This is a genomic window from Pseudomonas sp. GW823-FHT03E05, assembly GCF_058796855.1.
Genome location: NZ_JBXAJB010000004.1, coordinates 672,631 through 727,465 on the forward strand (window position 1 = coordinate 672,631; position 54,835 = coordinate 727,465).

Genomic DNA, 54,835 nt, shown 5'->3' on the forward strand with positions numbered 1-54,835 from the left:
GAGGATCGAGAACCAGATCACTGCCTTGCGCCCGATCTTGTCGCCGATCGGGCCGCCGAAGAAGGTTCCCGCCGCCACGGCTCCCAGGAACAGGAACAGATGCAGTTGCGAGCTGGCCACCGACAGGTCGAATTTCTCGATCAGGTAGAAGGTGAAGTAGCTGGTGAAGCTGGCCATGTAGAAATACTTGGAAAACACCAGCAGCCCAAGGACCACCAGGGCGCTGATCACCCGGTTCCTGGACAGGCCGTGAGTCGCCGCCTGGCCCTGCTTGAGCTTGTACAGGCGCAGGTGGTTGGCATACCAGCGGCTGATGGCATACAGCACCACCAGGGCAAACAGCGCGAACAGGCCGAACCAGGCCACATTGCCCTGGCCGTAGGGAATGATGATGGCCGCAGCCAGCAAGGGGCCGAAGGCGGTGCCGGCATTGCCGCCGACCTGAAAGCTCGACTGGGCCAGGCCATAGCGCCCGCCCGAGGCCAGCCGCGCGACCCGCGAAGCCTCCGGATGGAAGGTCGAGGAGCCAATGCCGATCAATGCTGCTGCCAGCAGGATCAAGGGAAAGCTGCCGACCTGGGACATCATCAGGATGCCGATCAGGGTGCAGATCATTCCCGCCGGCAGCAGGAATGGTTGAGGCCGGCGGTCGGTGTAGTAGCCGACCCAGGGCTGCAACAGCGACGCGGTCAGCTGGAAGGTCAGGGTAATCAGGCCGACCTGGGTGAAGGTCAGGCCGTAGCTGTCCTTGAGCATCGGGTAGATCGCCGGCAGCACTGCCTGGATCAAGTCGTTGATCAGGTGCGCCAGGGCCACCGCACCAATGATGCGCAGGACCAGGGGACTGCTTTGCGAAGCCGGGGAAGCCGTCGCGGCGACGCTCGGGGAGTTGCTGCTAGCCATAGGATTTTCCGTACAACGGGTGGGTGCACAGGGGCAGGTGCGTCAATGTGCCATTTTTCGGTGCAGTCGCGCCATCCCATTAGCTTGCTAACGAACCCCGATTCGCGCCTCGGGGAAATCCGCTTCCAGCTCGGCCTTGAGCCACTGGATAAACCATTCCACGTCCTCCGACCACTCGCTGGCCGGGGTCAGCACCCGGTAGCTTTCCAGCTGCACCTGGTCTTCCAGCACCCGCACCAGGGTGCCGGCCTTGAGCTCCTCGCGCACCAGCACTTCGTTGGCCAGGGCAATACCACCGCCGCTTTCCGCCACCGACAGCGCATGGTCGTTGTTCACGTAGATCAGGTCGGACGTGAGCTGGATATCCAGGCCATTGGCGGCGAACCACATGTTCCACCACTCGCCGTCATCGAAGTGGATCAACTCATGACGGGCCAGGTCCGCCGGCTCGCGAATCGCCTCGATACTGGCCAGGTAGGCCGGGGTGCAGATGGGAAACACCCGGGGGCAGATCAGGCTGACCCGGGACTCGGCGTATTGCCCGTCCAGGCCGTAGGCGATCCCCAGGTCGCTGCTCTTGGCATCCACTTCGCTAAAGGTCGAGTTCGGCTCGATGGCGAACTTCAGGCCCGGGCGCACGTGGCGCAGCGCCTCCAGGCGCGGGGTCAGCCAGCGCTTGGCAAACCCCGGCACGACCATGATCCGCAGCCAGCGCTCGGCGGCCCTGGGCTGTACCTCGCGCCCGGCCTCGATGATCAGTTGCAGGGCGGCGGCGATCTTGCGGTGGTACTTCTCCCCCGCCGGGGTCAGGTTCACGCCGCGGGACGTGCGCTCGAACAGCTGCACCCCGAGCCAGTCCTCCAGCAGCTTCACGTGGCGGCCAATGGCCGGCTGGGTCACATGCAAGGCCCTTGAGGCTTCGACATAGCTGCCAAGACGGGCGGCGGCATCAAAAGCACGCACTGCATTCAACGGTGGCAAACGCTGCTCGATCATGATTTCGCCCGCCTCTTGCTATTAAATTTTTTAACAGCCGGTATGTTAAAATTGATGTTTCGCCCCCGCAACCCCTCACTGATAATCAGCCCCAGCAGAACCCGGTAAAACCCGCGCAAAGCCTGCAAAGACAAGCTTTCCACGCACCCGACACATTTCGATCCTGCCCAAGAAAAACAAGATCCATGGCCTGCACGACAGCTCATGGGGGAATCGGAGGTAAGGCATGAATGCCCTGCATGCGCTGCAAACGCTGGCGGTGTCCATCCGTTCAGTGCGCAAGGTCTACGGCGATCCACACAGCGGCCCGGTGGCCCTGAAGAACATCGACCTGGATATCCGCGACAACGAATTCTTCACCCTTCTCGGCCCCTCGGGCTGTGGCAAGACCACCCTCTTGCGGATGATCGCCGGGTTCGAGTTCCCGACCCAGGGCGAGATCCTTCTCTATGGCGAGAACATCGCCGACCGGCCGCCCTTCGAGCGCCCGGTGAACACGGTGTTCCAGCATTACGCACTGTTCCCCCACATGACCCTGGCCGAGAACCTGGCCTTCGGCCTGGAATCGCGCCCTATGGGCCAGGTATTGAGCAAGGCGCAGATCGCCGAGCGGGTGCGCGAGATGCTGGCCCTGGTGCAGATGGAGCGCTTTGCGGCGCGCAAGCCCAACCAGCTGTCCGGCGGCCAGCAGCAACGCATCGCCCTGGCCCGAGCCCTGGCCCCCCACCCCAAGGTACTGCTGCTGGACGAGCCGCTGTCGGCCCTGGACCTCAAGCTGCGCCAGGCCATGCGCGAAGAACTCAAGGCCATCCAGGCCAAGACCGGTATCACCTTCATCTTCGTCACCCACGACCAGGAAGAAGCCCTGACCCTGTCCGACCGCATCGCCGTGCTCTCCGAAGGCGAAGTGCAACAGGTGGGTCGCCCGGAAGAAATCTACGAGCAGCCGCGCAATCGCTTCGTCGCCGACTTCATCGGTGAAACCAACTTCATCCAGGCCACCGTCAGCCGCATCGAAGCAGGCCTGGCCTGGTTCAGCGGCCCCGCCGGACAAGCCTTGCCGGCACAACCCTGCAAAGAGGTGCAAGTGGGCCAGCAAGTGACGCTGTCGGTACGCCCCGAGCGCCTGCATTTGTGCAGCGCTGCCACTGACGGCGCCTTGCCCTGCCGGATCGAAACCCAGATCTACCTGGGCACCGACCTGCAGTACCAGGTCAGCCTCGGCGACGGCACACGCCTGACGGTGCGCACGCCCAACAGCGTTGAGCACAACCAGCGCCTGGCCGTAGGCAGCAGTGCCGGGCTGGTGTTCGAACGCGGCAGCGCCAGCGTCCTGCTGGATTGACCACGAGGATTTGCCATGCACGCCTCATCGATTTCCCATCATCTGGAACGGCGCAAAGCCTTGCGCAGCTTTCTCGGAGTCAGCCCGGCCCTGGTGGCCATCGGCCTGTTCCTGATCGTGCCGATCCTTATCGTCATCGGCTATTCGTTGATGGAAGCCAACCCCTACGGCGGGGTGAACAAGGTCTTCAGCAGCGACGCCTACACCTCCCTGCTGTTCGAACGGCAACTGGACGACAGCCTGGCCTTCGCCGACTCCTACCTGCTGATCGCCCTGCGCTCGATCGGCATCGCCGGGCTGACCACGGTGATCACCCTGCTGATCGGTTTTCCGGTAGCGGTGTGGCTGGCCATGCAGCCAGTGCGGCGCCGCGGCCTGCTGATCTTCCTGATCACCGTGCCGTTCTGGGCCAACCTGCTGATCCGCACCTACGCCTGGATCCTGCTGCTGCGCAACACCGGGGTGATCAACAACAGCCTGATGGGCCTGGGGGTCATCCACGAGCCGTTGCAGTTGCTCTACACCGACGGTGCGGTGCTGCTGGGGCTGGTCTACACCTACGCGCCCTTCGTGGTGCTGCCGATCTACGCCACGCTGGAGAAAATGGACACCCGCCTGCTGGAAGCGGCCCAGGACCTCTACGCCGGACGCATTCGGACCCTGCGCAAGGTGGTGCTGCCCATTGCCAAGCCGGGAATTTTCGCCGGGGCGATCCTGACTTTCGTGCCCTGCCTGGGCGCCATGATCGCCCCCGAACTGCTGGGCGGCGGCACCCGGATGATGCTTGGCAACCTGATCTTCCGGCAGTTCAGCGATGCCCGTAACTGGCCCTTCGGCGCCGCCCTGTCGCTGGTGCTGATGGCCGCGGTGATGCTGGTACTGACCGTCTACGCCCTGCGCGCCCAGCGCCAGAAAACCCTTCAGGAGGGTGCATGATGATCCGCCTGTTCAAGCGCAACGGCCTCGGTGTCCAGGACTTTCCCGGCTTCGGCGGTTTCAGCTTCCTGTTCTACCTGTACCTCTACGCGCCGATCCTGGTGCTGGTGGTGTTCTCCTTCAACGCCAACCAGTCGGCCACGGTGTGGAGCGGCTTCAGCCTCGACTGGTACCGCGCGGCGTTCGCCAACCAGGCCCTGCGCCAGGCGGCAGGCAACAGCCTGCTGATCGCCGTGTGCGCCAGCATGGCGGCCACCGCCATCGCCACCCTGGCGGCCCTGGGCACCTCACGCGGGGCGAAGTTCAAGGGCCTGCAACTGTCCATGGGCGCCATCATGCTGCCCCTGGTGCTGCCGGAAATCGTCGTCGGCGTGGCCACCCTGGCGCTGTTCTCCACCCTGGGGCTGTCCCTGGGCTACGGCAACCTGATCATCGCCCACACGGTGTTCTGCATCCCCTTCGCCTATTTGCCGATCCGCGCCCGCCTCAACGACATGGACCTGTCCCTGGAACACGCCGCGGCGGACCTGTACGCCGGCCCCTGGCGCACCTTTCGCAAGGTGACTCTGCCGCTGCTGATGCCGGGGATCGTCTCCGGGCTGATGCTGGCCTTCATTGTCTCCCTGGATAACTTCGTGATCTCGATGATGGTGTCCCAGGCCGGCACCACCACCCTGCCGATCTTCATCTTCGGCCTGTTGCGCATGGGCGTGACACCCGACGTCAACGCCGTGTCGACGCTGATCCTCGGCGTCTCGGTGCTGTTCGTCAGCTTCTCTTATCTGCTGAGCAAGAAACACGCTTGAACCTTCCACTGACCTTGGGGAAATGACATGAGCAAGTTGATCGCAAGCCTGGGTACCTCGTTGTTGCTGAGCCTGCCACTGGCGGTGCAGGCCGCCGAGAAACTCAACGTCGTAAGCTGGAGCGGCTACTTTTCGCCGGAAATTCTCGCCAAGTTCCAGAAGCAGACCGGTATCGAGGTCACGGTGGACTCCTACGATTCCAACGAAACCCTGCTGGCCAAGCTGAAACAGGGCGGCACCGGTTATGACGTGGCGATCCCCTCCCACCAGTTCATCCCGATCCTGATCAAGGAGCAGTTGCTGGAGCGCTTCGACCCGGCCAAGCAGCCCTATTACGCCAGCGTGGTCGACAACCTGAAGAACCCGACCTGGGACCCGGAAGGCGCCTACTCGGTGCCCTTCATCTGGGGCACCACCAGCGTGGTGCTCAACGGCGAACGCTACAAAGGCCCGAGCGACAGTTACAAGGTGCTCTACGAGCCGCCAGCGGAGCTGCAGGGGCGGATCAACATGTTCGACTCGGTGAGCGAAGTGATCGACATGGCCAGCCTGTACCTGAACATTCCGCTGTGCAGCGAAGACCCCAAGCAGATGCAGCAGATCCTTGGCCTGCTCAAGGCGCAGAAGCCCTTCGTCAAGACCTACAGCTCCAAGGCCGGGGCGATCCGCGAGAACCTGGCGGCCGGGGAAATCGACATGTCGATGTTCTGGGGCGGATCGTCGATGCGCGCCCGGGAAATGAAGCCCGGCCTGAAGTACCTCTACCCGAAAGAGGGCGTGCTGGCCTGGGTGGACAACATGGTCATCCCCAAGGGCAGCAAGAACCCGGCAAACGCCAAGGCCTTCATCGCCTTCCTCAGCCAGCCTGAGAACGCCGCCATGACCCAGAATTTCCTCAAGCACCAGAGCCCGATCAAGGGCGTCGAACCCTTCCTCGACGCCGGGTTGAAGGATGCTCCCGAGCTGCACATTCCCGAGGGCACCAAGGTGGTCTTCAGCCAGACCTGCGGCGAAGGCGCAATCCGCCTTGCCGACCGCCTGTGGACCAACCTGATGCGCTGAGCAGTGTTGACTTGCCGCCCCGGTCTGGATGCCGGGGCGTTTCTAAAGCCGTTTGAAAGGCCCTCCTGCCATGATCGCCAAGCCCCCCAGCGAACTGGTCCTGCTTCAGGCCCATGAACTCGCCGAGCGTATCCGCCTGCGTCAGGTTTCCTGCCGGGAAGTGATGCAGACCTACCTTGCCCACATCGAGCACTACAACCCCCTGGTCAATGCCCTGGTCAGCCTGCAACCGGCCGAAGCCCTGCTGGCCGAGGCCGACCGGCGCGACGCCGAACTGGCCCGTGGCGAATATCGCGGCTGGATGCACGGCCTGCCCCACGCGATCAAGGACCTGTCCCTGACCCAGGGCATCCGCACCACCCTGGGTTCGCCGCTGTACCGGGATTTCATCCCCGAGCGCGACGGCATCATGGTGGAACGGATCAAGGCTGCCGGTGCGATCCTGATCGGCAAGAGCAACACCCCGGAGTTCGGCCTCGGCTCCCAGACCTACAACCCGCTGTTCGGCGCCACCGGCTGTGCCTATGACCCGAGCAAGACCGCCGGCGGCAGCAGTGGTGGCGCCGCCGCCGCCCTGGCCCTGCACCTGGTGCCGGTGGCCGACGGCAGCGACATGATGGGCTCGCTGCGCAACCCGGCGGCCTTCAACAACATCTTCGGCTTCCGCCCGTCCCAGGGCCGGGTGCCCTTCGACGACAGCAGCGACCTGTTCATCGACCAGCTCGGCTACGAAGGCCCCATGGCCCGCAGCGTGCGCGACGCGGCCCTGCTGCTGTCCGTACAGGCCGGCGGCGATGCACGGGCGCCGCTGTCCATCGCCGAATCCGGCCAGGGCTTCGCTGCCCCACTGGAGCGCGACTTCAAGGGCACGCGCCTGGGTTGGCTGGGGAACTTCAACGGTTACCTGCCAATGGAAAAAGGCCTGCTGGAGCTCTGCGAAAAGGCCTTGGGCGATTTCCGCAGCCTGGGCTGCAGCGTAGAACCGGCCAGCCCCGACTTCGCCCCCGAACGCCTGTGGAGCAGTTGGCGCACCCTGCGCCACTGGATGGTCGCCGGGTCCCTGGGCAGCACCTATGCCGATCCACAGAAACGCACACAGCTCAAGGACGAGGCCATCTGGGAAGTGGAGAACGGCCTCAAGCTCTCCGCCAGTCAGGTATTCGAAGCTTCAGTGATTCGTAGCGACTGGTACCGCGCCATCTCCCGGCTGTTCGAACGCTTCGATTACCTGCTGCTGCCCAGCGCCCAGGTCTTCCCTTTCGACAAGAACAGCCCCTGGCCGCGCAGCATCGAAGGCGTGGCCATGGACACCTACCATCGCTGGATGGAGGTGGTGATTCCCGGCACCTTGTCCGGCTGCCCAGTGGCCAGCGTCCAGGCCGGCTTCAACGCCAACGGCCTGCCCATGGGCTTGCAGATCATCGGCAAGCACCAGGCCGACTTCGCCGTCCTGCAATTGGCCCACGCCTACGAACAGGCCAGCCGCTGGTTCCAGCGCTGCCCATCGCCACTGATTTTCGGGGGAAAGGGATAAACGGTTGATAGCGTAGATAATTTTTTTATAAAAACGCTTGACGCATTGTCGTTCCGAGCGAATAATGCGCGCCACTTGGCTACATAGCTCAGTTGGTTAGAGCATAGCATTCATAATGCTGGGGTCCGGGGTTCAAGTCCCTGTGTAGCCACCAAGTACTAAAAACGGCTTACCGCAAGGTAGGCCGTTTTTTTATGCCCGCGAAAAAGTACCGGGGATTACGCCGCATTGATCCACAAACGCGACACCCGCATTGAGCACCGCCACTGGCTGGGATAGAACACTCCGGCAGTGTTTGTGAGAGCTGCGCAATCCTCACTTCAAGGGCTCGAAAATGAAAACAAAAATCACCCGAACCGCGGTCGCTCCCTGGCTGTTCTCGCTCCTGGCAATCACCTGTACCTCGACCTTCGCCGAGCAGGCTCCTACCCCGCCCTCCAACCTGCTGACCGCCGCCGTGGCCTGGAAGCAGACCGCCGCAGAGTTCGAGGCGCTGTACTACCAGGGCTTCAACATCGCCCGTCTGCAACTGGACCGCGCCCTGCAGGAACACAAGGCCGGCGACCGGCCACTGGCGATCATCAGCGACGTTGACGACACCGTGCTCAGCAGCAACAGCTACTGGGGCTACATGATCAATTCGGGCAAGGAGTTCTTCGACGACGAGGCCTGGGACAAATGGGTCGCCGACAATGGCCCGGTAGCCACCCCGGGCGCCGTGGAGTTCCTCAAGTACGCCCAGTCCAAGGGCGTCGAAGTCTTTTACGTCACCAGCCGCGACCAGGGCGAAAAGACCTACGAATACGCCCTGGCCAACCTGCGCAAGAACCAGCTGCCCTATGCCGATGAGCAGCACCTGACGGTGTACCGCGACAGCTCCAACAAGGAGCCGCGGCAGCAGGAGATCGCCAAGGACCACAACGTGGTGCTGATGCTGGGCGACAACCTCAACGACTTCAAACGCAAGTACTACGTGGCCGACGTCAAGCAGCGCAGCAGCCTGATGACCGAGGACAAGGAGCAGTTCGGCCGCAAGTTCATCCTCTTCCCCAACCCCACCGACGGCCATTGGCTGAAGGCGATCTTCGGCGACTCCGAACCGCCGGCCACTCCTGAAAATCGGGCCAAGTTCAAGGCCGCGGCCAGCTCGACGGCCTGGCAGATGAAGCCCTGACAGGGCGTCGCAACATCAGCGCAACGCTGGCCCGCCATGGCCAGTGTTGCGCCAAGCCCCCAGGGATGTCATAAACGCCAGCCCCTGCACTCAGGCAGGAACAAGGAGTCGTTTTCTCATGTGGGCAAGGAAGCTGCTGTTGCTGATCTCGTGCGGGGTACTTGGGGCCTGCAGCACTCCCGAGCCGATCCAGTACCTGCCCGGCCGGGTCATCTACCGCATCGACTCATCACGCTTTTTCGAGATCGACCGGACCACCTTCAAGCTCTGCAACGGTTCCTCGCCGGTCATCGCCAGCAGTGGCGACATGGTGCACTACACCGACACCCGGCTCGGCATCCACACCCCGGTTGCACCCTTTGGCTCATTCAACGGCATCACCGTGCATGGCCGTGGTTCGCACTTGATGATCGATGCTGCCAACTCCAACTACCTGGTGATTCCGATTGCCCAAGGACCGGGCTTCAGCAAGGGCGGGGCCGGCTTGCCGCGCCTGTACTTTTCCCAGGATGCCGGGCGTACCTGGCTGCGCATCACCGCGCCCAGGTACCTGGAAAGCCCTGAGCGAACCTGGCTGACCGGCTCCGTCCTTTCGATCGAAGGGCCCCTCCTTCACGGCGCCGCGCAGATTGACCTGTCCTTGAACTACGAGACGCTCAAGGACCACTCGCCCTACTCGATGCTGTCTTACCCACAACGCTGGCAACGCACCGATAGCACTCGTACACCTGGTTACTTCGAACCCGCTCGCCAAGCCCCCATCGATGACCGGTTCAATTGCGCCACGGGGGCCAGGCAGGGCTGACCCAGCACGTAGGGCTTGAAAAACCGCAGCAGGCTGCGGTTTTTTTTTGCTCAGTTGAACGGCTGCGGACGCGGTGTCTGCGCCGAGGACGGCGGCAGGATCGGCAGCTTGAAGTCCGGCTGGTCACCGGTCAGGGTTTCAAGGAAGGCCACGATCTGGCTGACCTCCTCGGTACCCAGCTTGCGTCCCAGTTGCAGACGGGCCATCACGTCCACCGCCTCTTCCAGCTTCCAGTAGGCGCCGTCGTGGAAGTAGGGATAGGTCAGCGCCACGTTGCGCAGGGTCGGCACCTTGAACAGCATGCGGTCGGCATCCTTGCCGGTCAGCCCGGCCACGCCCTGGGCCGGGTTCTGGGTGACATAGGGCTCGATCATGCCCATCTTCTGGAATGAGCCACCGCCCACGGCCTCGCCGTTGTGGCAAGCCACGCAGCCGATGGACTTGAACAGTTGGTAGCCCTTGAGCGCGGTGGGGCTGATGGCCGCCTTGTCGCCCTTGAGCCAGCGGTCGAACGGCGCATTGGGGGTAACCAGGGTTTCTTCGAACGCAGCGATGGCGTTGGTCACGTCGTCAAACTTGATGCCGTCGTCGCCGTAGACCTGCTTGAAGGAGGCCCGGTACTGGGGAATGGAACGCAGCACGTCCACCGCCAGGTCATGGGTGAAGCCCATCTCCCCCGGGTTGGCGATGGGGCCACCGGCCTGTTCCTGAAGCGTGGCCGCGCGGCCGTCCCAGAACTGCGCGACGCTCATGCCGGAGTTGAGCACCGTGGGCGAGTTGATCGGCCCCTGGTGCCAGTTGTGGCCAATGGAGGTGGGCAGGTTGTCGCTGCCGCCCATGCTCAGGTTGTGGCAGGAGTTGCAGGATATGAAACCGGACTTGGACAGGCGCGGGTCGAAGAACAACTGCTTGCCCAGCTCCACCTTGGCCACATCGGTGATCTTCACCGGCTGTACCGGCTGGATCGGTTCGCTTGGCGTTTCCCCCCTGACCTCCCCCCCCAACAGCAATCCGAAAACAAGTAACCACTTACAACGGTGCATGACGTCCCCTCATCAGGCTTATAGTTTGTTTCACCCTGTACCCAACGCCCCCCTCCCGCCCTGACTCAGATCAATCGACGGCCGGGTGAAAGACTGCCTGCGACCCTGTGTACAGGGGAGATGGCCCACTCCAGCCTCGTGCCCAGGGCTACATCCGGGTCCAACTGCCGGCGCCACTGCTGTACATTCCCCCGCACGGACGACCCCTCATTTCCCTGTGAACGGAGCTCAACGCGTGTTCTCGAACTTCCCTCCCCGTCACCGCCAACTGCTCGGCCTCAGCCTGCTGGCTGCCGCCCTCAGCCTTGGCGCCTGCCACAACCCGCCTTCTTCCAACGCTCTGCCTGCCGCCCCGGAAATCGCCTCGGGCTACCGCACCGACATGCAGACTCGCCATGCCGACAAGCACATGGCCGCCGCTGCCAACCCGCTGGCCGCCGAGGCCGGGCGCGAAATGCTGCGCAAAGGCGGCTCGGCCATCGACGCGGCGATTGCCATGCAGGCCGTGCTGACCCTGGTGGAACCGCAGTCCTCGGGGATTGGCGGCGGCGCGATGATCGTGCTCTGGGACGGCAAGGCCGTGCGCACCTATGACGGGCGGGAAACCGCGCCGGCCGGCGCCACCGAGAAGCTCTTCCTGCAAGCGGACGGCAAGCCCATGGCCTTCCCCCAGGCGCAGATCGGTGGACGCTCGGTCGGCACCCCGGGCGTGCTGCGGGCCCTGGAAATGGCCCACCAGAAACACGGGCGCCTACCCTGGGCGCAATTGTTCGAACCGGCGATCCGCCTGGCCGAGCAAGGCTTCGCCATTTCGCCACGGCTGCACACCATGATCAGCGCCGATCCTTTCCTGGCACGCTCGCCGGACATGGCCACGTATTTCCTGAATGCCGACGGCACGCCGAAAGCCGTGGGCACCTTGCTGAAAAACCCGCCACTGGCAGCGGTGCTCAAACGCATCGCCGAGGAAGGCCCGGATGCCCTGTACAAGGGCCCGGTGGCCGCGGAAATCGTCGCGAAGGTCCAGGGCCACGCCAACCCCGGCAGCCTGTCGCTCAACGACCTGCAAGGCTACCGCGCCAAGGAACGCGCGCCGCTGTGCAGCGACTACAAGCGCTGGCAGGTGTGCGGCATGCCGCCGCCCTCCTCTGGCGGCGTGGCGGTGGCGCAGATACTCGGCACCCTGCAGGCCCTGGAACAGCGCGACCCGCGCTACACCCTGGCCAACCTCAAGCCGCAGAAAACCAACTTGCCCGCCGGCCTGGAGCCCGCGCCACAAGCGGTGCACCTGATTGCCGAAGCCGAGCGCCTGGCCTATGCCGACCGTGGCCTGTACGTGGCCGACAGCGACTTTGTGCCTGTGCCGGTGGCCGGCCTGATCGCCCCGGACTACCTGGCCAAGCGTGCCGCACTGATTGGCGAGCGCAGCATGGGCAAGGCCGAACCGGGCAAGCCCCAGGGCATCCAGGTGGCCTATGCACCGGACCGTTCGCCAATGCGCATCTCCACCTCGCAAGTGGTGGCGGTGGATGACCTGGGCGGCGCCGTATCGATGACCACCACGGTGGAAGCGGCCTTCGGCTCGCACCTGATGGTCCAGGGCTTCATGCTCAACAACCAGATGACCGACTTCTCGTTCATTCCCGAGGAAAACGGCCAGCCGGTGGCCAACCGCGTCCAACCGGGCAAGCGCCCGCGCTCGTCCATGGCGCCAACCCTGGTCTTCGACCGTGCCAGCGGCGAACTGCTGGCCAGCGTCGGCTCCCCCGGCGGCTCGCAGATCATCGAGTACGTGGCCAAGTCGGTGGTCGGCATGCTCGACTGGAACCTGGACCCGCAAGCCGCCGTCGGCCTGCCCAACTTCGGCAGCCGCAACGGGCCGACCGAACTGGAGAAAGGCCAGTTCAGCCCGGCCCTGAAGCAGGCACTGCAAGCTCAGGGACATGAGGTAAACGAGATCGACATGACCAGCGGCACCCAGGCCATCGTTCGCGTGCGTGATGCACAGGGCAAGGCGTCCTGGGCCGGCGGCGCCGACCCGCGGCGCGAAGGGGAAGCGCTGGGGGATTGAGAGTAATCGGATGAACCCGAGGGCTGGCCGTGAGGCTGGCCCTTTTTTGTGGGCGGTGAACGAGGGCTCTGTATGCAAGATTTTGCGGCGGTCTGTGTCTGATCCGGCCTTTGGATCTGCCCTAGCATCGTCCCTGTCCACCGAGGAACCGACGATGAACACGATTGCAGCCGACCTTGATATCCCGGGCCTGAGCCCACGCCGCCTGACGCCCCAGGACCTTGAACTGATCTGCCGCCATCGCCAGGCGATGTTTCTCGATGCGGGTAAGGATCTCTCCACCTTGCAAGTGATGACCGAGCACTTTCGCCCCTGGTTGCGTGAACGCCTGGAGGACGGCCGCTACTACGGCTTCGCCCTGATGGACGCCGAGCAGAGCGTGGCCAGCATCGGCCTGATGAGCATCGACTGGCCGCCCCACCCTTCCCATCCGACCCAGGATCAACGCGGCTACGTGCTCAACGTCTACGTCGAACCGGCCTACCGGCGCCGCGGCCTGGCTTCGGCGCTGATGAAACTGGCAGAGGCCGAGTTCAGCCAGCGCGGGATGGGCTTTGCCGTGCTGCATGCGACCGAGGCTGGCAAGCCGCTGTATCAGGGGCTGGGTTGGGCGGCGACCAGTGAGATGGCGAAACCGGGCTTTCTGTAGCCGCTGCCGCAGGCTGCGACAAGGACCGAAGGGCCTTCGGCGCCTGGGAGATCGCTGCGACCGTTCCGGTCGTTCGCAGCCTGCGGCAGCGACTACAGGGTTGGTTCACAAAATGTCGCAGTAATGCCGTTGCGACTCCCCCTACTCAAACCTATGGTTCGACCGTCGCTGCAAAATCAGCGAACAGGCTTGGCGGCCTGATAGAATCGAGGCGCAACAGCGCCCCACCCACATGCGGGCGCTTTTTTTGCGCCCGCATACCTGCGTTATGGCGGGTTGCGTGGGAGAACCTTCGGGTTCGCCGGTTCCTTGATTCCCGGTCCGCCAATCCTGCGCAATCCGCCACCCTGATCTGCTTGGCGGCAGACGGTGACGGTCCTTCGAATCAAGGAGTCGTGACCATGAACTGCTACTGCAATCTGTTTCTCCATTACCTCCCGTCACAAAAAACCGGAGGTGCCCGATGACCACTCAATCGCCCCTGACCACCCTCGGTGAAATCCGCTTTTCCCACTGCGGCGAACACTCGCATCCGCTGTTTCGCGTGAATGCCGATGTGCCGGTCAGCGATGCCCTGGAACATGCCTCGGCGCTGTTGCATCCGGCAAAGCAATTCACCCTGGAGGCGGCCATGGAGCCCCGGTGCGACCGCTATGCTTGGGCGGCACACTACCTGGCAGAGATGGGCAAGGCACTGATGGACGACGTGCACGCCACGCTCTCTGCATGACCTGATCGTCCCTGAACCGACGTCGCCTGCGCGGGCAGATCCAGCGATCTGCCCGTACATCGCTTGACGCACTCAGCGACTTGTTTAAGTCCCAGGACGGGACTAGGATCACGCCATGAGAATTATTGCAGTCAGTCAGTTGAAGGCCTTCTGGGAGAAGTACCCGGACGCAGAACAGCCCTTGCTGGCCTGGGTCGATGAAGCAAAGAAAGCCGAGTGGTCCAACCCTGCGCAGATCAAGGACCAGTATCGCAACGCGAGCATTCTCAAAAGCCGCAGGGTGGTCTTCAACATCAAGGGCAACGAGTATCGACTGATCGTTGCCGTGGCCTACCGCTTTGGTGCGCTGTACATCAAGTTCGTGGGCACTCACCAAGAGTACGACGCCATTGATGCCGACAGCGTAGACATGGAGCAACCCGCATGAACATCCGCCCCATCCACACCGACCAGGACTACCGCGCCGCGCTGAAAAGCGTCTCGCCCCTGTTCGACAACGAACCGCAGCCCGGAACACCTGAAGGCGATTACTTCGACGTCATGATCACCCTGATCCAGGCGTACGAAGCCAAGCAGTTTCCCCTGGACCTGCCCAACCCGATCGAGGCGATCAAGTTCCGCATGGAGCAATCCGGCTTGTCCGCCGCCGACCTGGCGCCCGCCATCGGCCGCACCAACCGCGTCTACGAAGTACTCAACGGGAAGCGCGCGCTGACCCTGCCCATGATCTGGAAACTGCACCAGCTGTTCGGCATTCCCGCCGAGAGCCTGATCAAGCCGATCAAATCGTCCTGAGCCGTGCTGCCGGGCTTGAGCTTGCCCTTGGGTAAAGGCTCAGCATGCCCCGCAGCCCAACAACACCAAGGACGCTCCATGCTCACCATCGGACAAATGGCCCGCTGCCACGGCCTTACCACCAAGACCCTGCGCCATTACGACAGCATCGGCCTGTTCACCCCGGCCCTCACCGGCCGGGACAACGGCTACCGCTACTACAGCCCGGAACAGATCGTGACCCTGGGGCGCATCGCCTGGCTGCGGCAGTTGGGCATGTCCCTGGAAGACATCCGCACTCTGGCGGGCCAGGGCGGCCTGGACAGCGTGCTGCACATGCAGCAGTCACTGCAGGCGCATGCCCGGCAGTTGCAAAGCGAGATCGCCCGCAGCCAGAAAGTACTGGGCCATCTGCAGCGCTACCTGGCCCAGCCGCAGCGCCAACTCCCAGCCGCGCAGACACCACAGAAGGTATTCCTGGCGCCGCAGCGGATCATCGGCATGGCCTGGCAGCAGGATGACCCGGGCACCATCGCCGAGCTCTGGCAACGTTTCGAACCTCGGGAACAGGAGATCCAGCGCCTGGCCGAGCCGGTGGGCACCTATGGCATCTGCCAGCCCCTGGAAGACGGCCAGTGGCGTTATGTGGCCGGCCTGCCGGTCGCCGCCGACGCGCCCCTGGTGCCCGGCATGGTGGAGCTGGAAATCCCTGCCCGCCATTACGCGCGAGTCGAGCATCACGGCAGCGTGGCCACCCTGCCGGAAACCTTTCGCGCCGCCTACAGCGAGTGGTTGCCCGCCGCCGGGCTGATGCCCATCGACGCGGTGGAGTTCGAGTACACCGGCGAGCGCTTTCTGGGGCCCATGCACCCGGACAGCGTGGTGGAACTGTATATCCCGCTGAGCGCCTGAAACGCCCGGTGAAGGGGCCGACCAGCAGGCTACCGCTGGTCTGCCCCGGCCTATCCAGCGTTGTCTGTCAGCAAAAGTACCTCGGATACCGCTATGCTCTGCAGCCATTCCCAGGTTACCGAGCGAAGGCCCGATGAGTTTCCAGGCAGGTGTGTTGAACCAGATATCCGGCATCCGTCATGCGTTTTCGACCCTCGGCGCCGCCCTGCCGGCCAACCTGTTCTTCTGCTCGCAGATCCACAGCGGCGAGGTGGTGCAAGCCAGTACCACGCTGCCCAGCGGAATCATCCGCGGCGACGCGGTACTCACCCATTCCAGCCGGCCCATCGCAGTGGTCACCGCCGACTGCCTGCCGTTGCTGATCAGCAGCGAGGACGGTTCCTGGGTCGCGGCAGTGCACGGCGGCTGGAAAGGCCTGCATGGCGGGATCATCGCCAATGTGCTGCAACACTTCGCCAGCAAGGGCATCACCCCACAGCAATTGCGGGTGGCCATCGGCCCATCGATCAAACCCTGCTGCTATGAAGTCAGCGCCGATTTCATCGACACCCTGTCCGCCACTCAGGACCCGCTGTGGCCGGCCGCACAGGCCCCCTGGAGCCGTGAGCAACCGGCCCCGCTGCTGCCGCCGCAGATTCCGCCACCGCAACCGACCCAGGCCGATTCCCTGTGGTTCGACCTGAGCCGCTATGCCGTGCACTTGCTGCACGCCGCTGGAATCAGTGATGAACAGATCGAAATCAGCGAGCTGTGCACCTACTGCTCGACCCCGGCCCTGGCCAGCTATCGTCGACGCGGGCACCGGGGTGAAGCCAAGGCCTTCCAGTACTCGTGGATCGGCCGGACATGAACCTCGAGAGTGCACTGCTCCCGACCTCCCTGAGCGACCTGGAAACCCTGGTCCAGATGCGCATCGCGGCGATGCGCGAAAGCCTTGAGCGCCTGGGGCGCTTCGATCCGCAGCGGGCCCGGGAGCGTTTTGCCGCAAGCTTCGCGGCCGAACGCTGCCACTTCATCCTCAGTGACGGACAGCCCGCAGGCTTTATCCAGAGCCAATCACACGGCGATCACCTGCGCCTGCAGCACCTGTACGTCCTACCGCAATTCCAAGGGCGGGGCCTCGGCACCAAGGCCCTGGAGCAGCTTTTGGAACGCTCCGCCAACGAGCAGCTACCCATCCACCTGGATGCGTTGCGCGGCAGTGACTCGAATCGTTTTTATCGACGCCTGGGTTTTGTTCAGGTGGGTGAAAGTGAATGGGATATTCACTACGTTCGGCCGGCGGATCCACCCCGGGCCTGAACCCGGTTCCGGTTGGCCACCGAGCCCCTGCTGGTTCTTGGCCAGCAACCTGAGCTAACGTTGCCTCCCCCCTCAGGCTCAACCCAAGGAGTGCCCGTGTCTGACAACCTCTATGCCCCGCCCCAGGCGGATCTGGTCGCCCCCTCGCCCGAAGCGGCGCAACAGCCGTTCTACGTGGTGTCCAAGGCCAAGTTCCTGACCCTGTACATCCTCACCTTCGGTATCTACCAGGTGTACTGGGCCTACAAGAACTGGCATCAGTTCAGGCACGCCAGCGGCCAGGAGCTGTGGCCGGTGGCCCGGGCCTTCTTCGCGATCTTCTTCACCCATGCGCTGTACCGCGAAGCCGATGCGACGCTCAAGCGCGACGGCCGCAGCCATGTCTGGCGGCCCGGTGAACTGGCAACCCTGTTTGTGGTGGGGATGATCATCAACAACGTGGTGGACGCGCTGTCACGCAAGAACATCGGCTACCCGGTGACCGACATTGCCAGCCTGGCGCTGCTGCCGGTACTGGCGTGGATCACCTGGCTCGGCCAGCGCGGCTTGAATGCCGCTGCGGGAGATCCCGAAGGCCGCAGCAACGCCCGTTTCACGCCGCTGAACTATGTGTTCATCGTGCTCGGGGCGGTGCTGCTGGCCCTGGCGTGCATCGGGGTGATGCTGCCGCCGGAGTGAGCCGAAGACTCAGGCGCTGACGTAGACCCAGGCCTGGATGCCCGAGGTCAGGGTCACGCTGACCCGCTTGTAGTCCGAGACTTCATAGCTGTCGGCCGCTGCCAGCTCCTCGGGGGTGATGCAGAACACGGTGCCGGGAATCGGCGCGCTGTCCGCCGCCCCCGGGCGCAGGATCGGGTGGTGGGTCTTGCCGCTGGCCGCCAGCACCTCGGGGTCGGTGATTTCCACCCAGCTCTGTTCGTAGCCAAGCATGGCATCCGCGCTGCCACTCAACTCACGGCCAAAGTTGGCGATCTGCACCGCCTTGTCTTGCAGGGTGCCGTAGGAAAAAAGATAAACCGATGCATCTGTTGCCGAACTCATTCGTCACTTCCTTAACCACGATGATCCGCTTCAGCGGTTGATTTTCAGCCCTTGTCGTTCAGCGTGACGCTCCAGCGCCAGCTCGATCAGGCGGCTCACCAGCTCGCTGTAGCTCATGCCGGTGGCCTGCCAAAGTTTGGGGTACATGCTGATCCGGGTGAAGCCCGGCAGCGAGTTGATTTCGTTGATCAGCACTTCCCCCTCATCGGTGAGAAACACATCGACCCGAGCCAGCCCGGAGCAGCCCAGCACCTGGAATGCCTCGACGGCCAGGGCCCGAATGCGCTCGCTGTGCTCGATGCTGATGTCCGCCGGCACCAGCACCTGGGCCGCCTCCCCGTCGATGTACTTGCTGTCGTAGGAATAGAAACCGTTGCTGACCACGATCTCGCCGCAGCCACTGGCAATGGGCTGGTCGTTGCCCAGCACCGCGCATTCGATTTCCCGCCCACGCACGGCCGACTCCACCAGCACCTTGTGATCGAAGCCCAGGGCCAGTTCCACCGCAGCCTCGTATTCGGCCTCGTTGTCGACCTTGCTCACCCCCACCGATGAACCCTGGTTGGCCGGCTTGACGAACAGCGGCAGGCCGAGTGTTTCCCGGGCCCGGGCAAAACCGTAGCGAGCACGGGTGGCCCGGGTCAGGGTGATGAACGGGGTCACCGCCAGCCCGGCGTCGCGCAGCAGGCGCTTGCTGATGTCCTTGTCCATGCACACGGCCGAACCCAGCACGTCGGAGCCGACAAAGGGCAGGTCGGCCATGCGCAGCAGGCCCTGCAGGCAACCGTCTTCGCCCAGGGTGCCGTGGACGATGGGGAAGATCACATCGACATGCCCCAGCAGTTCCTGGCTGGAGGTTTCCACCAGTTGCTGGCTGGCCTTGCCCGGCACCACCGCCAATTCGCGATTGGACTGGTTGAGGGCGATCAGCGCCGGGTTTTCCTGGTTGATCAGGAAGTTCGAGGTGTCGTTGAGGTGCCAGTGCCCCTGTTTGTCGATGCCGATCAGCACCGGCTCGAAACGCGTGCGATCCAGGGCATCGACGATATTGCGCGCCGACTGCAGCGACACTTCGTGTTCGGCCGAACGGCCACCAAAAATAATCCCGACCCGCAACTTGCTCATGTCTGCTTCCCGTTGAAAAAATGATTGCTGACGGTTCTTCAATTCAGCTGGGGCTGTAGCGCAAATGGATCAGCGCCACTCGCTCCTGCTCCTTGTTCTTGCGCTCTTCGATGGCGAACGGCACAAAGCCCAGCTTCGGATAGAGCAGCAACCCCGCCACGTTGCTGTTGAAGCACGACAGCGTCACCTCGCAGGCCTGGTGCTTGCTGTGGGCGATGTGGATCATCTGCCCGATCAATTGCGCCGCCAGGCCCGCGCCGCGCACCTCTGGGTCGACGATGACATTGCCGATGGTACAGGTGCCGCCGCGAGCCCAGCGGTAGAAGTTGGCAAAGCCCACTACCTGCCCGTCACGCTCGATCACCGTCGAGTCGCTGCGCTGGGCGATGGAGTCGCGCAGTTGCTCGTGGGTCAGTGGCCAGGTGGCGGCGGGAAAGAAGAAATACAACTCCTGGGGATTGCCCACGAAACTGCAGATCCGCGGAATGTCCGCCTCTGCCACCGGGCGAAAAACAACAGCCATGTTCGGTCTCCTGATACGGGGACGGGTCGTCCTTGTTGGGGGCGGATACTGGCCGGCGCAAGGCACCGGCCGTTCAGCGATTGGCCAGCAGATGCCCGCCGAACAGCACATAGCAACCACCGGCCAGGCGGTCCAGCCAGCGCCGGGCCCGGGCATAGAACCCGGCCACCCGGCTGCTGGCGAAAAACAGCGCCACGCAGCAGTACCAGGACAGCGACAGACCGGCCATGGTCAGCACCGCCAGCCCCAGTAGCAGAGGTGGCGGGGAGGCCGGCATCGAAGTGGCAAAAATGGTGGCCACGAACAGCGCCGACTTGGGGTTGGTCATGTTGCCGAGAAAGCCCAGCCGGTAGGCCGAGAACAGGCTGCGCGCAGCATGGCTCGCGCCATCGGTGGTCGGGGTCTCCAGGGCCGGCTTGCGCTTGAACTGCTTGAGCCCCAGGTAGATCAGGTAACAGCCACCGGCAACCTTGAACAACACGAACAGCGCCGGCGCCGCGCTGAACAGCGATTTGATGCCCAAGCCTCCCGCCAGCCCCCAGAGCACGGTGCCGCTGGCCACCCCCAGGGCGGCGAACAGGCCATGGCGCCGCGAACAGCCCGCCGCCAGTTGTGCAGTGGTGAAAAAGTTCGGCCCGGGGGTGATCACCGCCACGCTCCAGAGCAGGGCCAGCGACAACAACGGGGCGAGGTAAACCAGGTGTGAGGCGTACATGGGAACAGATGGCCATGAAGAGGGTCCGGGGGAACGACGCTACTCCACTCGCGCCTGCCCAGGCAACCGCCGATTGGCCTCGCAACCCGGCTCAGGCAGCAAGCCATCGTGCAGCGCCGGAACCCTCCTGCAAGCCGCCCTTCTTCCGGCAGAACCGCTACGGCGTAGAACCGAGGGGCAAGACAGCCAGCGCGCCCCTGAGTTAACGTACGGCCCTTGGTTTCATCCATCAGGACCGTTCCATGGCCAAACCCGCAGCTGTCACCGACTGGGTTCACCGCGCGCCGCCCGCCCGGGGCCTGGAGCGCATCGAGGCGTATTTCGCCGGCCATGGCTATGACATGCACCGCCATGACACCTACGCCATCGGCCGCACCCTGCACGGGGTGCAGAGCTTCCAGTACCGCGGCGGCTGGCGCCACAGCCTGCCCGGCGCCACCATGGTCCTGCACCCCGACGAAGCCCACGACGGCGAGGCCGGCACCCACGACGGCTTTCACTACCGCATGCTGTATGTCGAGCCGGCGCTGATCCAGCAGATCCTCGGCGGCCAGCCGCTGCCCTTCATTACTGGCGGCCTGTCCAACGACCCGCGGCTGTTTGCCGCCACCGAGGCCCTGCTGCGTGGGGTCGACAGCCCCCTGGACCCGCTGGAACAGGAAGACGCCCTGTTCGACCTGGCCCATGCCCTGAACAGCGTCTCCGGGGTCGCCCAATCACGGCAACGTTTCGACTATGTGGCGGCCGAGCGGGCCCGGGAATACATCCACAGTGCCCTGGACCGCACCCTGACCCTGGAGGAACTGGCGGCCCACAGCGGGCGCGACCGCTGGAGCCTGTCCCGGGATTTTCGTTTGCTGTTCGGCACCAGCCCCTACCGCTACCTGAGCATGCGCCGCCTGGACCTGGTCCGCGCGCTGCTGGTGCAGGGCCAGACCCTGGCCAACGCCGCACTGATCGCCGGCTTCACCGACCAGAGCCACATGACCCGGCAGTTTCGCCAGACCTACGGCCTGCCACCGGCGCGCTGGCTGAAGATGCTCGGCCGCTGAGGCCACACACGATCGTTCAAGAAGCCCTGGCCCCTGGCTGTTTACCCTCAGCGCTCATTCATCACTGAGGTGGACCACACCATGCAAAACCCTGCCCCGCAAGACGCCTACCAGAGCATCAACTTCGCCAGCAAACTCGGCCTGTTCAGCGAACACTGGACCCCCAAGGTGATCGCCGAGATGAACGACTACCAGTTCAAGATCTCCAAGTTGCAGGGCGAATTCGTCTGGCACTCCCACGCCGACACCGATGAAACCTTCATCGTGCTCGACGGCCAGTTGTACATCGACTTCCGTGACGGCCGGGTGGCCATCGGCAGTGGCGAGATGTTCGTGGTGCCCAAGGGCGTCGAGCACAAACCCTGGGCCGAGCAGGAGGTCAAACTGCTGCTGATCGAACCCAAGGGCGTGCTCAACACCGGCGATCAAGGTGGCGAACGCACCGCCCAGAACGACGTCTGGATCTGATCCTCACCGCTGAACCTGCGAGACGGAAAAAGGAATTTCTGCCTCTTGAACACAGTCAGACACAGCAACACGTCATCGATCGACTACCCTTGGCCGACCAATGGTGCGTCAAAAACTGTACGTCAGTGCAAAAAGCACAGGTAGAGTGACGCTCTTATTTTTCTGTGCGATGGCTCTAGTGCAGGGACTACAGCCTGGTCCCAGCTTTCGATGACGCCCATGGCGCGTCCATTACCTGTTGCGACCCCTGACCCCTGAATGCCCAAACCGCACCAAGACACCACCGCCCCCACCCTGCTTCAAGACCTGCGCGCCGGCACCGCGACCTTGCACGTGGCCCTGGAAAAGCGCCTGCCGTTCTTCTCCGAGCATCTCGATGCGGCCTGGTACCGGCGCCTGATCCAGGCCTATTTCGGCTTCTATCAGCCCCTGGAGGCGGCCCTGCATGACAGCGGCCTGATCCCTGCCGGCTACGACCCGGAGCAGCGCCGCAAGACCCCGGCCCTGGCCGGCGACCTGCAGGCCCTGGGCCTGGCCCCGGAGCGCATCGACGCCCTGCCCCGCTGCGACCATCTGCCCGCACTGGCCAGCCCCGGCGCGTGCCTGGGCGCCCTCTATGTACTGGAGGGCGCGACCCTGGGCGGGCAGATCCTGCGCCGGGAAATGGCCCAGCGCCTGGACCTGCACGGGGATAACGGCGGGGCTTTCCTCGACGTGTATGGCGCCGCCACCGGGCGGCGCTGGAAAGACTTTCTCGACTACCTGGGGCGCATGCCCGAGGACGCGAGCGCACGACAACAAGTGGTCCGCGCCGCGCAATCCACATTTGCCTGTTTCGAGCACTGGCTCGACAGCCGCGAGGTGCTGCTATGACCCCACAAGACGCCCAAGCCTTCGAACAACTGCTGGCCAACTGCGCCGATGAGCCAATCCGCTCCCCCGGTGCGATCCAGCCCCATGGCGTGCTGCTGACGCTGTCGGAGCCGGACCTGCGCATCCAGCAGATCAGCGCCAACGTCGAGGCCCTGCTGGGCCAGCCTGCCGCGCAGGTCCTCGGCCAGCCCCTGGAGCAACTGCTGGGAGACACCGACGGCCAGCGCATCCGCGAGGTGCTGCAACTGCCGCGGTTGTCCGATGCGCCACCGCTGCACCTGGCCGTCAATGGCGCGCGCTTCGAAGGCTTGCTGCATCGCCACCAGGGAGTGCTGATGCTGGAACTGGAAATCCAGCTCGAACACCTGCAGCCCCAGCACCTGAAAGAGCAGACCGAGAACCTGGGGCGCCTGCTGCGGCGCTTGCAGACGGCCAAGACCCTGAATGAGCTGTACGCCATCAGCGTCAGCGAAATCCAGGCGATGACCGGCTACGACCGGGTGCTGATCTACCGCTTCGAAGAGGAAGGACACGGCCAGGTGATCGCCGAAGCCACCCGCCCCACCATGGAAGTGTTCAATGGCCTGTTCTTCCCGGCCTCGGACATTCCCCAGCAAGCCCGCGAGCTGTACCGCAGCAATTGGCTGCGGATCATCCCCAACGCCGATTACCAGCCGGTGCCCCTGCTGCCGGCACTGCGCCCGGACACTCAGCAGGCCCTGGACCTGAGCTTCGCCACCCTGCGCAGCGTGTCGCCGATCCACTGCCAGTACATGAAGAACATGGGCGTGCTGTCCTCCATGAGCATTTCCCTGCTCAAGGGCGACCAGCTCTGGGGCCTGATCAGTTGCGGCAACCGCCAGCCGCTGCTGGTGCCCCACGAGCTGCGCATTGCCTGCCAGACCATCGGCCAGGTGCTGTCGTTGCAGATCAGCGCCATGGAAGCCCTGGATATCAGCCGCCAGCGGGAAGAGAAAGTCACCGCCCTGGCCAGCCTCGACCAGGCCATGCGCGACACCCCCGACAGCGTCTTCGACGGCCTGGCCCAGGTGCCGCAACTGCTGCTGGACCTGACCCAGGCCGGTGGCGTGGCAATCATCGAAGACAAACAACTGCACTGCTTCGGCAACTGCCCGCCCCAGGACGAAATCCGCGCCCTGCACCGCTGGCTGCAAGGCACCGGGCAGGCGGTGTTCGCCAGCCATCACCTGGCCAGCGTCTACCCGCCGGCGGCGAGTTATCAACAGGTGGCCAGCGGGGTCCTGGCCATGACCCTGCCCAAGCCTGTGGATAACGGCGTGCTGTGGTTCCGCCCGGAAGTGAAGGAAAACATCAACTGGAGCGGCAACCCGCAAAAGCCCCTGGACCTGGAAAACTCCGACGCCGGCCTGCGCCTGCGGCCGCGCACCTCGTTCGAGATCTGGAAAGTGGAGATGGCCGGGATCTCCACCAAGTGGAGCCACGGCGACCGCTTCGCCGCCAATGACCTGCGCCGCTCGGCCCTGGAGCACGACCTGGCGCGCCAGGTGCTGCGCGAGCAACAGGCCGTGCGCGCCCGGGACGAACTGGTGGCGGTGGTGTCCCACGACCTGCGCAACCCGATGACCGTGATCTCCATGCTCTGCGGCATGATGCAGAAGGCCTTCAGTTCCGATGGCCCGCATACCTCACGGCGCATTTCCTCGGCCATCGACACCATGCAGCAGGCCGCCAGCCGCATGAACAACCTGCTGGAAGACCTGCTGGACACCTCCAAGATCGAGGCCGGGCGCTACAGCATCGCCCCACAGCCGCTGGACGTCAGCCAGATGTTCGAAGAGGCCTATTCATTGCTGGCGCCACTGGCTCTGGACAAGGCCATCGACATCAGCTTCCACGCCGAACCGGACCTCAGGATCAACGCCGACCCCGAGCGCCTGTTCCAGGTGCTGTCGAACCTGGTGGGCAACGCCATCAAGTTCACCCCCAAACAGGGCAAGGTCGGGGTGGTGGCGATGTCCGACGGCGAGCAGATCGTGTTCAGCGTGCGCGACTCCGGGGAGGGCATTCCCACCGACCAGTTGCCATTCATTTTCGACCGCTACTGGACCATGAAGGAAGGCAACCCCAACGGCACCGGCCTGGGGCTGTACATCACCCAGGGCATCATCCACGCCCACGGCGGCAAGATCGAAGCCCACAGCGAAGTGGGCAAGGGCAGCGAGTTCCGCTTCAGCGTGCCGCGCGCCAGCCTCTGACCCATAGCCCGGGGCTGGCCATTGGGCCCCGGGCGCTCATTCAGCCGCCTGGGCCACCAGCCAGTCGCGAAACAACTGGCCGCTGGCGGACAGGCGCTTGTGCCGCGGATGCACCAGAAAATCCGCCTGCCCGGTGCGGAACGCCCACTCGCCAACCCGCAGCAACTCGCCCTGGGCCACCAACTGGCTGGCCATGAAATCCCAGCCCAGCCCCACGCCCATGCCCTGCTGCACCGCGCTGAACATCAGGGTCAGCTGGTTGAACCCCAGGGCCCCCGGTGGCGCGCTGTAGTCCAGCCCGAAATGATGGAACCAGTCCCGCCAGTCGATGCAGTTCCACTCCGAGGCGTCCAGCTGGATCAACGGCAGTTCGGCCAGTTGCGCCAGCTCCTTGACCACAGGCAGCTCCAGGCGCCGGCTGACGATGGGGTAGACCATCTCGGCGAACAGCGATACCGCCGCCAGGGACGACCAGTGCCCCGCACCATAGAGAATGCCGAAGTCATGCTCGGCCACGCTGGACTCGTCCATGTCGTTGTTGGCATGGATGCTCACGGTGATGTCCGGGTGCTGCTTGTTGAATGCCAGCAGGCGCGGGAACAGCCAGAACTGCGCCACCGCGTGGGTGCATTGCACGGTGATGGTATTGGCGTCGCGCCCGGCCCGCAGACGGCTGACGCTGCGCAGCAGGGCTTCGAGCTGGGTGCTGACCTCGACGAACAGCGAGGCGCCGCTGGCGGTGAGCTTCACCCCCCGGGCCTGGCGCTCGAACAGTTCGGTCTTGAGCGACAGCTCCAGGGCACGGATCTGCTTGCTCACCGCGCTCTGGGTCAGGCACAGCTCGGTGGCCGCGCGGGTGAAGCTGGCGTTGCGGCCCACCGCCTCGAAGGTGACCAGGGTTTCCAGCGGCGGCAGATGACGGGCGAAGCGGCTCACAAGGCATTCCCCAGGAGAATAGGTAGGTGCCTATATATCCTTTGTCCATCCGGTCAGCAATGACTAGCCTGCGCAGCTTGATGACTAGGTACGAGTGTTTGCATGAAACGTGGAGTTGCTTATGCCGCCCTGGCCGGTGCGGTCTGGGGCCTGGCGATTGTGGTGCCCAGCCTGCTGCCTGAGTTCAGCCCGTTGCTGCTCAGCTGCGCGCGCTTCAGCCTCTACGGTGCATTCTCCCTGCTCCTGGCTGCGCCTCAGGCCCGGGAGCTGCTGCAACGCCTGACCTGGGGCGATGCCGTACTGTTGGTGAAGCTGGCGCTGACCGGCAACCTGATCTATTTCATGCTCCTGGCCAGCGCCATCCAGTGGGCCGGCGTAGCCAGCACCGCACTGATCGTCGGCTTGCTGCCGCTGACCATCACCCTGGCCGGCCGCGGCGATGCCGATGCCGTGCCCCTGCGCCGGCTGCGCTGGCCGTTGTTGCTGGTGTTCGCCGGCATCTGCTGCATCAACCTCGACACCCTGCTCACCGCCCACAGCGATTCGGTGGAACTGGGCCAGCGCGCCCTGGGCCTGCTCTGCGCCTTCGGCGCCTTGCTGTGCTGGACCTGGTTTGCCACCGACAACGCCCGCTACCTCAAAGGCAGCCGTTTCAACAGCAGCCAGTGGTCGACCCTGTGGGGCATTACCACTGGGCTGATGAGCGCCCTGGTCTGGCTGCTGGCGGACGGGTTCTCATTGCCCGGCACCCGGGCCGAGGCCAGCGAGCAGCGCTGGATGCTGTTCTGGGGCCTGAGCCTGTCCAGCGCGGTGCTCGGCTCCTGGTTCGGCAATCGCATGTGGAATGCCTCGACCCGGCGCCTGCCGCTGACCCTGAGCGGCCAATTGATCGTGTTCGAGACCCTGTTCGCCCTGCTCTATGGCTTCATCTGCCTGCAGCACCTGCCCAGCCTGCTGCAAAGCAGCGCCGCCCTGTTGCTCCTGGCCGGGGTGCTGTGGGCGGTGCGCCGCCACCTGCCACAGGCCCATGGCTGACGCCTTCAGCCCTGGGCCACGGAACAGGCCGGCAAGGCCACTCCAGCCCGGGGCAGGCGCAGCGCCAGCAAGGCCCCGAACAGCGCCAGCAGGGCACTGGCGGCGGTAGCCATCTCGATGCCATAGGCCTGATTGCCGCCGGCGCTCAAGGTGTTGGCCAGGGACACCAGCAGCGCCAGCCCCAGGGCGCCGCCGATCTGCTGGCTGGTGGAAGCCACGCCCGCAGCAACCCCTTGCTCGGACGCCGCGATACCCTGCCCGGCCGAGACCCACATCGAGGTCCAGGTCATGCCCTGGCCGATGCTCATGATCACGATCCCCGGCAGCAGGCCGACAAAGCCGCTACTGCCCGGCAGGGCCAGGTACATCAGGCCGATGCCCAGCGCCCCGAGCAGCAAGCCGCTGACCAGGGTCGCCCGCAAGCCTACGCGCAGCAGGGCCCGCTCCGCGACCCAGATCCCGGCCGTGCACAGCAGGGTCGAGGGCAGGAACGCCAGTCCGCTCTGCAACACACTGAACTGATAGACCTGCTGGAAATACAGGCTGAGGAAGTAGTACTGCACGCCGAAGCTGCTCATGAACAGCGCGGTAATCACCATGGCCATGCGCAGTTGTGGATAACCCAGCAGGCGCAGGGGCATCAGCGGGTCGGCGCTACGCTGTTCAAGGCGCACGAACAGCCCGAGCAGGGCCAGGGACAACGCCAGGCAGCCCAGGGTCGCCGGGGCACTCCAGCCCCACTCCGGGCCCTGGACGATGGAAAACACCAGCAGGGTGCCACCCAGGGTCACGGTCAGCGCGCCGCGCAAGTCGAACTGACGGCCGCGCTGGCGCGCAGGGTCGGCGGGTATCCAGTGCCGGGCCAGCAACGCACAGGCCCCAGCCAGGGGCACGTTGACCAGGAACACCGCCTCCCAGCCCCAGTACTGGGTCAGCACCCCGCCCAGCAGCGCCCCCAGGGCCAGCCCCGCCGCCGAGGCCGCGCTCCACACCGCAAAGGCCCGGTTGCGCGCCGGCCCCTCGGCGTACCAGGTGTTGATCAGGGCCAGGGTCGCGGGGAACAGCATCGCCCCGCCCACACCCTGCACCGCCCGGGCCAGCACCAGCAGCAGCGCGCTGCCGCCCAGGCCGCCGGCCAGCGAGGCCAGGGCGTACAAAGACTGGCCGACGATGTAGAAACGCCGCTTGCCCAGGAGGTCCGCCGCCCGTCCGCCCAGCAGCAGGAAACCACCGAAAGCCACGCTGTAGGCACTGACCACCCATTGCAACTGCTGGGCGGAGAAGCCCAGGTGGCTGCCGATTTCCGGCAGGGCGACAAACACGATGGTGGCGTCCAGGGCGATGATCAATTGCGCGGTGGCCAGCAGTAACAGCATCCAGCCCGACGGCTTGGCTAACGGGGTCGCGGACATCGCGAAGATCCTTGTGTGGAAATAACCGGCGGCCAGTGTCATCGATGCCGTTTAAATGATAAACAAGCCATTCTCTCTTTCAGTAATGACTTTAATCATGGATCTGAACGCCCTTCGCCTGCTGGTCCGGGTTGCCGAAACCCGCAGTTTCACCCGTGCCGCCGGTGACCTGGGGCTGACCCAGTCCGGCCTGTCCCGAGCCATTTCCCGCCTGGAACAGCAGCTCGGTGTACGCCTGCTGCAACGCAACACCCGCAGTGTCAGCCTGACCCCGGACGGCCAGGTGCTGGTCGAGCGCGCCACGCCCCTGCTGGCGGAACTGGCCCATGCCGAACACCTGCTGCTGGACCGACGCGAATCCCCCAGTGGAATGTTGAAGATCAGTACCCCGTCACTGTTCGGGCGCAAGGTGGTGATGCCGGTGATCGGCGAGCTGACGGCCCAGCACCCGGGGCTGAGCATCGAAGCAGTGATGACCGACCGGGTGGTGGACATCATCGATGAAGGTTTCGACGCGGTGGTGCGCACCGGGGTGATCCAGGACCAGCGCCTCATTGCCCGGCCCCTGGCGCCCCTGCGCTGGGTCACGGTGGCGGCGCCAGGCTACCTGGAGCGCCATGGCACGCCTCGGCACTTGGCCGACCTGCAGCAGCACAACTGCCTGGCCGTGCGTAACCTGCGCAGCGGCCGGCTGGTGGACTGGCAGTTCATGGACCAGGGCAAGCCCCTGGACCTGGCCGTCCAGGGCCGGCTGATCTTCGATATCGGCGATGCCCTGGTGGACGCGGTGCTCGGCGGCTTCGGCATTGCCCAACTGATGGAGTTCGCGGTACGCGAAGCCCTGGACACCGGCCGGCTGGTGCCGGTGCTGCAGGAACATGCCGGGCGCAGCCGCGAGCTGTCGCTGGTGTATCCGCCCTCGCGCCAGTGCTCGCCGAAGCTCACCGCCTTTGCCGAGGCCCTGGTTCGGTTGAGCTGGTAGCCGCCTTCAACCGGGCTGGGCGCTGTCGCTCTCCAGGTCCCGGGTCACGCTCAGCAGCAGCGGCTGGGCGACCCTCAGGTAGTCCTGGGTATCGAGCACCATGGAGGCATCCAGGCGCCCGGCGTTGAAGGCGATCTCGCTATAGCGGGAGGTCAGTTGCGGGTCGACGATCAGCCGGATGCGCGGATCGAAACTCAGCGGAGCAATGGCGCCGATCACGCAACCAGTCAGCTCCCTGGCCAGCTCCGGCGATACCAGTTGCGCCTTCTTGCCCCCCAGGGCCGCGCCGACCTTTTTCATGTCCAGCTTCTGGTCGCCGCTGAGAATCACCAGCCCATACACCTCGTCTGTGCCCTTGAGGCTGCAGAGCATGGCCTTGGCCCCCTGCCCAGGTTCGGTGCCGCGGATCTCGGCAACCCGCGCCGACTGCCCTTCGGCCGGGTGAAAAATCACCCGATAGCGCGCCTGGTGGCTGTCCAGCAGGCTCACCAGTCGTTGGAAAACTGCATGCATGTTCTGTCCTTGGAAAAGTCGCCAGGGGGTTGATTCAAGCATCCGTCGCCACGCCTGACCAGTGGCGGCTACAAGCGCACCCGCTGTGCCAGGAAGTCGATGAACACCCGCACCCGCGACGGCACGTGGCCGCCCTGGCCGACATACAGCGCATAAAAACTTTCCAGCGGCGCCTGGTTGAAGGCTTCCAGTACCGGTACCAGCCTGCCGCTGTCCAGGTCATCGGCGATGGTGAAAGCCGCCAGTTGCGCCAGCCCGGCACCGTGTAGCGCCAGATGGCGCAAGGCTTCGCCGTCGCTGGCCTGCACCCGGCCATTGGGCTGCAGCTGTTGGCTCTCGCCCGCCGCGCCCAGGCGCCAGCCCGGCACGGCCCGCGCGTAGTCGAAACCGAGCAGGTGGTGCGCGGCCAGATCCTCCGGGGTCTGCGGTACGCCACAGCGAGCCAGGTAGGCCGGGGAGCCAACGACAACGCCGCGGGTTTCCCCGAGCTTGCGGGCAATCAATTGCGAATCCGCCAGCGGCCCGGTGCGGATCGCCACATCGGTCTGTTCTCCCAAGAGGTCTACCAGGGCATCGCTGTGCACCAGGTCCAGGGACACCTGCGGATACAGCTGGAGAAACTCCGCCACCAGGGGCGCCAGCACATGCAGGCCAAAGGAGGCGCTGGTGTTGACCCGCACCCGGCCCACCGGAGCCCGGGCGCTGCTGGCCTCACCCTCCACTTCTCGCAGGTCTGCCAGCAGGCGCACGCTGTTTTCATAGAAGCCGCGGCCTTCCGCGGTCAGTTGCAACTGGCGAGTGGAGCGGTTGAGCAAGCGTACGCCCAGGCGTGCTTCAAGCCGCGCCAGCAGCTTGCTCACCGAGGAAGGCGTCACCTGCCTCAACCGCGCAGCGGCCGACAAGCCGCCACACTCCACCACCGCGACAAAGGTTTCCATCTCGGCAAACCGGTTGATCTCGCTGCCCGCCATATGAATTCAACTCACAGATGCTGTTCCGGCCGGCAGTCTATTTCACTCAAAGACCCGACTCTATGCTGGCGATCCCTTTATTCGAGGTATCCAAGATGAGCGTTTCAACTTCCCCGGACCGTCACTTGCTGGTGATCGGCGGCTATGGCGTGGTCGGCACCGCAGTGGTCGAGCTGATGCACCGTACCCCGGGCTGGCAACTGACCACCGCCGCCCGTCGCCGCCCACCGACCAGCCTGCTGGACGGCAGCCCGGCACCGGCGCACATCAGCGCCGACCTGCTGGATGCCGCCGGCACCACCCGCGCCTTTACCGGACTGGGCAGCGTCACCGACCTGGTGTTCTGCGCCTACAGCGAGCGGGAAAGCATGGCCGCCACAGTGGCGCCGAACCTGGCGATGCTGGAGCACAGCCTCAAGGCCCTGCGCCAGGCCGGAGCCAGGTTGCGCCAGGTGGTGCTGATCGGTGGCGGCAAATCCTACGGTGAACACCTGGGGCCCTATAAGACGCCAGCCAAGGAAAGCGACCCGCGCTTCATGGGGCCGATCTTCTACAACGATCAGGAAGACCTGTTGTGGCATGAAGCCGAACGCGAGGGTTTTGCCTGGACGGTATTGCGTCCGGACGGGGTCATGGGCCCCAGCCTCAACTCACCGATGAACATCCTCACCGGCATCGCCAGCTTCGCCGCCATCAGCCAGGCACTGAACCTGCCACTGCGTTTTCCCGGCAGCCTGCAGGCCTGGTCGGCGCTGCACCAGGCCACCGATTCCCGGGTGCTGGCCCAGGCCGTGCTCTGGGCCCTGACTTCACCGAATGCACAGCAGCAGGTCTTCAACGTGACCAATGGCGATCACTTTCGCTGGCAGCACCTGTGGCCACAGATCGCCGGGTTCTTCGGCCTTGCCAGCGCCGCGCCGCAACCGATGAACCTGGGGGTGCAGATGGCCGACAAGGCGCCGCTGTGGGCGCGCATTGTCCAGGAGCAGCAACTGCGCCCCACGCCCTGGGAGCAGATCGCCGCCTGGCCCTTCGTCGATGGCTGGCTCAATACCGGCTACGACATGGTGCAAAGCACCATCAAGATCCGCCAGGCCGGCTTTACCGGTTGCATCGACAGCCACCAGAGCGTGCTCGAACAGTTGCAGCGGCTGCGTGATTACCGGCTGATTCCCTGACTCAGGGCTCGCCGACCAGGGGCAGTTGCCGACCGTCAACGGCGTCACCGATGGTCAGGAAATGCCCGCCCGCAACATGGTGCAGGGTACGCAGCCGGTCGTGCCCGTCGAAGTGCCAGCGCCCTTCGCTGAACACCCGGGCATCGGCCTGGGCGGCAATCACTTCGCCAAGGAACAGGTCGTACTGCTGGTGGTTGTGGGGCTCGGGCAGCAGCCGGCATTCCAGCCAGGCCACGCAACCTTCCAGCAGCGGCGCCGCCAGTTGCTCGCCGGCAAAGGCCTGCAGACCGTAGGCGGCGAACTTGTCGCTACCGCCCTGGCTCAGCTCCAGCCCGGAGCTGTTGCCCAGGCTCTGCACGATATCCACCTGGGCCACGCAAGGCACATTGAGCACGAAGGTGCCCGAGGCCTCCAGCAGTTGTCGGGTCCAGGTGGACTTGTCGAGCACCACGGCGACTTTCGGCGGCTCGAAATCCAGGGGCATGGCCCAGGCCGCGGCCATGATGTTGCGCTGCCCGCCATGGGCTGCGCTGACCAGCACCGTTGGGCCGTGGTTGAGCAAGCGGTACGCCTTGTCCAGCGGTACCGGGCGACGAAGATCGGACATGACTGGCTCCTGAAAAAAACTGCGATTGTAGCCCCATCGCGGCCGTCGGCAGGCAAGGTCATTGGCCGGATTTTCTGGATAATCCGTCCAGCCGCCGACGGCTTATCAACAGCGGTGCAGACACTAGACTCAGCCTTCACCCCAATTGTTGAAGGACCCGCGCCATGACCGATCACTCCCTGAACAACAAAGTCGTGCTGATCGCCGGTGGCGTGAAGAACCTCGGCGGCCTGATTGCCCGCGACCTGGCCAGCCACGGTGCCCGGGCGGTGGCCGTGCACTACAACAGCAACGCCAGCCGGGCCGACGCCGAGGCCACGGTGGCGGCACTCAAGGCCCTGGGTGTGGAGGCCCAGGCGTGGCAGGCCGACCTCACCCGCGCCAGTGCCGTGGAGCAGCTGTTCAACGAGGCCAAGGCGCGCTTCGGCAAGATCGACATCGCCATCAACACCGTGGGCAAGGTGCTGAAGAAACCCATCATTGAAATCAGCGAGGACGAGTACGACCAGATGTTCGCGGTCAACGCCAAGAGCGCCTTCTTCTTTATCAAGGAAGCCGGCAAGCACCTGGAGGACAACGGCAAGCTGGTGACCTTGGTGACTTCGCTGCTGGGGGCCTTCACTCCGTTCTATGCCTCCTATGGCGGCTCCAAGGCGCCGGTGGAACACTTCACCCGGGCCGCGGCCAAGGAGTTCGGTGCCCGCGGCATTTCAGTGACTGCCGTCGGCCCCGGGCCCATGGATACCCCATTCTTCTACCCGGCCGAAGGCGCCGACGCCGTGGCGTACCACAAGAGCGCCGCAGCCCTGTCGCCTTCGAGCAAGACCGGGCTCACCGATATCGAGGACGTGGTGCCCTTCATTCGCCACCTGGTCACCGAAGGCTGGTGGATCACTGGCCAGACCTTACTGATCAACGGCGGCTACACCACCAAGTAATCCTGGCGCCCAAGGGGTAAATTGGCCTGCCGAGCCGCAGCATCGATCGCCTCGGCCGATGCTGCGATCCACTGCCGTCAGGCGCCCCCGAACCAGGATCGTTCAAACGATGGATAAGCTTGAGCAATACCGCGTGTTCATCCAGGTGGCCGACATGGGTAGCTTCATCAAGGCTGCCCATGCCCTGGAACTGCCACGGGCCACCGTCTCTTCCGCCGTGCAGCAACTGGAAACCGGCCTCGGCACCCGACTGCTGCACCGCACCACCCGTCACGTGCAGTTGACCGCCGACGGCGCCATTCTGCTGGAACGGGCGCGGCGCCTGCTGGCAGACGCCGCCGAACTCAACCAGTTGTTCCACCACCGCCAGATAGACGTCAGCGGGCGCTTGAACATCGATGTGCCCAGCCGCATCGCCCGGCGCCTGATCGTCCCCGCCCTGCCCCGATGGCTGGCGCAATACCCCGGCCTGCAACTGGCCCTGGGCGCCAGCGATCGCAGCATCGACCTGGTCCAGGAAGGCATCGACTGCGCGATCCGCGTCGGCAGCCTGGCCGACAGCAGCCTGGTCGCCCGCCCCCTGGGGCAACTGGCGCTGATCAACTGCGCCAGCCCCGCCTACCTGGCCGAACAGGGCGAGCCCCACACCCCCCAGGACCTGCAGAACGGCCAGTGGATGGTCGGTTATGCCTCCCCGGACACCGGCCGCGAGCAGCCCTGGGAATACCTGCTGGAAGGTCGCGAGCACCTGCTGGGGCTGCCCAGCCGGGTGATCGTCAACAACGTCGAAAACTACATCGCCTGCTGCCGTCAGGGGCTGGGGCTGATCCAGGTGCCACGCTTCGACGTGCAGCACCTGCTGGACCGTGGCGAGCTGGTGCAGGTGCTCCGTGAACTGCCGGTGGCGCCCATGGATATCTGCGCGCTATACCCCGACCGGCGCCATCGCTCGCGCCGCCTCAACGTGTTCATCGAATGGTTCGCCGAGCTGATCAAACCGCACCTGGAGGCTTGCTGAACACCCGCGGATCGTGAGAAGAAAGCGCCTTCACGGATTGAGGCACTGGCACCATGACCCACCTGCACATCAGCGCTCCCCACCTCGACGACCTGGATGACCTGCTGGCCTTCGAAGGGGAAAACCGAGCGTTCTTCGAAGCCTCGATCAACGCCCGGCCTGCCACCTACTACTCCCGCGAAGGGGTCGCCGAAGCCATAAACCAGGCGTGCGAGGATGCCGAGGCAGACCGCGGCTATCAGTTCCTGATCCGCGACAACGCAGTGCTGGTGGGGCGCGTCAACCTGCACCGGGTGCAGCGCCCCTACTTCAATTGCGCGGAACTGGGCTACCGGGTCGGCGCCCGCTTCAACGGCCGCGGCATTGCCCGCACTGCGGTGCAGCAGGTGCTGCTGCGCGCCTTCGGCGAACTGCAACTGAGCCGCATCGAAGCCAATGCGCGGCCGCAGAACACCGGTTCGGTGCGGGTGCTGGAAGCCTGCGGCTTCTCTTGCTACGGCCATTCGCGGCGCAGCTTCCTGTTGCACGGCGAGTGGTTCGACCGCTTGCACTACGAGTGCCATGGGCCTGCGCCACGCTAGCAACCCGGGCGTGCGCCCCCAAGGCGCACGCCCACGCCCTCAGGCCGACAGCTGGTTGGCGAACTGGCCGACCGCGCTGACCACTTTCTGCGCACCGTCCTGAATCTCGACGATGACCGTGCCGGCCTCCGCTGCCAGGGTCAGGCCCTGTTCCGCCTGCTGCCGGCCCTCGGCCATCAGCTCCACCGCCGAGCGGGCCATGTCCTGGTTCTGGCGCACCACGCCGACGATCTCGTCGGTGGCATTGCTGGTGCGCGAGGCCAGTTGCCGGACCTCATCGGCGACCACCGCAAAACCCCGCCCCTGTTCACCGGCCCGGGCCGCTTCGATGGCCGCATTGAGGGCCAGCAGGTTGGTCTGTTCGGCAATCCCGCTGATGGTCTTGACGATGCTCGCTATCACCAGGGACTGCTCGTTCAGGGCTTCGATGCCGTCCCCGGCCTGCTGCATGCAGGTAGCCAGGTCACGCATCACGTCCAGGGTCTCGGTGACCACCGCCGAGCCACGCTGGGCGCTAGTGTCGGTCTGTCGGGAGATGCTGTAGGCGATGTCCGCCGCCTCGGCCACCCGTTGCTCCTGGTTCACCTGATCGGTGATCAGGATGGCGAACTTCACCACCTTGTAGAGCTGGCCACTGGCGTCCAGCACCGGGTTGTAGGAAGCGTCGAGCCACACCACCCGGCCCTGGCTGTCGATGCGCTTGAACCGCTGGGCGATGTATTCGCCGGCGTTCAACCGTGCCCAGAACTCCTGGTAGCCGGGCCCTTCGTATTCCTGCGGTTCACAGAACAGGCGGTGGTTCTGGCCCTGGACCTCATCCAGCCGGTAGCCCATGCAGGCGAGAAACCGCGAGTTGGCCGTCAGCACCCGGCCTTGCAGGTCGAACTCGATCACCGCAGAGGAGCGCAGCAGCGCCGCCATCAGGTTTTCATGCTCGCAGGCACTTTCCACCGAAGCGCTCTGGTCGGTGCAGATCAGGTTGTAATGATCGAGCCGCCCGGCGCCATCGCGGATCGGCTGCACGCAGACCTGCAGCCAGGCCTCGCGGCCGCCTCCGCGTTGCAGGCGCAATTGGCCGGTGTAGCTTTCGTTGCGCCCCAGGGCCGCCTTGAATTCGCGATACAACGGCACAGCCTGCGGGTGGCGCGAGATGATGCTCTCCAGGGCCACGCCGGCCAGTGGCTGGCCATCGAGTTCCAGGGCCTGGATGAAGTTCTGGTTGGCCCGGCGGATGGCCCCCTCGCCATCGAGTTCGAGATTGAGCACCTGGCTTTCCAGGCAGGCCTTGAATTGCTGCAGAGCGTTCAGCTCGTCGCTCAGGGTGGCAAGTTGCTGCTTCAAACGTTTGTTGAACATGGATACACCGAAAGACTAGGAGTGGATACAACAACCCCTAGCCATCGGCGCAGTTGGGGCTTTCTCCAAGCCCCGCAGCGCTTTCCAGACACTTCCTACAAGCCTCTAGGAAATTTCTTGGTTTTTCTTGGGCGCAGCCGTCGCCCGGGGCCCTATCGGTCAGGCCCGAGTGTCTCAGCGTGGGAAATGAATGGCGCCAAGTGCGCCGGGGCTGGCCGATGCCGCCCTGAAATCCACAGTGCCCCGTGGCGGGAGCACTGTGCTGGGGAGCAATCAGGAGGACAGTTGGTTGGCGAACTGGCCGACCGCGCTGACCACCTTCTGCGCGCCGTCCTGGATCTCGACGATCACGGTGCCGGCTTCCGCCGCCAGGGCCAGCCCCTGCTCGGCCTGCAGCTTGCCTTCGGCCATCAGTTCCACGGCTTCGCGGGCCATATCCTGGTTCTGGCGCACCACGCCGACGATTTCCTCGGTGGCCTTGCTGGTGCGCGAGGCCAGTTGCCGGACTTCATCGGCCACCACCGCGAAACCACGTCCCTGCTCACCGGCCCGGGCCGCCTCGATGGCCGCGTTGAGTGCCAGCAGGTTGGTCTGTTCGGCAATCCCGCTGATGGTCTTGACGATGCTGCCGATCACCAGGGATTGCTCGTTGAGGGCGCCAATGCCTTCGCCGGCCTCCTGCATGTGCTTGGCCAGATCGCGCATCACGTTCACCGCCTCGGTAACCACCGTGGTGCCGCGCTGGGCGCTGTTGTCGGTCTGCAGCGAGGTGTTGTAGGCAATGCTCGCCGCCTCGGCCACGGCCAGTTCCTGGTTTACCTGGTCGGTGATCACGGTGGCGAACTTCACCACTTTGTAGAGTTTGTTGTTGGCGTCCATGACCGGGTTGTAGGAAGCCTCCAGCCAGACCACCCGGCCATGAGCGTCGATGCGCTTGAAGCGCTCGGCGATGAACTCCCCGGCGTTCAGGCGTTTCCAGAAGGCCTGGTAGGCCTGGCTGTTGTACTCCTCCGGCTCGCAGAAGATGCGGTGATGCTTGCCCTGAATCTGCGCCAGGCTGTAGCCCATGCTGGAAAGGAAGCGGTCATTGGCCGTCAGCACGTTGCCGTTGAGGTCGAACTCGATCAGCGCGGTGGAACGCATCAGGGCGCCAATCAGGTTCTCGTGCTCCCGAGAGGCCTCGATGGTGCGGGTCAGGTCGCTGGAGAAGATCGCGAAATACTTGATCCGCCCCTCGGAGTCGCGAACCGGCTGGGAGATGGAACGCAGCCAGGCTTCCTGGCCATTGCCGCGCAGCAGCCGCACCGCCCCGGCAAAGTGTTCGCCCCGGGTCAGGGTCGCCTTGAACCGCAGGTGAAACTCATCATGCTTGACGTGTTCCGGGACGATGTCCTCCAGGGCCCGGCCCACCAGATCGCCAGTCTTGTAGAGCATTTCCTGGGCGAAATTGTGATTGACCGACTGAATCCGTCCATCGGCGCTCAGGTTGATGACGAGCATCTCGCTTTCAAGGCTCTCCTTCACTTGCTGAAGGCTCGAAAGTTCTTCGCGTAGAGTCGACAACTCCTGCTTCAAGCGTTTATTGAACATGAGGATGTACCGGGGGGGGGCTGAAAAAGTGGACTGCTTTGGGCCTAACATCGGCCCTGAAAGATTTTTCTTAATAGCCATTGAGGCTTGTCTGACAAAAATAATTCCGCAGCCAGCAAGGCCGCGGAATTCGGGCCTGCAGCCGGGGATTTCGCGCAACCAAGGAGCGCGTATAGTCGGTGACGGGAAATTCCAGGGCGATCGACGGAGTTGGACTATGGATGCATCACGCAAGGCACTTTTCCAGCAGGCCGCAGCACAGGTCGGACACAGTTTCGAAGGCGAGATGCGCATTGGCGGCAATTACGTGCCGGCGGTGCGCAATGGCGATGAGGTGTATGTCAGCGGGCAGATCCCGCGTATCGACAATACCGTGATGGTGGTTGGCCGGGTCGGTGCCGAAACCTCCCTGGAGCAGGCCCGGCACGGGGCGCAGATCTGCACCCTGCGGGCCCTGGCGATCCTCGAGCAGATGCTCGGCGACCTGCAGCGGATCAAGCGCATCCTGCGGATCAACGTCTATGTACAGAGTGCGGCGGACTTCACCCAGCAGAGCGAAGTGGCGGACGGCGCCTCCGCAGTCCTCTATTCGATCTTTGCCGACGCCGGCGTACACACCCGGACCTCGGTGGGGGTCTATCAATTGCCCAAGAATGCCTCGGTGGAAGTGGACATGATCGTCGCCCTGCACCCCGGCTCCGGCAACGACTGAGTACAGCCACGCTGGCCGGGCCCACCCCTGCGGGCCCGGCACAGCAGCGCCGGCGGCCCATCAACTGCCGTTGTTGCGGCACTGGCCCATGACCTGGTACTCGATGGTCTTGAGCTGGCCGGCGGAATCCTCATACGTCATGCGCGAAGGCACCACCTCGCAGGACTTGATCGGCGGGGTCACGTTGACCACCTTGGCGACATCCAGCTTCATGCCGTAGCGGTACGCCTGCACCACCGGCGCCGGCTTGCCCTGGTTCGCTGCATAGCGCTCCATGGCCTTCTGGTTTTCCACCATGGCCCGGGCGAACGTACGGTCGCCTCCCCCTTCGGCCTGCGCCAGGGAAGCCAGGCTCAGCAGCAGCGCGGCGAGACTCAGGTTGATTGCTTTCATCACAGCTTCCTCGTCCAGTTGACGCCAGCGAGGATAAGCAACCGACCCTGTCAGGATGATCGCGGGCAGATTACTTATCTGTAATGGGCGCTGCCGACAGCCCGCCCTACCCGGGATAACCCCCGGCCCGTTGGGGTTTTGGCCCGGGCCCTGGACGGCTTTCTTGCACAATTGTAATGACCGGGTCACCCCGCCGTTATCTGCCGTTTGCAACTATCGGCAGCGACTGGGCAGGCGTTGCGACGCCTGCCGGTCGAGCCCAATAAGAACGCCTCTGGCGATATAAAAGTTGATAGCTGCCAACACTCAGGAGCGACCCCCATGCGTATCAACCCCCCCTTGTCCCTGTCCGTGCTCGCTGCGGTACTGGGGATCAGCCCTATGGCGGCAGTGGCCGCCGAGGAACGGCCCGAAGGCTTTGTCGAAGGCAGCCGCCTCGACCTGCTGCTGCGCAACTTCTACTTCAACCGCGACGACCGCAAGGGCCAGTCCAGCCCCACCGGCAACGGCTATTCCGAAGCCTGGGCCCAGGGCCTGATCGGCCAGTTCGAATCCGGCTTCACCCAGGGCACGGTGGGCTTTGGCCTCGATGCCTTTGCCATGTACGGCCTCAAGCTCGACTCTGGCACCGGCCGCAGCGGCGGCGGTGGCTCCTTCGGCATGCTGCCGCTGAACCACGACAACCGGCCCGCCGACAGCTACGGCAAGGCTGGGGGGGCGGTGAAAATGCGGGCCCTGGATACCGTGGTGAAAGTCGGCGATGTGTTTCCCAAGACCCCCGTGGTGCACTACGGCGACTCCCGCCTGCTGCCGGAAAGCTTTCGCGGGGTGACCCTGGAGAACACCAGCATCGACGGCCTCAACCTGCAGGGCGGCCGCCTGCATGCCATGAGCCAGCCCGACAGCAGTGGCATGCGCGATGGCTTCGCCACCTTCTACGCCGGCAAGGTGGACTCGCCCTGGGTCGGCTACTTCGGCGGCGACTACCGGCTCAACTCCAATCTCAACTTCAGCCTCTACAGCAGCCGCCTGAAGGACGCCTGGGACCAGTACTACTTCGGCGTCGCGGGCAACTACCCGCTGTCCGACCAACTGAGCCTGTTCAGCGGCTTCAACTATTACAAGGCCGTCGATGAAGGCAAGAAGCTCCTGGGCGAGCTCGACAACAACATCTGGAGCGCCAAGGTCGGAGCCACCTACGGCGCCCACACCCTGGCCCTGTCGCATCAGCGCAACAACGGCAACGACGACTTCGACTACCTGCGCCAGTCGGACTCGATCTTCCTCGACAACTCGATCCAGTACAGCGACTTCAACTCGCCCAAGGAACGCTCGTGGATGGTCCGCTACGACCTCGACATGCAGCCCCTGGGCATTCCCGGCCTGTCGTTCATGACCCGCTACGCCCGCGGCAGCGGCGCCGACTACAGCCACGCCAACTCGGTGTACATGCGCCGCGATGCGGCAGGTGACCCACTGACCGACCAGCGCCGCTGGGAGCGGGATATCGAAGCCAAGTACGTGTTCCAGGGCGGCAGCCTCAAGGATCTGTCCCTGCGCATCCGCCAGGCGACCATCCGTTCCAGCCAGTTCGAATCCGACCTGGAAGAGTTTCGCCTGATCGTCGAGTACCCCCTGGCCCTGCTCTAGAGAGCGGCTCCGGGCAGGCGCCAGGCCTGCCCGGTGTTAAAACTTCTTCACAGACTCATGCCTTTCAGAACTGTAATATCGGCCTCACCTTCTCGTTAGGTTGGCCTTCATATACTCCCGGACACACTGGCAGCCACCGTGTTTTTCACGGCCGCCCAACGTGTCAGGAGAAGCTCATGCGCCCAACCCAACTGTTATTGATCGGCCTACTGGCCACAACCAGCTCCGCCACCTGGGCCGCTGATGGCAGCGAACGCCCACAGCAGGTCCGCGAAGCTTTCCTGGCCAGCCAGGAACAGATCCACGGCGACGCCAACCAGGAAACAGCCGCCACCGGCAGCACCGGCAAAGCCCCTCGCGATGCTTCTGCGCCTACCACGGCCGAAGAAGACATCTGACAGCGATTGCCTACCGAGCACATTCATCTCTTGAAGCGTTTTTTCTGATGCTCCTTTGGAAAGAGATGAATTTTTAGCGCCCCCTTGGGGCGCTTTTTTTTGCCCGAAAATTGCCGCAGGACTGACACCTGTAGCCGCTGCCGCAGGCTGCGAACGACCGCGAAGCGGGCGCTGCTTCTGAGGATCGTTGAAGGTCCTGCGGACCTTTTCGCAGCCTCGCAGGCTCGGCAGCGGCTACAGGGACATATGTGCTAATGGGATACATCTGTTAACAGGCAAGGCCGGAGCTAGGTTGAAATGGATCAATCACGCGAAGGGAGAGCAAGGCCATGCAGGTCCTATCCAATGGTTACCGCCTGTTCAAGGGGCGGCGCTCGGAGATCGGCAGGATCTACAGCGTGACCGCCGTGACCGAACAACGGTGCCGGGTGTTCAGCGACTTTCGCCTGGGGCGGCTGGTGGTCGACCAACTGAGGGAACAGCACGAAGCTGGCCTCACCCACTCACTGGCCTGGGTGGTAATGCCTGATCACATTCACTGGCTGTTCCAGCTGCAGAAATGCTCGTTGGAAGAGGCCCTGTGCAGGCTCAAATCCCGTAGCGGGCGCACCATCAACCAATGCCTTAACCGACGCGGTCGGCTGTGGCAAAAGGGTTATCACGAACGCGCCATACGCCGAGAGGAAGACCTCAAGGTGATAGCGCGTTACATCATCTACAACCCGGTTCGCGCAGGGTTGGTCGAGCGCGTAGGCGACTACCCACTGTGGGACGCCACCTGGCTTTAACCACAACGATCCATGTAGCCGCTGCCGAGCCTGCGAGGCTGCGAAAAGGTCCGCAGGACCTTCAGCGCCCCCAAGAGCGACGCCTCCTGCGCTGCCGTTCGCAGCCTGCGGCAGCGGCTACAAGAAGCGGCAAGCGATCAGTCTTCTTCCCTGCGATGCGCCCATTGGTACAGGGCAGGCAGCACCAGCAAGGTGAGGATGGTGGAGGACAGGATGCCGCCAATCACTACCGTGGCCAGGGGCCGTTGCACTTCGGCGCCGGTGCCGGTGGCCAGGGCCATGGGGATGAAGCCCAGGGAGGCCACCAGGGCGGTCATCAGTACCGGGCGCAGTCGGGTCAGGGCGCCTTCATGAATCGCCAGGGACAACGAGCGCCCTTCCTCTCGCAGGTTACGGATAAAGGCAATCATCACCAGGCCGTTGAGCACGGCGACCCCGGACAAGGCAATGAAGCCCACCCCCGCCGAGATCGACAGCGGTATGTCCCGCAGCCACAGGGCCATGATCCCGCCGGTCAGGGCGAAGGGAATCCCGGTGAACACCAGCAGGCCATCCTTGAGGTTGTTGAACATCATGAACAACAACCCGAACACCAGCAGCAGCGCCACCGGCACCACCACTTGCAGGCGCTGGGACGCTTCCTGCAATTGCTCGAACTGGCCGCCCCAGGTGGTCCAGTACCCCGCCGGGACCTTGACCTTCTCGCCGATCAACGCCGTGGCTTCCTCGACGAAGGAGCCGATATCCCGCCCACGCACGTTGGCGCTGACGATCACCAGGCGCTTGCCGTTCTCGCGGCTGACCTGATTGGGGCCCAGCACCAGATCGAGGCTGGCCACTTCCGACAGGGCGATGAAGCCGATCTGCCCGTTGGCCGTGCCCGCCGTCGCCGGTATGGGAATCAGCAGCCGGGACAGGCCGTCGATATCGGTGCGCAGTTGATCGGACAGGCGCACCACCATATCGAAGCGCCGGTCGCCTTCGTACAGGGTGCCGGCCTGGCGCCCGCCCACCGCAACGGCGATGGTGTCTTGCACGTCCCCCACATTGAGGCCGAAACGCGCGGCCTTGTCGCGGTCGATATTGATGGTCAGCACCGGCAGCCCCGAGGTCTGCTCGACCTTGACTTCCGAGGCGCCAGGCAAGCTCTGCAAGGCCGTGGCAATTTGCGTAGCGGTCTTGTTCAGCACCGCCATGTCATCGCCAAACACCTTCACCGCAACATCGCTGCGCACCCCGGAAATCAGCTCATTGAAGCGCAGCTGGATCGGCTGCGACAGCTCGTAGGCGCTGCCCGGCACCAGGGCACTGGCACGCTGGATATCAGCGATCAGCGCCTCTCGCGACTTGTTCGGGTCCGGCCACTGGGCCTTGGGCTTGAGCATCAGGTAGCTGTCGGAAATATTCGGCGGCATCGGGTCCGAGGCGATCTCCGCGGTGCCGGTGCGGGCGAACACCCGCTCGATCTCCGGCACTTGCGCCAGCAGGGTTTTCTCCAGGCGCTGCTGCATGTCCACCGACTGAGTGAGGCTGGTGCCGGGCACCCGCAGGGCCTGCTGGGCAAAGTCGCCTTCGCTGAGGCTGGGGATGAATTCACTGCCCATGCGGCTGGCCAGCAGCGCACTGCCAGCGAGGATCAAGCCGGCCAGGGCGAAGGTCAGGCCACGCCGGGCCATCACCCAGTCCAGCACCGGGGCGTAGCCGCGCTTGGCGCTGCGCATCAGCAGGTTTTCCTCTTCCTTGACCTTGCCGGTGACGAACAGCGCGATGGCTGCCGGAACGAAGGTCACCGAGAGAATCATCGCCCCCAGCAACGCCATGACCACAGTGAAGGCCATGGGGTGGAACATTTTCCCGGCCACCCCGGTAAGGGCAAAGATCGGCAGGTACACCACCATGATGATCAACTGGCCGAAGATCAGCGCGCGCCGGGCTTCCTTGGCCGCGGCAAAGACTTCATGCAGGCGTTCGGAGCGGGTCAGCATGCGCCCGTGGTGGTGCTGGGCATGGGCCAGGCGGCGGATGGCGTTCTCGACGATGACCACCGCGCCGTCGACGATGATGCCGAAATCCAGGGCACCGAGACTCATCAGGTTGGCGCTGACCTTGTTGCTGAACATGCCGGTGAAGGTGAACAGCATGGACAGCGGGATCACCAGGGCGGTGATCAGCGCCGCGCGGATATTGCCCAGGAACAGGAACAGAATCACGATCACCAGCAGCGCGCCCTCGAAGAGGTTCTTCTTCACCGTGGCGATGGCCTTTTCTACCAGGTTGGTGCGGTCGTACACCGTGACCGCCACCACGCCTTCGGGCAGCGAGCGGTTGATCTCCTCAAGTTTCTTCGCCACCGCCTGGGACACGGTACGGCTGTTCTCGCCGATCAGCATGAACACGGTGCCCAGCACCACTTCCCGGCCATTCTCGGTGGCCGCGCCGGTGCGCAACTCGCGGCCGATCTGCACGTCGGCCACGTTGCGCACGCGGATCGGCGTGCCATCGCTGCTGCTGATGACGATGTTGGCGATGTCCTCGATGGACGCCAGTTGCCCCGGCGCGCGGATCAGCAACTGCTCGCCGCTGCGCTCGATGTAGCCGGCGCCGACGTTGGCGTTGTTGCGCTCCAGGGCCGTCACCAGGTCGCTCAGGGTCAGCTTGTAGGCCGCCAGGCGCTTGGGGTCCGGGGCAATCTGGTACTCCTTGGCAAAGCCGCCGATGGTGTTGATCTCGGCCACGCCCTGCACGTTGCGCAGTTGCGGCTTGATGATCCAGTCCTGGATCACCCGCAGGTCGGTGGGAGTGTAGGGCGTGCCATCCTCCTTGCGGGCGCCCTCCTCGGCCTCCACGGTCCACAGGAAGATCTCCCCGAGCCCGGTGGAAATCGGCCCCATCACTGCCTCCACACCATCGGGCAATTGCTCGCGAGCCACTTGCAGGCGCTCGTTGACCAGTTGGCGGGCGAAGAACAGGTCGGTGCCGTCCTTGAAGATCACGGTTACCTGGGACAACCCCGAGCGCGACAGCGACCGGCTCTGCTGCAACCCCGGCAGGCCGGCCATGGCCGTCTCGATGGGAAAGGTGATGCGCTGTTCGGTTTCCAGGGGCGAGAACCCCGGCGCCGCGGAGTTGATCTGCACCTGGACGTTGGTAATGTCCGGCACCGCGTCGATCGGCAGCTTCTGGTAGCTGGCGATGCCGACGCCGGCCATCAGCAGCACCGCCAGCAGGACGATGATGCGCTGCTCGATGGCGAATTGAATGATGCGTTCAAACATGGGAAGTCACTCTCTGATGAGGCCGATCAATGGCCGTGGTCGGCCGCGCCCTTGCCCAGTTCGGACTTGAGGGTAAAGCTGCCGCGGGCGGCTACCTGGGCCCCGGCTTCGAGGCCCTCGCGGATCTCGACAAAACCGTCCTGGCTGGCCCCTGTGACCACAGGCGTGGCCTGGAACCCCTCGGCCACGCGGACGAACACCGAAGGCCGGTCTTCCACGGTCTGGATCGCCGTCTGCGGCACGCTGACCGGTGCGTCGAAGGCTTCGGTGGCCACCTGTACCGAGACGAACAGCCCCGGGCGCCAGGCGTCATTGGGATTGGCCAGGGTCACCCGCACCGTGGCGGTGCGGGTCTGTTCCCCCAGCAGGCTGCCGACGTAGGCCACCTGGCCCTGGACCTGGGTCCCCAGCTCACTGGAGCTGACCTGCACCGGCTGGCCGACCCGGACCTTGTCCAGGTCCTTGGGAAAAACGCCGAAGGTGGCCCAGACCCGGGACAGGTCCGAGAGGGTGAACGCGGCGCTGGTTTCGCCCACCACTTCGCCCACGCTCAGGTGTTTTTCCACCACCACACCGTCGAACGGCGCGCGCATTTCATAGCGATTGCCACCCACCAACTGGGCGCTGCCGCTCAGGGCATTCATCTTCTGCCGGGCATTGTTGAGGGCGATTTCCGCCTCTTGCAGGGCCTGGCGTGCCAGCAGGTAATCCTGCTCGGCGGAGATCTGGTCGACCCACAACTGGCGCTCGCGCTGGAAGGTGGTACGGGCCAGTTCCACCCGCCGCCCGGCGGCGGCCAGCTCGCTGCGCTGATCGGAGATCTGCTGGCTGGCGATCACCGCCAGCAGTTCGCCGCGCTTGACCGACTGGCCGAGGTTGACCTGTACCGACTCCACCACACCGGCGGCCCGGGGCACGATGTGCGAGGTACGGTCCTCGTCGAAGCGGATCTCTCCCGGCAGGCTGAGTACCCGGTTGAGGCGCCGCGGACCGGCTGCGGCCAGCTCGATGCCGGCGGCCTGGATCTGTTCCGGGCTGAGTTCCAGATGGCCCTCGGGCTCCTGGGTGCCGTGCCCGGCCTCCTCGGCCTGGGGCGCCGTTGCCGGGCTGGCGAACAGGCCCGGCAGCAGCAAGGCCGCCAGCCCGAAGCCGACCACTGCCGTGCTGGCCAGAACAAGGCTGCGTTTTTTATCCATGGGGACTCCTGAATCGATCGAGGGTCGGTAGCGCCAGGCGCTGCCTTACGGGGTAGAGGGAAACAGCCATTGACCAATGGCCCGATGCAGCTCATGCACGCACCAATGCGCGGGTGGGTCTTCGGGGGCTGTCGGGGGTGCGCCACTGCAGTCGCTCACCAGCAACGCGGCAAGGCACGCCAGGCCCATCAGCCAGGGTTTCACCAACGGCTGAGGTCGCCGTAGATGCGCTCGATCCGTACCCAGGCATCGGTGGTTTGCGCCACCGCGGCGAGGTACTGGGTGCGCGCGCCGATCAGGGTGCGTTGAGCATCGAGAACGTCGAGAAAGCTGAACTTGCCCATCTCGAAGCCCTGGGTGGCGCTGTCCACCGCACGCTGGGCGGCGGGCAGGATGGTCTGGTTGAAGGACTGCACCTCGCCCCGGGCGGTGTTCCACTGTTCCAGGGCCTGGCGGGTTTCGGTACGCAAGCGCAATTCGGTGGCGTTGCGCAGGTCCCGGGCCTGGTCGGCGCGGCGGGCGGCGGACAGCACGTTGCCCTGGTTGCGATTGAACAGCGGCAAAGGCATCGACAGCCCTACCAGGTTGACCCGCTCCCGGGCGCTGGCGTCGTACTGGCTGCCCACGCTGACGTCCAGGTCGGGAATGCGCTGGGCCTTCTCCAGCCCCAGGGACGCCTCGCGCTGCACCACTTCCTGCTCCGCCAGGCGCAGTTCGGTGGTTTCCGGCAGGCGGCCAAGCAACTGTGCCGGGGCCGGCAGCGCCGCCAGTGCCAGAGGCTGCTCCTGCACCCCGGCAAAGTCGCTGGTGGCCGCGCCAGTGACCATGGCCAGGCGTCGGTAGGCATTGTCCTGCTCCATCTGCCCCCGGTTCAGTTCCAGGCGCACCTCGGCCAGTTGCACCTGGGCCCGGGTGGCTTCCACCGGCGAGGCCTTGCCGGCGTTGACCCGGCCCTGGGCTACCGCCACGCCCCGTTCGGCCAGGGCCAGGGAGCGCCCGGCCAGTTGGGTGCGCTCCTGGGCCCGCAGCGCCGTGTAATAGGCATCCAGAACATCCGCACGCAACTGGTTGCGGCGCCGCTCCAGCTCCAGGGCCGCCAGCTCCTGACCGCGACTGGCCACGTCGATCCGTGCTCCGCGCTTGCCCCCCAGCTCCAGGGCCTGGCTGAGCTTGACCGAAGTGGTGCGCGAATCCCGGCGGGTGTCCTCGGCGTCCACCGACAGCACCGGGTTGGGGATGAGCCCGGCCTGCTGGCGGGCGCCCTGGGCGATGTCGATCTCCCAGCGTGCGGCGGCCAGTTCAGGGTTGTTGGCAAAGGCTCGGGCCAGGGCGCTGTCCAGGCTCAACAGCGGTTGCTCGACGGCGCTTGCAGATTGGCTCGCCACGGCCAGCAACAGGGTCAGGACGCAGGTGCGTGCTGCCCGGGCAGATATTCTCGGGAAAGTCGGCATAACAAGTTCCGGCCCCTATGGAGGCAAAGTGTCTGCGAAGTTGCAGCGCACCATATCGACGCTTATCCACAGGAGTTCCGGCCGATATGAAACTGCAGCAGTTCGCCCATTGACAGGGAGAGTTTCAAGTTCGGCCAACTGTAACTTTCAGTGCTTATCAGCAGGGTGGCGCAAAGATTACAAATCCGTTAGCAAAGGCTCTGGCTCAAGGTTCTGTATTAACATCCGGCTATTCGAAGTGAACATCAAGAGCACTTTTCAAGTGCCAGCAAGCGAACTTTAAAGAACACGAATACGGCACGGGGCCGCACAACTTTCGAGCATTGGCCCGCTGATTATTCGCGTCTTTTCGTTACTGTCCCCCACCTGCCGAGAACCTCATTTCCATGCGTATTCTGGTCATCGAAGACGAACCCAAGACCGCTGACTACCTGCATCAGGGGCTGACTGAAAGTGGCTACGTGGTGGATTGCGCCAACAACGGCGCGGACGGCCTGCACCTGACTCGCCAGCATGCGTACGACCTGGTGATCCTCGACATCAACCTGCCGCACATCGACGGCTGGGGCGTGCTCGGGCAGATCCGCCAGGACAGCAGCACCCGGGTGATGATGCTCACCGCCCAGGGCCGGCTGGCGGACAAGATCCGTGGCCTGGACCTGGGCGCCGACGATTACCTGGTCAAGCCGTTCCAGTTTCCGGAATTGCTGGCCCGGGTCCGCACCCTGATGCGCCGCAGCGAACAGGCTCCGGTGCCGGATGTGCTGCGGGTCGCCGACCTGGAGCTGGACCAGGGCCGGCACCGGGCCTTTCGCGGCAAGCAGCGCATCGACCTGACCACCAAGGAGTTCGCCCTGCTGCACCTGCTGATGCGCCAGAGCGGCGTGGTGCTGTCGCGGACCCAGATCATTTCCTTTGTCTGGGACATGAATTTCGACTGTGACACCAATGTGGTGGAAGTCTCGATCCGCCGCCTGCGGGCGAAGATCGACGACCCTTTCGAACGCAAGCTGATCCACACCCTGCGCGGTGTGGGTTATGTCCTTGAAGAACGCGACTGAGGCGCGGCCGTGTTCGCCGGCAAGCCGGCTCCTGCACAAGACGCAAGCGCGGCTCCCTCAATGTTCATGCACCTGCTCATGAAACCCTGCCTGCTCCACCTGCAAGGTGACGTGGGCAATGTCGAAGCGCTCCTGTAGCAGCTCGGTGACCTCGGCCAGGACCGCCTGTTCATCCCGCCCTTGCAGGTGCGCCACCAGATGCGCGCTAAGCACGTTCTTGCCGCTGGTCAGGGCCCAGATATGCAGGTCGTGCACGTCGCTGATCCCCGGCACCTGGCGTATGGCCTGCTCCACCTGGTCGATGTCGACCCCGTCCGGCACCCCTTGCAGCAGCACGTTCATGCTCTCCTTGAGCAGGGTCCAGGTCCGAGGCAACACCCACAGGCCGATGGCCGCGGCCACCAGGGAATCGACCCAGCCCCAACCGGTGAACATGATCACCAGCGCGGCGATGATCACCCCCAGTGAACCGAGCATGTCGCTCCATACCTCCAGGTATGCACCCTTGACGTTGAGGCTCTGGCTGCTGCCGGAGGCCAGCAGGCCCATGGAGATCAGGTTGACGATCAGCCCCAGCACCGCGATCACCAGCATTCCCGTGGACTGGATCTCGGCCGGTGCCTGCAGGCGTTGCCAGGCCTCGAACAGAATGTAGAACGCCACCACGAACAGCAGCAGGGCGTTGAACGCCGCGGCGAGGATCTCGAAGCGCGCATAACCGAAAGTACGCTTGCGGTCCGCCGGGCGCTTGGCGACCTGGATCGCCACCAGGGAGATGGCCAGCGCCAGGGTATCGGTGAGCATGTGCGCGGCATCCGACAGCAGCGCCAGGCTGCCGGTGACAAAGGCCCCGATGACCTCGGCGAGCATGAAGCTGCCGGTCAGCCCCAGGGCCATCCACAACTTGCGTTCATGCCCGGCCCGTACCTGGCCGTGACTGTGTCCTGCGCCCATGAAAGATCCTCGGTTGGCTGGTAAAGCGTGGCTCTGATGATAGTTCGATTGGCCAGGTGCCCAGGGCTGGATAAGCGAATTGTCATCTGCCGGTTATCCGCCGGTTATCCAGGGCAGGTCCATAGTTAGCCGGCTAACGAATGCACCAAAAGTGCGCATAAGCCCTCTGCGGCGGGCGCCTCGGGTATGCTCCCAAAAAAGTGAAACAAAACGTAACAGATAAAAATAGCCGATTGAGGAGTCCCGCCTTGGATGTATCGACTGCCGCCTGGATGGTCCACGACACCCGCCTGATCATCTGCTGCCTGGTGGCCATCGCCAGCATCATTGTGCTGATCAGCGCCACCAAACTGCCGCCGTTCCTGTCGATCCTGATCGGCACCTTCATTGCCGGGGTGGGCGCAGGCCTGCCGCCGGAGGAAGTGGCCAAGGCCTTCAGCAAGGGCGCCGGGGCGATTCTCGGCGAGGCCGGGATCATCATTGCCCTGGGCTCGATGCTCGGCGCATTGATGGCCGAGTCCGGCGCCGCCGACCGCATCGCCTCGACCTTGCTGGGCCTGGGCAAGGGCAAGTCGCTGCCCTGGGTCATGGCCCTGGTGGCGATGGTCATCGGCCTGCCGCTGTTCTTCGAAGTGGGGCTGGTGATGATGGTGCCGATCATTTTCGTCATGGCCCGCCGCTCGGGCCTGCCGCTGCTGAAAATCGCCATTCCGGCCCTGGCCGGGATGACCACCCTGCACGCGCTGATGCCCCCGCACCCGGGCCCGCTGATCGCCGTCAGCGCCCTGCACGCCGACCTCGGCCTGACCATGCTGCTGGGCTTGTGCCTGGCCGTGCCGGCGGTGATCCTGGCCGGCCCGCTGTATGGCAACTGGTTGTCCAAGCGCCTGCAGGTCAGCGAACCGGCGGAGCTCGGCGCGCTGTTCAGTGCTGCGCCCAAGGCCCCGCGCCAGCCGGGCTTCGGCGTGTCGCTGCTGATCATTGTGCTGCCGGTGCTGCTGATGCTCGGCAGCACCCTGGCCAAGGTCGCCATGAGCCCGGAGAACACCCTGGCCCTGACCCTGAAGTTTCTCGGCGAACCCCTGATCGCCCTGGGCCTGGCGGTGATCGCCGCGGTGATCTGTCTGGGCTGGGCCAACGGCATGGCTCGGGACCAGGTGGGCAACACCCTGCGCAAAAGCCTGGCACCGATTGCCGTGCTGCTGCTGACCATTGGCGCCGGCGGCGGGCTCAAACAGACGCTGCTGGATGCCGGGGTCAGCCAGACCATTAGCAAGGTGGCCGAAGGCGCGCACCTGCCCTATATCCTCCTGGCCTGGCTGATCGCCGTGGCCCTGCGCCAGGCCACCGGCTCGGCTACCGTGGCCACCACCACGACCGCCGGCATCCTGGCGCCGATGATGGCCGGTCTGGCCGCCACCCAAAGCTCCCTGGTGGCGCTGGCCATCGGCGCCGGCTCGGTGTTCTTCTGCCACGTGAACGACGCCGGGTTCTGGATGGTGCGCGAGTATTTCGGCCTGCAACTCAAGCAGACACTCTGGGTCTGGTCGGTACTGCAGACCATTGTTTCCGTGGTCGGGCTGGTGGGGACGCTGCTGCTCTGGCACTGGTTGCAATAACCGCTGGCCATGGTGGGCAGGCCAGCCCTTCTGCATTGGGAACAGCGCTGTAGAATGCCCGCTTCATTCTCAGCGCAAGGGACCGACATGCCTTATCAGCCCTGGATCTTTGGCCTCGTCATCGCCGTAATTGCAGGCGCCGCTGGTTGGGCGCCTGCCCAGGCCGCAGCGCTGGATTGCGAGCACATCAGCGTCAGCGAACAGGTCGACCGCTGCGCCCAGCAGGACAAGGAGCGAGCCGACGCCGCACTCAACCAGAGCTATCAGGCGCTGCTGGTCCGGGTGCACAACCTGTACCCCAGCAGCCTGCTGCAAGAACAGGAATACCTCGGCAAATTGAAGAACGCCCAACGCGCCTGGATCAAATACCGCGACAGCACCTGCGTGCTGGAGGCCTTCGAAGTGGAACCGGGCAAGCCGGCCCATGTGACCCTGATCAACCTCTGCGTGACCCGCCTGAGCACCGAACGCACCCGCTATCTGGAACAACTGCTGCCCGAATGACAGCAGGCCCGGGGGCCTCTTCGCCGGCAAGCCGGAGCACCTGCAGGAGCGGGCTTGCCCGCGAAAGCGGCCTCAGGATCCCGCTCGCTGCCAGAACGGTCGATGCCCCAAGCCATGCAGCAGCCCGCAGATCAGGCTGACGAGCCAGGCAAAGCCCAGCATGCCAACACACGAGTCGCCCTGGCGCAGGCGCTGCTGGCACTCTGCGGCGCTGGAACACAGGGCGCTGCACCCGGGTTGATCGTCGCGGCGACAACTGAGCAGGTAGCCCCGCAGGTGGCTGAGTACCAGGGTCTGCCCCGGCAGTTGAGCGAGTGGCAGCTGGAGCCGGGTCAGTTCGCGGTTCAGGCGCAAGCGCTGGCGCTCCCCGGTGTCGAGTTCCTCCACCAGCAACGCCCCGGCCTCCACTGCGATCACCCGGGCGCGCAAGCTGTCGGGGCTGGCGCCCTCCAGGCCGTAGTCCAGTTGCGTGCAGGTCCAGGCCTGGATCAGGGCAAACACCAACCCCAGCACGAAGCTCATCAGCGCCACTTGTAACAGTGGCGCCAAGGCGGAGAAATTTCGCAAGGAACACAGCGTCGAACGAATCAAGACAGCTCCCGGAAACCCAAGCGCAGGCCGCGCGTTCCGGGAGATTAGCGGGAAAAAACCGGGGGCTGAAAGCCCTTTTTCAGCCCGGTTTCACGCGGGATCAAGAGGCGTTTTGGTGAAGGCTCTAGCTCGCCGCTTCGCTGAATCACAGCAGGCCGAAGAAAAGTCCTAGCGTTGGTCAGCCATGCAGCTTTCTCTCGCTGCCGCAGGCCCTTCCTCACCCACACGGCCGCCGAAGTAAGCGGCGCTGACGACCCCCACCGCTCCCATCACTGCGCAGTAGATCACGCAGATCCAGGGGCTCCAGGGCATCAGGGCGATCAGCAGCAACGGCGTGGTACTGGCCCAGAGGGCATAGGCGATGTTGTAGGTGAAGGAGATCCCCGACACGCGAATCCGCGCCGGAAACAGGCCCACCATCACCGACGGCACCGCCCCCACCACGCCGCAGCCCAGGCCGGCGATGGCATAGGCCAGGCCGATCCAGGCGCCGCCGCTGATCAGGCAGCCATAGAGCACGGCGATGCCCAGTGGCAGCAGCAGGCTATAGAGCATCACCGTGCGCCAGGCACCGAGGCGGTCGACGACCAGCCCCGCCAGCACGCAACCAATGTTGAGAAAGACAATCCCTAGGCTGCTCAGGGCAAAAGTGTGGCTGGCGCTCATGCCGAAGCTTTTTTGCATCATGGTCGGGGTGATGACCACGAACACCACCACCGCCGAGGTCAGCACGCAGGTGAGGATCAGCGCCGGCAGGATCGCCAGCCGGTGTTCCCGCAACACGGTGCGCAGGGGCAGTTCGGCGGCGGCATCGCGCTGGTGCTGCAGCGCCACGAACACCGGGGTTTCGCTCAACCAGCGGCGCAGCCAGACGCCGATCACGCCGAACACGCCGCCCAGCAGGAAGGGATAGCGCCAGGCGTGGTCGAGGATTTCCTCGGGGCTGAAGACCCGCGCCAGCAGGGTCGCGGTCAGGGCGCCCAGCAGGTAGCCGAAGGTCAGCCCGGCCTGGAGAAAGCCCAGGGCATAACCGCGATAGGCCCGCGGCGCGTGCTCGGCGACGAATACCCAGGCGCTGGGCACTTCACCGCCCACGGCGGCACCTTGCAGCACCCGCAGCGCCAGCAGCAGCAAGGGCGCGAAATAACCGATCTGGGCATAGGTCGGCATGATGCCGATCAGCAGGCAAGGCAGCGCCATCATCAGGATGCTCAGGCTGAAGACTTTCTTGCGCCCCAGGCGGTCGGCGAAATGGGCCATGAGGATGCCGCCCAGGGGCCGGGCCAGGTAGCCGGTGACGAAGATCCCGAAGCTCTGCAGCAGGCGCAGCCACTCGGGCATTTCCGGGGGAAAGAACAGCTGGCTCAGGGTCAGGGCGAAAAATACGAAGATGATGAAGTCGTAGATTTCCAGGGCACCGCCCAGGGCGGCCAGGCCCAGGGTCTTGTAGTCGGAGCGGGAAAAGCGCGCCGGCGACGACTCAGTGGAAGGGGTCATAAAGCAACTCGATGGCAGCACAAAGCAAAGGCGCTCATGGTCTACGCAAAAGATCCGGGGAACAACCCGTTCCCGGCCCTGGGTTGGTTTTCCGGGGTTTTCTGTACCTTGAACGGCCGCGCGCCAGGCCAATAATCGGGCACTTTCCCACCCAAGCAGAATCAGGAAAGTCGTCATGAGCAGCCATACCCGCACCCAGCGCCTGAGCGTCCCGCAACTGGTGGCCATGAAAGGCCGGCAGAAGATCGTTTCCCTCACCGCCTATACCAGCCACATGGCGCGGCTGATGGACCCCTTCGTGGATTTCATCCTGATCGGTGATTCCACCGCCATGGTCGGTTACGGGCGCACCTCGACCCTGGACATGAGCCTGGCGGAAATCATCGCCCACACCCGCGCGGTGGTGGCCGGCAGCCGCCTGGCCTGCGTGATTGCCGACATGCCCTTCGGCAGCTACCAGGAATCCCCGCAACAGGCCTACCGCAATTGCGCCGAGGTGATGGCCCGCACCGGTTGCGCCGCCCTCAAGCTGGAGGGCGGCCGGGCCCTGGCG

55 protein-coding genes, 1 tRNA gene and 2 pseudogenes (2 of these 58 running past the window's edge) are annotated in these 54,835 nt (G+C 64.6%); 35 read left to right on the forward strand and 23 right to left on the reverse strand.

The genetic code is table 11. From position 1 onward, the window contains the following. Nucleotides 1-903: the 5' portion of an MFS transporter gene (locus AC1RCO_RS20055; RefSeq protein ID WP_011063417.1), read on the reverse strand. 315 nt of this gene lie to the left of the window's left edge; the window shows 903 of its 1,218 coding nt (coding positions 1-903); its start codon is at nt 901-903; the stop codon falls past the left edge of the window. A gap of 87 nt (nt 904-990) precedes the next feature. Next, a complete protein-coding gene (locus tag AC1RCO_RS20060) occupies nt 991-1,899 on the reverse strand; it encodes a LysR substrate-binding domain-containing protein (protein ID WP_262211825.1) in 909 nt (302 codons plus the stop codon). Between the two features lie 226 nt (nt 1,900-2,125). Between AC1RCO_RS20060 and AC1RCO_RS20065 the strand changes: the two genes are divergently transcribed. The 8 genes from AC1RCO_RS20065 to AC1RCO_RS20100 all read left to right on the forward strand — a co-directional run bounded on the left by AC1RCO_RS20065 (nt 2,126) and on the right by AC1RCO_RS20100 (nt 9,561). Further along, a complete protein-coding gene (locus AC1RCO_RS20065) occupies nt 2,126-3,244 on the forward strand; it encodes an ABC transporter ATP-binding protein (protein WP_125063676.1) in 1,119 nt (372 codons plus the stop codon). A 15-nt stretch (nt 3,245-3,259) separates the two neighbouring features. Continuing rightward, a complete protein-coding gene (locus AC1RCO_RS20070) occupies nt 3,260-4,180 on the forward strand; it encodes an ABC transporter permease (RefSeq protein ID WP_065365186.1) in 921 nt (306 codons plus the stop codon). Next, a complete protein-coding gene (locus AC1RCO_RS20075; RefSeq protein ID WP_065365185.1) occupies nt 4,177-4,986 on the forward strand; it encodes an ABC transporter permease in 810 nt (269 codons plus the stop codon). Before AC1RCO_RS20070 ends, AC1RCO_RS20075 begins: the two co-directional genes overlap by 4 nt. Nucleotides 4,987-5,013: 27 nt before the next feature. Next, nucleotides 5,014-6,048: an ABC transporter substrate-binding protein gene (locus tag AC1RCO_RS20080; RefSeq protein ID WP_011063422.1), complete on the forward strand. Its 1,035-nt coding sequence runs from the start codon at nt 5,014-5,016 to the stop codon at nt 6,046-6,048. Nucleotides 6,049-6,118: 70 nt separating this feature from the next. Continuing rightward, entirely contained in the window at nt 6,119-7,582 is a 1,464-nt protein-coding gene (locus AC1RCO_RS20085) for an amidase (protein ID WP_492617976.1), read from the forward strand. Nucleotides 7,583-7,659: 77 nt separating this feature from the next. Further along, nucleotides 7,660-7,736: transfer RNA gene (locus tag AC1RCO_RS20090), tRNA-Met, on the forward strand. A gap of 180 nt (nt 7,737-7,916) precedes the next feature. Next, entirely contained in the window at nt 7,917-8,756 is an 840-nt protein-coding gene (locus AC1RCO_RS20095; protein WP_123431424.1) for a 5'-nucleotidase, lipoprotein e(P4) family, read from the forward strand. Between the two features lie 118 nt (nt 8,757-8,874). Next, nucleotides 8,875-9,561, forward strand: coding sequence for a T6SS immunity protein Tli3 family protein (locus tag AC1RCO_RS20100; RefSeq protein ID WP_053160028.1), 687 nt, complete (start codon nt 8,875-8,877; stop codon nt 9,559-9,561). A 50-nt stretch (nt 9,562-9,611) separates the two neighbouring features. On the opposite strand, the gene AC1RCO_RS20105 is transcribed toward AC1RCO_RS20100, so the two are convergent. Continuing rightward, nucleotides 9,612-10,604: a cytochrome-c peroxidase gene (locus AC1RCO_RS20105; protein WP_125063673.1), complete on the reverse strand. Its 993-nt coding sequence runs from the start codon at nt 10,602-10,604 to the stop codon at nt 9,612-9,614. A gap of 235 nt (nt 10,605-10,839) precedes the next feature. Between AC1RCO_RS20105 and ggt the strand changes: the two genes are divergently transcribed. The 9 genes from ggt to AC1RCO_RS20150 all read left to right on the forward strand — a co-directional run bounded on the left by ggt (nt 10,840) and on the right by AC1RCO_RS20150 (nt 17,720). Then, nucleotides 10,840-12,675 carry a gamma-glutamyltransferase gene (gene ggt, locus AC1RCO_RS20110; protein ID WP_492617977.1) on the forward strand — a complete coding sequence of 612 codons (1,836 nt, stop codon included), beginning with the start codon at nt 10,840-10,842 and terminating at the stop codon, nt 12,673-12,675. 154 nt (nt 12,676-12,829) lie between these two features. Next, nucleotides 12,830-13,324, forward strand: coding sequence for a GNAT family N-acetyltransferase (locus AC1RCO_RS20115; RefSeq protein WP_065365179.1), 495 nt, complete (start codon nt 12,830-12,832; stop codon nt 13,322-13,324). Between the two features lie 463 nt (nt 13,325-13,787). Further along, nucleotides 13,788-14,054 carry a DUF3077 domain-containing protein gene (locus tag AC1RCO_RS20120; RefSeq protein ID WP_065365178.1) on the forward strand — a complete coding sequence of 89 codons (267 nt, stop codon included), beginning with the start codon at nt 13,788-13,790 and terminating at the stop codon, nt 14,052-14,054. A 115-nt stretch (nt 14,055-14,169) separates the two neighbouring features. Then, nucleotides 14,170-14,481: a type II toxin-antitoxin system HigB family toxin gene (locus AC1RCO_RS20125; RefSeq protein WP_065365177.1), complete on the forward strand. Its 312-nt coding sequence runs from the start codon at nt 14,170-14,172 to the stop codon at nt 14,479-14,481. After that, a complete protein-coding gene (locus AC1RCO_RS20130; protein WP_370058042.1) occupies nt 14,478-14,849 on the forward strand; it encodes a helix-turn-helix domain-containing protein in 372 nt (123 codons plus the stop codon). The genes AC1RCO_RS20125 and AC1RCO_RS20130 overlap by 4 nt, the downstream gene beginning before the upstream one ends. A 78-nt stretch (nt 14,850-14,927) precedes the next feature. Then, nucleotides 14,928-15,740: a MerR family transcriptional regulator gene (locus tag AC1RCO_RS20135; RefSeq protein WP_492617978.1), complete on the forward strand. Its 813-nt coding sequence runs from the start codon at nt 14,928-14,930 to the stop codon at nt 15,738-15,740. A 133-nt stretch (nt 15,741-15,873) separates the two neighbouring features. Next, on the forward strand, nt 15,874-16,590 hold the full coding sequence (locus tag AC1RCO_RS20140) for a purine nucleoside phosphorylase YfiH/LACC1 family protein (RefSeq protein WP_015637009.1): 717 nt from the start codon (nt 15,874-15,876) through the stop codon (nt 16,588-16,590). Continuing rightward, nucleotides 16,587-17,042: a GNAT family N-acetyltransferase gene (locus AC1RCO_RS20145; protein ID WP_492617979.1), complete on the forward strand. Its 456-nt coding sequence runs from the start codon at nt 16,587-16,589 to the stop codon at nt 17,040-17,042. The genes AC1RCO_RS20140 and AC1RCO_RS20145 overlap by 4 nt, the downstream gene beginning before the upstream one ends. A 96-nt stretch (nt 17,043-17,138) precedes the next feature. Then, nucleotides 17,139-17,720 carry a hypothetical protein gene (locus AC1RCO_RS20150; protein WP_492617980.1) on the forward strand — a complete coding sequence of 194 codons (582 nt, stop codon included), beginning with the start codon at nt 17,139-17,141 and terminating at the stop codon, nt 17,718-17,720. A 9-nt stretch (nt 17,721-17,729) separates the two neighbouring features. On the opposite strand, the gene AC1RCO_RS20155 is transcribed toward AC1RCO_RS20150, so the two are convergent. The 4 genes from AC1RCO_RS20155 to AC1RCO_RS20170 form a co-directional block, all read right to left on the reverse strand. After that, the gene (locus tag AC1RCO_RS20155) at nt 17,730-18,083 is read right to left on the reverse strand and encodes a gamma-glutamylcyclotransferase family protein (RefSeq protein WP_445494919.1); all 354 of its coding nucleotides are present in this window, start codon (nt 18,081-18,083) and stop codon (nt 17,730-17,732) included. Nucleotides 18,084-18,113: 30 nt separating this feature from the next. Beyond that, nucleotides 18,114-19,208, reverse strand: a complete 1,095-nt coding sequence (gene ddlA, locus AC1RCO_RS20160; RefSeq protein ID WP_011063436.1) for a D-alanine--D-alanine ligase — start codon at nt 19,206-19,208, stop codon at nt 18,114-18,116. A 43-nt stretch (nt 19,209-19,251) separates the two neighbouring features. Beyond that, nucleotides 19,252-19,731, reverse strand: coding sequence for a GNAT family N-acetyltransferase (locus tag AC1RCO_RS20165; protein ID WP_492575250.1), 480 nt, complete (start codon nt 19,729-19,731; stop codon nt 19,252-19,254). Between the two features lie 73 nt (nt 19,732-19,804). Further along, a complete protein-coding gene (locus tag AC1RCO_RS20170) occupies nt 19,805-20,446 on the reverse strand; it encodes a LysE family translocator (protein WP_053153815.1) in 642 nt (213 codons plus the stop codon). Between the two features lie 242 nt (nt 20,447-20,688). Here AC1RCO_RS20170 and AC1RCO_RS20175 point away from each other — a divergent pair, with 242 nt between their 5' ends. The 4 genes from AC1RCO_RS20175 (at nt 20,689) to AC1RCO_RS20190 (ending at nt 25,076) form a co-directional block, all read left to right on the forward strand. Then, on the forward strand, nt 20,689-21,498 hold the full coding sequence (locus AC1RCO_RS20175) for an AraC family transcriptional regulator (protein WP_047285399.1): 810 nt from the start codon (nt 20,689-20,691) through the stop codon (nt 21,496-21,498). An 81-nt stretch (nt 21,499-21,579) separates the two neighbouring features. Next, nucleotides 21,580-21,966 carry a cupin domain-containing protein gene (locus tag AC1RCO_RS20180; protein WP_011063440.1) on the forward strand — a complete coding sequence of 129 codons (387 nt, stop codon included), beginning with the start codon at nt 21,580-21,582 and terminating at the stop codon, nt 21,964-21,966. 258 nt (nt 21,967-22,224) lie between these two features. Beyond that, nucleotides 22,225-22,839 (forward strand): biliverdin-producing heme oxygenase, encoded by a 615-nt coding sequence (locus AC1RCO_RS20185; protein ID WP_019093552.1) that lies wholly within the window; start codon nt 22,225-22,227, stop codon nt 22,837-22,839. Beyond that, complete coding sequence (locus AC1RCO_RS20190; RefSeq protein ID WP_492617981.1) at nt 22,836-25,076, forward strand: ATP-binding protein; 2,241 nt, start codon at nt 22,836-22,838, stop codon at nt 25,074-25,076. The genes AC1RCO_RS20185 and AC1RCO_RS20190 overlap by 4 nt, the downstream gene beginning before the upstream one ends. A gap of 36 nt (nt 25,077-25,112) precedes the next feature. Here AC1RCO_RS20190 and AC1RCO_RS20195 read toward each other — a convergent pair whose 3' ends face one another. Then, nucleotides 25,113-26,012 carry a LysR substrate-binding domain-containing protein gene (locus AC1RCO_RS20195; RefSeq protein WP_011063443.1) on the reverse strand — a complete coding sequence of 300 codons (900 nt, stop codon included), beginning with the start codon at nt 26,010-26,012 and terminating at the stop codon, nt 25,113-25,115. A gap of 102 nt (nt 26,013-26,114) precedes the next feature. On the opposite strand from AC1RCO_RS20195, the gene AC1RCO_RS20200 reads away from it, so the two are divergent. Then, nucleotides 26,115-27,047 carry a DMT family transporter gene (locus AC1RCO_RS20200; protein WP_011063444.1) on the forward strand — a complete coding sequence of 311 codons (933 nt, stop codon included), beginning with the start codon at nt 26,115-26,117 and terminating at the stop codon, nt 27,045-27,047. A gap of 5 nt (nt 27,048-27,052) precedes the next feature. On the opposite strand, the gene AC1RCO_RS20205 is transcribed toward AC1RCO_RS20200, so the two are convergent. Continuing rightward, a complete protein-coding gene (locus tag AC1RCO_RS20205) occupies nt 27,053-28,459 on the reverse strand; it encodes an MFS transporter (protein WP_015637015.1) in 1,407 nt (468 codons plus the stop codon). Nucleotides 28,460-28,556: 97 nt separating this feature from the next. Between AC1RCO_RS20205 and AC1RCO_RS20210 the strand changes: the two genes are divergently transcribed. After that, entirely contained in the window at nt 28,557-29,441 is an 885-nt protein-coding gene (locus AC1RCO_RS20210) for a LysR family transcriptional regulator (protein ID WP_072442478.1), read from the forward strand. A gap of 6 nt (nt 29,442-29,447) precedes the next feature. Here the strand turns inward: AC1RCO_RS20210 and AC1RCO_RS20215 are convergent, their stop codons facing one another. Together AC1RCO_RS20215 and AC1RCO_RS20220 are read right to left on the reverse strand one after the other, a co-directional pair. Continuing rightward, complete coding sequence (locus AC1RCO_RS20215) at nt 29,448-29,954, reverse strand: YbaK/prolyl-tRNA synthetase associated domain-containing protein (protein ID WP_011063447.1); 507 nt, start codon at nt 29,952-29,954, stop codon at nt 29,448-29,450. A 68-nt stretch (nt 29,955-30,022) separates the two neighbouring features. Next, a complete protein-coding gene (locus AC1RCO_RS20220) occupies nt 30,023-30,925 on the reverse strand; it encodes a LysR family transcriptional regulator (protein ID WP_492617982.1) in 903 nt (300 codons plus the stop codon). 95 nt (nt 30,926-31,020) lie between these two features. Here AC1RCO_RS20220 and AC1RCO_RS20225 point away from each other — a divergent pair, with 95 nt between their 5' ends. Further along, a complete protein-coding gene (locus AC1RCO_RS20225) occupies nt 31,021-32,103 on the forward strand; it encodes an SDR family oxidoreductase (protein ID WP_445494905.1) in 1,083 nt (360 codons plus the stop codon). A gap of 1 nt (nt 32,104) precedes the next feature. On the opposite strand, the gene AC1RCO_RS20230 is transcribed toward AC1RCO_RS20225, so the two are convergent. Then, the gene (locus tag AC1RCO_RS20230; RefSeq protein WP_011063450.1) at nt 32,105-32,710 is read right to left on the reverse strand and encodes a flavin reductase family protein; all 606 of its coding nucleotides are present in this window, start codon (nt 32,708-32,710) and stop codon (nt 32,105-32,107) included. 164 nt (nt 32,711-32,874) lie between these two features. Here AC1RCO_RS20230 and AC1RCO_RS20235 point away from each other — a divergent pair, with 164 nt between their 5' ends. The 3 genes from AC1RCO_RS20235 (at nt 32,875) to AC1RCO_RS20245 (ending at nt 35,247) form a co-directional block, all read left to right on the forward strand. Further along, nucleotides 32,875-33,648 carry an SDR family oxidoreductase gene (locus tag AC1RCO_RS20235; RefSeq protein ID WP_492617983.1) on the forward strand — a complete coding sequence of 258 codons (774 nt, stop codon included), beginning with the start codon at nt 32,875-32,877 and terminating at the stop codon, nt 33,646-33,648. 109 nt (nt 33,649-33,757) lie between these two features. After that, a complete protein-coding gene (locus AC1RCO_RS20240; RefSeq protein ID WP_019093558.1) occupies nt 33,758-34,666 on the forward strand; it encodes a LysR family transcriptional regulator in 909 nt (302 codons plus the stop codon). A gap of 53 nt (nt 34,667-34,719) precedes the next feature. Continuing rightward, nucleotides 34,720-35,247 (forward strand): GNAT family N-acetyltransferase, encoded by a 528-nt coding sequence (locus AC1RCO_RS20245; protein ID WP_015637021.1) that lies wholly within the window; start codon nt 34,720-34,722, stop codon nt 35,245-35,247. A gap of 39 nt (nt 35,248-35,286) precedes the next feature. Here the strand turns inward: AC1RCO_RS20245 and AC1RCO_RS20250 are convergent, their stop codons facing one another. The 4 genes and pseudogenes from AC1RCO_RS20250 to AC1RCO_RS20265 all read right to left on the reverse strand — a co-directional run. Further along, on the reverse strand, nt 35,287-35,832 hold the full coding sequence (locus tag AC1RCO_RS20250) for a methyl-accepting chemotaxis protein (RefSeq protein ID WP_370059450.1): 546 nt from the start codon (nt 35,830-35,832) through the stop codon (nt 35,287-35,289). Then, nucleotides 35,827-36,603 (reverse strand): annotated as a pseudogene (locus AC1RCO_RS20255) (PAS domain-containing protein); the annotation flags it as partial. The gene AC1RCO_RS20250 and the pseudogene AC1RCO_RS20255, both read right to left, overlap by 6 nt. 273 nt (nt 36,604-36,876) lie before the next feature. Beyond that, nucleotides 36,877-37,482, reverse strand: a complete 606-nt coding sequence (locus tag AC1RCO_RS20260; RefSeq protein WP_370059451.1) for a methyl-accepting chemotaxis protein — start codon at nt 37,480-37,482, stop codon at nt 36,877-36,879. Next, nucleotides 37,471-38,487: pseudogene (locus tag AC1RCO_RS20265) on the reverse strand (PAS domain-containing protein); the annotation flags it as partial. The pseudogene AC1RCO_RS20265 and the gene AC1RCO_RS20260, both read right to left, overlap by 12 nt. Between AC1RCO_RS20265 and AC1RCO_RS20270 the strand changes: the two are divergent. After that, nucleotides 38,411-38,905 (forward strand): RidA family protein, encoded by a 495-nt coding sequence (locus AC1RCO_RS20270; RefSeq protein WP_011063456.1) that lies wholly within the window; start codon nt 38,411-38,413, stop codon nt 38,903-38,905. The pseudogene AC1RCO_RS20265 and the gene AC1RCO_RS20270 sit on opposite strands and share 77 nt — an antisense overlap. Before the next feature lie 60 nt (nt 38,906-38,965). Here the strand turns inward: AC1RCO_RS20270 and AC1RCO_RS20275 are convergent, their stop codons facing one another. Continuing rightward, a complete protein-coding gene (locus tag AC1RCO_RS20275) occupies nt 38,966-39,298 on the reverse strand; it encodes a DUF2790 domain-containing protein (protein WP_015637022.1) in 333 nt (110 codons plus the stop codon). A 321-nt stretch (nt 39,299-39,619) separates the two neighbouring features. On the opposite strand from AC1RCO_RS20275, the gene AC1RCO_RS20280 reads away from it, so the two are divergent. The 3 genes from AC1RCO_RS20280 to AC1RCO_RS20290 all read left to right on the forward strand — a co-directional run bounded on the left by AC1RCO_RS20280 (nt 39,620) and on the right by AC1RCO_RS20290 (nt 42,134). Further along, nucleotides 39,620-40,948 (forward strand): OprD family porin, encoded by a 1,329-nt coding sequence (locus AC1RCO_RS20280; protein WP_492617984.1) that lies wholly within the window; start codon nt 39,620-39,622, stop codon nt 40,946-40,948. A gap of 176 nt (nt 40,949-41,124) precedes the next feature. After that, nucleotides 41,125-41,346 carry a hypothetical protein gene (locus tag AC1RCO_RS20285; RefSeq protein WP_011063459.1) on the forward strand — a complete coding sequence of 74 codons (222 nt, stop codon included), beginning with the start codon at nt 41,125-41,127 and terminating at the stop codon, nt 41,344-41,346. 329 nt (nt 41,347-41,675) lie between these two features. Then, nucleotides 41,676-42,134, forward strand: a complete 459-nt coding sequence (locus AC1RCO_RS20290) for an REP-associated tyrosine transposase (RefSeq protein ID WP_183000085.1) — start codon at nt 41,676-41,678, stop codon at nt 42,132-42,134. Nucleotides 42,135-42,271: 137 nt separating this feature from the next. On the opposite strand, the gene AC1RCO_RS20295 is transcribed toward AC1RCO_RS20290, so the two are convergent. The 3 genes from AC1RCO_RS20295 to AC1RCO_RS20305 form a co-directional block, all read right to left on the reverse strand. After that, complete coding sequence (locus AC1RCO_RS20295; protein WP_492617985.1) at nt 42,272-45,409, reverse strand: CusA/CzcA family heavy metal efflux RND transporter; 3,138 nt, start codon at nt 45,407-45,409, stop codon at nt 42,272-42,274. Nucleotides 45,410-45,435: 26 nt separating this feature from the next. Further along, nucleotides 45,436-46,605: an efflux RND transporter periplasmic adaptor subunit gene (locus AC1RCO_RS20300; RefSeq protein WP_492617986.1), complete on the reverse strand. Its 1,170-nt coding sequence runs from the start codon at nt 46,603-46,605 to the stop codon at nt 45,436-45,438. A 200-nt stretch (nt 46,606-46,805) separates the two neighbouring features. Beyond that, the gene (locus AC1RCO_RS20305; RefSeq protein ID WP_123431437.1) at nt 46,806-48,056 is read right to left on the reverse strand and encodes a TolC family protein; all 1,251 of its coding nucleotides are present in this window, start codon (nt 48,054-48,056) and stop codon (nt 46,806-46,808) included. A gap of 386 nt (nt 48,057-48,442) precedes the next feature. On the opposite strand from AC1RCO_RS20305, the gene AC1RCO_RS20310 reads away from it, so the two are divergent. Then, nucleotides 48,443-49,117, forward strand: a complete 675-nt coding sequence (locus AC1RCO_RS20310) for a heavy metal response regulator transcription factor (RefSeq protein WP_011063463.1) — start codon at nt 48,443-48,445, stop codon at nt 49,115-49,117. A gap of 57 nt (nt 49,118-49,174) precedes the next feature. Here the strand turns inward: AC1RCO_RS20310 and AC1RCO_RS20315 are convergent, their stop codons facing one another. After that, nucleotides 49,175-50,071, reverse strand: a complete 897-nt coding sequence (locus AC1RCO_RS20315) for a cation diffusion facilitator family transporter (RefSeq protein ID WP_492617987.1) — start codon at nt 50,069-50,071, stop codon at nt 49,175-49,177. A gap of 248 nt (nt 50,072-50,319) precedes the next feature. Between AC1RCO_RS20315 and AC1RCO_RS20320 the strand changes: the two genes are divergently transcribed. Further along, on the forward strand, nt 50,320-51,690 hold the full coding sequence (locus AC1RCO_RS20320; protein WP_011063465.1) for a GntT/GntP/DsdX family permease: 1,371 nt from the start codon (nt 50,320-50,322) through the stop codon (nt 51,688-51,690). 87 nt (nt 51,691-51,777) lie between these two features. Then, entirely contained in the window at nt 51,778-52,194 is a 417-nt protein-coding gene (locus tag AC1RCO_RS20325) for a lysozyme inhibitor LprI family protein (protein WP_015637031.1), read from the forward strand. Nucleotides 52,195-52,266: 72 nt separating this feature from the next. Here AC1RCO_RS20325 and AC1RCO_RS20330 read toward each other — a convergent pair whose 3' ends face one another. Both AC1RCO_RS20330 and AC1RCO_RS20335 read right to left on the reverse strand, forming a co-directional pair. Further along, complete coding sequence (locus AC1RCO_RS20330; RefSeq protein WP_187682861.1) at nt 52,267-52,785, reverse strand: hypothetical protein; 519 nt, start codon at nt 52,783-52,785, stop codon at nt 52,267-52,269. A gap of 168 nt (nt 52,786-52,953) precedes the next feature. After that, nucleotides 52,954-54,282 (reverse strand): MFS transporter, encoded by a 1,329-nt coding sequence (locus AC1RCO_RS20335; protein WP_368995293.1) that lies wholly within the window; start codon nt 54,280-54,282, stop codon nt 52,954-52,956. A gap of 175 nt (nt 54,283-54,457) precedes the next feature. On the opposite strand from AC1RCO_RS20335, the gene panB reads away from it, so the two are divergent. Further along, nucleotides 54,458-54,835, forward strand: the start of a protein-coding gene (gene panB / locus AC1RCO_RS20340) for a 3-methyl-2-oxobutanoate hydroxymethyltransferase (RefSeq protein ID WP_011063469.1). The gene runs 450 nt beyond the window's last position; only the first 378 of its 828 coding nucleotides appear in the window; it begins with the start codon at nt 54,458-54,460; its stop codon lies beyond the right edge, outside the window.

Coding starts and splice junctions, on each gene's coding strand:
- AC1RCO_RS20215 (WP_011063447.1), bottom strand. CDS start 29,954: ATGCATGCAGTTTTCCAACGACTGGTGAGCCTGCTGGACAGCCACCAG.
- AC1RCO_RS20075 (WP_065365185.1), top strand. CDS start 4,177: ATGATGATCCGCCTGTTCAAGCGCAACGGCCTCGGTGTCCAGGACTTT.
- AC1RCO_RS20200 (WP_011063444.1), top strand. CDS start 26,115: ATGAAACGTGGAGTTGCTTATGCCGCCCTGGCCGGTGCGGTCTGGGGC.
- AC1RCO_RS20220 (WP_492617982.1), bottom strand. CDS start 30,925: ATGGCGGGCAGCGAGATCAACCGGTTTGCCGAGATGGAAACCTTTGTC.
- AC1RCO_RS20080 (WP_011063422.1), top strand. CDS start 5,014: ATGAGCAAGTTGATCGCAAGCCTGGGTACCTCGTTGTTGCTGAGCCTG.
- AC1RCO_RS20245 (WP_015637021.1), top strand. CDS start 34,720: ATGACCCACCTGCACATCAGCGCTCCCCACCTCGACGACCTGGATGAC.
- AC1RCO_RS20145 (WP_492617979.1), top strand. CDS start 16,587: ATGAACCTCGAGAGTGCACTGCTCCCGACCTCCCTGAGCGACCTGGAA.
- AC1RCO_RS20225 (WP_445494905.1), top strand. CDS start 31,021: ATGAGCGTTTCAACTTCCCCGGACCGTCACTTGCTGGTGATCGGCGGC.
- AC1RCO_RS20190 (WP_492617981.1), top strand. CDS start 22,836: ATGACCCCACAAGACGCCCAAGCCTTCGAACAACTGCTGGCCAACTGC.
- AC1RCO_RS20260 (WP_370059451.1), bottom strand. CDS start 37,482: ATGGACGCCAACAACAAACTCTACAAAGTGGTGAAGTTCGCCACCGTG.
- AC1RCO_RS20240 (WP_019093558.1), top strand. CDS start 33,758: ATGGATAAGCTTGAGCAATACCGCGTGTTCATCCAGGTGGCCGACATG.
- AC1RCO_RS20065 (WP_125063676.1), top strand. CDS start 2,126: ATGAATGCCCTGCATGCGCTGCAAACGCTGGCGGTGTCCATCCGTTCA.
- AC1RCO_RS20165 (WP_492575250.1), bottom strand. CDS start 19,731: ATGGCTGTTGTTTTTCGCCCGGTGGCAGAGGCGGACATTCCGCGGATC.
- AC1RCO_RS20235 (WP_492617983.1), top strand. CDS start 32,875: ATGACCGATCACTCCCTGAACAACAAAGTCGTGCTGATCGCCGGTGGC.
- AC1RCO_RS20285 (WP_011063459.1), top strand. CDS start 41,125: ATGCGCCCAACCCAACTGTTATTGATCGGCCTACTGGCCACAACCAGC.
- AC1RCO_RS20120 (WP_065365178.1), top strand. CDS start 13,788: ATGACCACTCAATCGCCCCTGACCACCCTCGGTGAAATCCGCTTTTCC.
- AC1RCO_RS20305 (WP_123431437.1), bottom strand. CDS start 48,056: ATGCCGACTTTCCCGAGAATATCTGCCCGGGCAGCACGCACCTGCGTC.
- AC1RCO_RS20290 (WP_183000085.1), top strand. CDS start 41,676: ATGCAGGTCCTATCCAATGGTTACCGCCTGTTCAAGGGGCGGCGCTCG.
- AC1RCO_RS20210 (WP_072442478.1), top strand. CDS start 28,557: ATGGATCTGAACGCCCTTCGCCTGCTGGTCCGGGTTGCCGAAACCCGC.
- AC1RCO_RS20205 (WP_015637015.1), bottom strand. CDS start 28,459: ATGTCCGCGACCCCGTTAGCCAAGCCGTCGGGCTGGATGCTGTTACTG.
- AC1RCO_RS20125 (WP_065365177.1), top strand. CDS start 14,170: ATGAGAATTATTGCAGTCAGTCAGTTGAAGGCCTTCTGGGAGAAGTAC.
- AC1RCO_RS20310 (WP_011063463.1), top strand. CDS start 48,443: ATGCGTATTCTGGTCATCGAAGACGAACCCAAGACCGCTGACTACCTG.
- AC1RCO_RS20335 (WP_368995293.1), bottom strand. CDS start 54,282: ATGACCCCTTCCACTGAGTCGTCGCCGGCGCGCTTTTCCCGCTCCGAC.
- AC1RCO_RS20325 (WP_015637031.1), top strand. CDS start 51,778: ATGCCTTATCAGCCCTGGATCTTTGGCCTCGTCATCGCCGTAATTGCA.
- AC1RCO_RS20185 (WP_019093552.1), top strand. CDS start 22,225: ATGCCCAAACCGCACCAAGACACCACCGCCCCCACCCTGCTTCAAGAC.
- AC1RCO_RS20140 (WP_015637009.1), top strand. CDS start 15,874: ATGAGTTTCCAGGCAGGTGTGTTGAACCAGATATCCGGCATCCGTCAT.
- AC1RCO_RS20170 (WP_053153815.1), bottom strand. CDS start 20,446: ATGTACGCCTCACACCTGGTTTACCTCGCCCCGTTGTTGTCGCTGGCC.
- AC1RCO_RS20270 (WP_011063456.1), top strand. CDS start 38,411: ATGGATGCATCACGCAAGGCACTTTTCCAGCAGGCCGCAGCACAGGTC.
- AC1RCO_RS20315 (WP_492617987.1), bottom strand. CDS start 50,071: ATGGGCGCAGGACACAGTCACGGCCAGGTACGGGCCGGGCATGAACGC.
- AC1RCO_RS20295 (WP_492617985.1), bottom strand. CDS start 45,409: ATGTTTGAACGCATCATTCAATTCGCCATCGAGCAGCGCATCATCGTC.
- AC1RCO_RS20095 (WP_123431424.1), top strand. CDS start 7,917: ATGAAAACAAAAATCACCCGAACCGCGGTCGCTCCCTGGCTGTTCTCG.
- AC1RCO_RS20070 (WP_065365186.1), top strand. CDS start 3,260: ATGCACGCCTCATCGATTTCCCATCATCTGGAACGGCGCAAAGCCTTG.
- AC1RCO_RS20280 (WP_492617984.1), top strand. CDS start 39,620: ATGCGTATCAACCCCCCCTTGTCCCTGTCCGTGCTCGCTGCGGTACTG.
- AC1RCO_RS20100 (WP_053160028.1), top strand. CDS start 8,875: ATGTGGGCAAGGAAGCTGCTGTTGCTGATCTCGTGCGGGGTACTTGGG.
- AC1RCO_RS20130 (WP_370058042.1), top strand. CDS start 14,478: ATGAACATCCGCCCCATCCACACCGACCAGGACTACCGCGCCGCGCTG.
- AC1RCO_RS20135 (WP_492617978.1), top strand. CDS start 14,928: ATGCTCACCATCGGACAAATGGCCCGCTGCCACGGCCTTACCACCAAG.
- AC1RCO_RS20300 (WP_492617986.1), bottom strand. CDS start 46,605: ATGGATAAAAAACGCAGCCTTGTTCTGGCCAGCACGGCAGTGGTCGGC.
- AC1RCO_RS20175 (WP_047285399.1), top strand. CDS start 20,689: ATGGCCAAACCCGCAGCTGTCACCGACTGGGTTCACCGCGCGCCGCCC.
- AC1RCO_RS20085 (WP_492617976.1), top strand. CDS start 6,119: ATGATCGCCAAGCCCCCCAGCGAACTGGTCCTGCTTCAGGCCCATGAA.
- AC1RCO_RS20105 (WP_125063673.1), bottom strand. CDS start 10,604: ATGCACCGTTGTAAGTGGTTACTTGTTTTCGGATTGCTGTTGGGGGGG.
- AC1RCO_RS20060 (WP_262211825.1), bottom strand. CDS start 1,899: ATGATCGAGCAGCGTTTGCCACCGTTGAATGCAGTGCGTGCTTTTGAT.
- AC1RCO_RS20275 (WP_015637022.1), bottom strand. CDS start 39,298: ATGAAAGCAATCAACCTGAGTCTCGCCGCGCTGCTGCTGAGCCTGGCT.
- AC1RCO_RS20115 (WP_065365179.1), top strand. CDS start 12,830: ATGAACACGATTGCAGCCGACCTTGATATCCCGGGCCTGAGCCCACGC.
- AC1RCO_RS20230 (WP_011063450.1), bottom strand. CDS start 32,710: ATGTCCGATCTTCGTCGCCCGGTACCGCTGGACAAGGCGTACCGCTTG.
- ddlA (WP_011063436.1), bottom strand. CDS start 19,208: ATGAGCAAGTTGCGGGTCGGGATTATTTTTGGTGGCCGTTCGGCCGAA.
- AC1RCO_RS20155 (WP_445494919.1), bottom strand. CDS start 18,083: ATGAGTTCGGCAACAGATGCATCGGTTTATCTTTTTTCCTACGGCACC.
- AC1RCO_RS20180 (WP_011063440.1), top strand. CDS start 21,580: ATGCAAAACCCTGCCCCGCAAGACGCCTACCAGAGCATCAACTTCGCC.